At 60.8% G+C, this 57,671-nt stretch carries 47 protein-coding genes (2 of these 47 cut by a window edge); 22 read left to right on the top strand and 25 right to left on the bottom strand.

Annotation, left to right across the window (positions count from 1 at the left end; genetic code table 11):
- The 8 genes from urtD to ureC all read left to right on the top strand — a co-directional run.
- On the top strand, window positions 1-8 hold the 3' portion of the coding sequence (gene urtD / locus JMV15_RS13755) for an urea ABC transporter ATP-binding protein UrtD (protein WP_014716710.1). Its footprint begins 826 nt before the window's first position; the window shows 8 of its 834 coding nt (coding positions 827-834); the start codon falls outside the window, past its left edge; the stop codon is at window positions 6-8.
- Between the two features lie 140 nt (window positions 9-148).
- Window positions 149-847: an urea ABC transporter ATP-binding subunit UrtE gene (gene urtE, locus JMV15_RS13750; RefSeq protein WP_034134779.1), complete on the top strand. Its 699-nt coding sequence runs from the start codon at window positions 149-151 to the stop codon at window positions 845-847.
- A gap of 30 nt (window positions 848-877) precedes the next feature.
- A complete protein-coding gene (locus tag JMV15_RS13745) occupies window positions 878-1,717 on the top strand; it encodes an urease accessory protein UreD (protein ID WP_014716708.1) in 840 nt (279 codons plus the stop codon).
- A 92-nt stretch (window positions 1,718-1,809) separates the two neighbouring features.
- Complete coding sequence (gene ureA / locus JMV15_RS13740) at window positions 1,810-2,112, top strand: urease subunit gamma (RefSeq protein WP_003171437.1); 303 nt, start codon at window positions 1,810-1,812, stop codon at window positions 2,110-2,112.
- A 9-nt stretch (window positions 2,113-2,121) separates the two neighbouring features.
- Window positions 2,122-2,634, top strand: coding sequence for a GNAT family N-acetyltransferase (locus JMV15_RS13735; protein WP_019818288.1), 513 nt, complete (start codon window positions 2,122-2,124; stop codon window positions 2,632-2,634).
- A gap of 5 nt (window positions 2,635-2,639) precedes the next feature.
- The gene (locus tag JMV15_RS13730; RefSeq protein ID WP_020301611.1) at window positions 2,640-3,173 is read left to right on the top strand and encodes a GNAT family N-acetyltransferase; all 534 of its coding nucleotides are present in this window, start codon (window positions 2,640-2,642) and stop codon (window positions 3,171-3,173) included.
- Window positions 3,170-3,475 carry an urease subunit beta gene (locus JMV15_RS13725; protein WP_003188134.1) on the top strand — a complete coding sequence of 102 codons (306 nt, stop codon included), beginning with the start codon at window positions 3,170-3,172 and terminating at the stop codon, window positions 3,473-3,475. The genes JMV15_RS13730 and JMV15_RS13725 overlap by 4 nt, the downstream gene beginning before the upstream one ends.
- Before the next feature lie 111 nt (window positions 3,476-3,586).
- Window positions 3,587-5,287: an urease subunit alpha gene (gene ureC / locus JMV15_RS13720; protein WP_020301612.1), complete on the top strand. Its 1,701-nt coding sequence runs from the start codon at window positions 3,587-3,589 to the stop codon at window positions 5,285-5,287.
- Here the strand turns inward: ureC and JMV15_RS13715 are convergent.
- The 3 genes from JMV15_RS13715 to JMV15_RS13705 all read right to left on the bottom strand — a co-directional run bounded on the left by JMV15_RS13715 (window position 5,284) and on the right by JMV15_RS13705 (window position 18,643).
- Entirely contained in the window at window positions 5,284-10,455 is a 5,172-nt protein-coding gene (locus JMV15_RS13715; protein WP_201491595.1) for a dermonecrotic toxin domain-containing protein, read from the bottom strand. The two genes, ureC and JMV15_RS13715, sit on opposite strands and share 4 nt — an antisense overlap.
- A gap of 83 nt (window positions 10,456-10,538) precedes the next feature.
- Complete coding sequence (locus JMV15_RS13710) at window positions 10,539-11,477, bottom strand: DnaJ C-terminal domain-containing protein (RefSeq protein ID WP_014716703.1); 939 nt, start codon at window positions 11,475-11,477, stop codon at window positions 10,539-10,541.
- A 230-nt stretch (window positions 11,478-11,707) separates the two neighbouring features.
- Window positions 11,708-18,643 (bottom strand): dermonecrotic toxin domain-containing protein, encoded by a 6,936-nt coding sequence (locus tag JMV15_RS13705; protein WP_201491593.1) that lies wholly within the window; start codon window positions 18,641-18,643, stop codon window positions 11,708-11,710.
- A gap of 168 nt (window positions 18,644-18,811) precedes the next feature.
- On the opposite strand from JMV15_RS13705, the gene JMV15_RS13700 reads away from it, so the two are divergent.
- Window positions 18,812-20,080, top strand: a complete 1,269-nt coding sequence (locus JMV15_RS13700) for an Hsp70 family protein (RefSeq protein ID WP_038448682.1) — start codon at window positions 18,812-18,814, stop codon at window positions 20,078-20,080.
- A 184-nt stretch (window positions 20,081-20,264) separates the two neighbouring features.
- Here JMV15_RS13700 and JMV15_RS13695 read toward each other — a convergent pair whose 3' ends face one another.
- The 3 genes from JMV15_RS13695 to JMV15_RS13685 all read right to left on the bottom strand — a co-directional run bounded on the left by JMV15_RS13695 (window position 20,265) and on the right by JMV15_RS13685 (window position 22,632).
- The gene (locus tag JMV15_RS13695; RefSeq protein WP_003188124.1) at window positions 20,265-21,278 is read right to left on the bottom strand and encodes an AI-2E family transporter; all 1,014 of its coding nucleotides are present in this window, start codon (window positions 21,276-21,278) and stop codon (window positions 20,265-20,267) included.
- Between the two features lie 194 nt (window positions 21,279-21,472).
- Window positions 21,473-21,772, bottom strand: a complete 300-nt coding sequence (locus JMV15_RS13690; RefSeq protein ID WP_014716700.1) for a PsiF family protein — start codon at window positions 21,770-21,772, stop codon at window positions 21,473-21,475.
- A gap of 71 nt (window positions 21,773-21,843) precedes the next feature.
- The gene (locus JMV15_RS13685) at window positions 21,844-22,632 is read right to left on the bottom strand and encodes an AraC family transcriptional regulator (protein ID WP_003188122.1); all 789 of its coding nucleotides are present in this window, start codon (window positions 22,630-22,632) and stop codon (window positions 21,844-21,846) included.
- A 98-nt stretch (window positions 22,633-22,730) separates the two neighbouring features.
- On the opposite strand from JMV15_RS13685, the gene JMV15_RS13680 reads away from it, so the two are divergent.
- Both JMV15_RS13680 and JMV15_RS13675 read left to right on the top strand, forming a co-directional pair.
- Window positions 22,731-23,621 (top strand): DMT family transporter, encoded by an 891-nt coding sequence (locus tag JMV15_RS13680; RefSeq protein ID WP_014716699.1) that lies wholly within the window; start codon window positions 22,731-22,733, stop codon window positions 23,619-23,621.
- A 97-nt stretch (window positions 23,622-23,718) separates the two neighbouring features.
- Window positions 23,719-24,249 (top strand): ferritin-like domain-containing protein, encoded by a 531-nt coding sequence (locus JMV15_RS13675; protein ID WP_014716698.1) that lies wholly within the window; start codon window positions 23,719-23,721, stop codon window positions 24,247-24,249.
- 113 nt (window positions 24,250-24,362) lie between these two features.
- Here the strand turns inward: JMV15_RS13675 and JMV15_RS13670 are convergent, their stop codons facing one another.
- Window positions 24,363-26,429 (bottom strand): AsmA family protein, encoded by a 2,067-nt coding sequence (locus tag JMV15_RS13670; protein WP_102665993.1) that lies wholly within the window; start codon window positions 26,427-26,429, stop codon window positions 24,363-24,365.
- Between the two features lie 357 nt (window positions 26,430-26,786).
- On the opposite strand from JMV15_RS13670, the gene JMV15_RS13665 reads away from it, so the two are divergent.
- On the top strand, window positions 26,787-27,107 hold the full coding sequence (locus tag JMV15_RS13665) for a hypothetical protein (RefSeq protein WP_003188116.1): 321 nt from the start codon (window positions 26,787-26,789) through the stop codon (window positions 27,105-27,107).
- A 151-nt stretch (window positions 27,108-27,258) separates the two neighbouring features.
- On the top strand, window positions 27,259-27,891 hold the full coding sequence (locus tag JMV15_RS13660) for a TetR family transcriptional regulator (RefSeq protein ID WP_003188114.1): 633 nt from the start codon (window positions 27,259-27,261) through the stop codon (window positions 27,889-27,891).
- Between the two features lie 5 nt (window positions 27,892-27,896).
- On the opposite strand, the gene JMV15_RS13655 is transcribed toward JMV15_RS13660, so the two are convergent.
- Window positions 27,897-28,403, bottom strand: a complete 507-nt coding sequence (locus JMV15_RS13655) for a C40 family peptidase (protein WP_014716696.1) — start codon at window positions 28,401-28,403, stop codon at window positions 27,897-27,899.
- A gap of 339 nt (window positions 28,404-28,742) precedes the next feature.
- On the opposite strand from JMV15_RS13655, the gene ureE reads away from it, so the two are divergent.
- The 5 genes from ureE to JMV15_RS13630 all read left to right on the top strand — a co-directional run bounded on the left by ureE (window position 28,743) and on the right by JMV15_RS13630 (window position 32,424).
- A complete protein-coding gene (gene ureE, locus JMV15_RS13650) occupies window positions 28,743-29,243 on the top strand; it encodes an urease accessory protein UreE (protein WP_014716695.1) in 501 nt (166 codons plus the stop codon).
- Window positions 29,240-29,914: an urease accessory protein UreF gene (locus JMV15_RS13645; RefSeq protein ID WP_020301618.1), complete on the top strand. Its 675-nt coding sequence runs from the start codon at window positions 29,240-29,242 to the stop codon at window positions 29,912-29,914. The genes ureE and JMV15_RS13645 overlap by 4 nt, the downstream gene beginning before the upstream one ends.
- Before the next feature lie 14 nt (window positions 29,915-29,928).
- Complete coding sequence (gene ureG / locus JMV15_RS13640) at window positions 29,929-30,543, top strand: urease accessory protein UreG (RefSeq protein WP_014716693.1); 615 nt, start codon at window positions 29,929-29,931, stop codon at window positions 30,541-30,543.
- A gap of 22 nt (window positions 30,544-30,565) precedes the next feature.
- Window positions 30,566-31,138, top strand: coding sequence for a HupE/UreJ family protein (locus JMV15_RS13635; protein ID WP_038448676.1), 573 nt, complete (start codon window positions 30,566-30,568; stop codon window positions 31,136-31,138).
- Between the two features lie 176 nt (window positions 31,139-31,314).
- On the top strand, window positions 31,315-32,424 hold the full coding sequence (locus JMV15_RS13630; RefSeq protein ID WP_038448673.1) for an AGE family epimerase/isomerase: 1,110 nt from the start codon (window positions 31,315-31,317) through the stop codon (window positions 32,422-32,424).
- 109 nt (window positions 32,425-32,533) lie between these two features.
- On the opposite strand, the gene JMV15_RS13625 is transcribed toward JMV15_RS13630, so the two are convergent.
- From JMV15_RS13625 to amaB, 9 genes are all read right to left on the bottom strand, one after another.
- A complete protein-coding gene (locus JMV15_RS13625) occupies window positions 32,534-33,439 on the bottom strand; it encodes a cation diffusion facilitator family transporter (RefSeq protein ID WP_201491590.1) in 906 nt (301 codons plus the stop codon).
- Between the two features lie 180 nt (window positions 33,440-33,619).
- Window positions 33,620-34,387, bottom strand: coding sequence for an SDR family oxidoreductase (locus tag JMV15_RS13620; RefSeq protein ID WP_014716689.1), 768 nt, complete (start codon window positions 34,385-34,387; stop codon window positions 33,620-33,622).
- 823 nt (window positions 34,388-35,210) lie between these two features.
- Window positions 35,211-35,927 (bottom strand): ABC transporter ATP-binding protein, encoded by a 717-nt coding sequence (locus tag JMV15_RS13615; RefSeq protein ID WP_038448670.1) that lies wholly within the window; start codon window positions 35,925-35,927, stop codon window positions 35,211-35,213.
- On the bottom strand, window positions 35,924-36,799 hold the full coding sequence (locus JMV15_RS13610; RefSeq protein WP_038448667.1) for an ABC transporter ATP-binding protein: 876 nt from the start codon (window positions 36,797-36,799) through the stop codon (window positions 35,924-35,926). The genes JMV15_RS13615 and JMV15_RS13610 overlap by 4 nt, the downstream gene beginning before the upstream one ends.
- Window positions 36,792-38,090, bottom strand: a complete 1,299-nt coding sequence (gene livM / locus JMV15_RS13605; protein WP_038448664.1) for a high-affinity branched-chain amino acid ABC transporter permease LivM — start codon at window positions 38,088-38,090, stop codon at window positions 36,792-36,794. The genes JMV15_RS13610 and livM overlap by 8 nt, the downstream gene beginning before the upstream one ends.
- 2 nt (window positions 38,091-38,092) lie before the next feature.
- A complete protein-coding gene (locus JMV15_RS13600; protein ID WP_003188099.1) occupies window positions 38,093-39,007 on the bottom strand; it encodes an ABC transporter permease subunit in 915 nt (304 codons plus the stop codon).
- Between the two features lie 219 nt (window positions 39,008-39,226).
- Window positions 39,227-40,363, bottom strand: coding sequence for a branched-chain amino acid ABC transporter substrate-binding protein (locus JMV15_RS13595; RefSeq protein ID WP_005784282.1), 1,137 nt, complete (start codon window positions 40,361-40,363; stop codon window positions 39,227-39,229).
- A gap of 374 nt (window positions 40,364-40,737) precedes the next feature.
- Entirely contained in the window at window positions 40,738-42,021 is a 1,284-nt protein-coding gene (gene amaA, locus JMV15_RS13590; protein WP_038448662.1) for an L-pipecolate oxidase, read from the bottom strand.
- A 144-nt stretch (window positions 42,022-42,165) separates the two neighbouring features.
- The gene (gene amaB, locus JMV15_RS13585) at window positions 42,166-43,656 is read right to left on the bottom strand and encodes an L-piperidine-6-carboxylate dehydrogenase (protein WP_003188096.1); all 1,491 of its coding nucleotides are present in this window, start codon (window positions 43,654-43,656) and stop codon (window positions 42,166-42,168) included.
- Window positions 43,657-43,809: 153 nt separating this feature from the next.
- On the opposite strand from amaB, the gene JMV15_RS13580 reads away from it, so the two are divergent.
- The 3 genes from JMV15_RS13580 to nadE all read left to right on the top strand — a co-directional run bounded on the left by JMV15_RS13580 (window position 43,810) and on the right by nadE (window position 46,953).
- On the top strand, window positions 43,810-44,700 hold the full coding sequence (locus tag JMV15_RS13580; RefSeq protein WP_014716686.1) for a LysR family transcriptional regulator: 891 nt from the start codon (window positions 43,810-43,812) through the stop codon (window positions 44,698-44,700).
- 207 nt (window positions 44,701-44,907) lie between these two features.
- Entirely contained in the window at window positions 44,908-46,122 is a 1,215-nt protein-coding gene (gene pncB, locus JMV15_RS13575) for a nicotinate phosphoribosyltransferase (protein WP_003188094.1), read from the top strand.
- A gap of 3 nt (window positions 46,123-46,125) precedes the next feature.
- Window positions 46,126-46,953, top strand: coding sequence for an ammonia-dependent NAD(+) synthetase (gene nadE, locus JMV15_RS13570; protein WP_014716685.1), 828 nt, complete (start codon window positions 46,126-46,128; stop codon window positions 46,951-46,953).
- Between the two features lie 136 nt (window positions 46,954-47,089).
- Here the strand turns inward: nadE and azu are convergent, their stop codons facing one another.
- Window positions 47,090-47,536, bottom strand: coding sequence for an azurin (azu, locus tag JMV15_RS13565; RefSeq protein WP_014716684.1), 447 nt, complete (start codon window positions 47,534-47,536; stop codon window positions 47,090-47,092).
- A gap of 333 nt (window positions 47,537-47,869) precedes the next feature.
- Here azu and JMV15_RS13560 point away from each other — a divergent pair, with 333 nt between their 5' ends.
- Window positions 47,870-48,052 carry a hypothetical protein gene (locus tag JMV15_RS13560; protein ID WP_038448658.1) on the top strand — a complete coding sequence of 61 codons (183 nt, stop codon included), beginning with the start codon at window positions 47,870-47,872 and terminating at the stop codon, window positions 48,050-48,052.
- A gap of 131 nt (window positions 48,053-48,183) precedes the next feature.
- Here the strand turns inward: JMV15_RS13560 and JMV15_RS13555 are convergent, their stop codons facing one another.
- The 7 genes from JMV15_RS13555 to JMV15_RS13525 form a co-directional block, all read right to left on the bottom strand.
- Window positions 48,184-49,074 (bottom strand): transglutaminase family protein, encoded by an 891-nt coding sequence (locus JMV15_RS13555; RefSeq protein WP_020301622.1) that lies wholly within the window; start codon window positions 49,072-49,074, stop codon window positions 48,184-48,186.
- Window positions 49,074-51,560, bottom strand: a complete 2,487-nt coding sequence (locus JMV15_RS13550; protein ID WP_069868922.1) for a circularly permuted type 2 ATP-grasp protein — start codon at window positions 51,558-51,560, stop codon at window positions 49,074-49,076. Before JMV15_RS13550 ends, JMV15_RS13555 begins: the two co-directional genes overlap by 1 nt.
- Before the next feature lie 158 nt (window positions 51,561-51,718).
- On the bottom strand, window positions 51,719-55,009 hold the full coding sequence (locus tag JMV15_RS13545) for a transglutaminase family protein (RefSeq protein ID WP_201491588.1): 3,291 nt from the start codon (window positions 55,007-55,009) through the stop codon (window positions 51,719-51,721).
- Window positions 55,010-55,196: 187 nt separating this feature from the next.
- On the bottom strand, window positions 55,197-55,646 hold the full coding sequence (locus tag JMV15_RS13540; protein ID WP_020301625.1) for a hypothetical protein: 450 nt from the start codon (window positions 55,644-55,646) through the stop codon (window positions 55,197-55,199).
- Window positions 55,643-56,563 carry a hypothetical protein gene (locus JMV15_RS13535; RefSeq protein ID WP_014716678.1) on the bottom strand — a complete coding sequence of 307 codons (921 nt, stop codon included), beginning with the start codon at window positions 56,561-56,563 and terminating at the stop codon, window positions 55,643-55,645. Before JMV15_RS13535 ends, JMV15_RS13540 begins: the two co-directional genes overlap by 4 nt.
- Before the next feature lie 166 nt (window positions 56,564-56,729).
- The gene (locus JMV15_RS13530) at window positions 56,730-57,179 is read right to left on the bottom strand and encodes a hypothetical protein (RefSeq protein ID WP_014716677.1); all 450 of its coding nucleotides are present in this window, start codon (window positions 57,177-57,179) and stop codon (window positions 56,730-56,732) included.
- Window positions 57,176-57,671, bottom strand: partial view of a hypothetical protein gene (locus tag JMV15_RS13525; protein WP_019818300.1) — the 3' portion only. 437 nt of this gene lie beyond the right edge of the window; only the last 496 of its 933 coding nucleotides appear in the window; its start codon lies off the right edge, out of view; its stop codon occupies window positions 57,176-57,178. The genes JMV15_RS13530 and JMV15_RS13525 overlap by 4 nt, the downstream gene beginning before the upstream one ends.

Genomic DNA, 57,671 nt, shown 5'->3' with positions numbered 1-57,671 from the left:
GCCGCTAACGCTGACACGAACGGCTGTATGTGGGAGCTGGCTTGCCTGCGATAGCGGTTTACCTGACACACCGGGTCGCCTGCATCGCAGGCAAGCCAGCTCCCACAGTTGATCCGGTTCCCGCAGGGGGATTGAGGAGGTTTTGAGAATGCTGCAAGTCGACAAGCTGCACCAGTATTACGGCGGTAGCCATATTCTGCGCGGGCTGTCCTTCGACGTGAAGGTCGGCGAAGTCACCTGCCTGCTCGGGCGTAACGGCGTGGGCAAGACCACCCTGCTCAAGTGCCTGATGGGTCTGCTGCCAGCCAAGGAAGGCGCGGTGAACTGGGAAGGCAAGGCCATCACCGGCTTCAAGCCGCACCAGCGCGTACATGCCGGCATCGCCTACGTGCCCCAGGGCCGCGAGATTTTTGCGCGGCTGACCGTGGAGGAAAACCTGCTGATGGGGCTGTCGCGCTTCCCCGGCGCCGAAGCCAAAGAGGTGCCAGCCTTCATCTACGAACTGTTCCCGGTATTGCTGCAAATGAAGCACCGCCGCGGCGGCGATTTATCCGGGGGCCAACAACAACAGTTGGCGATTGGCCGCGCCCTGGCGAGCCGCCCGCGCCTGTTGATTCTCGATGAGCCCACCGAAGGCATCCAGCCGTCGGTCATCAAGGAAATCGGCGCGGTGATCAAGAAGCTCGCGGAGCGCGGCGACATGGCGATCCTGTTGGTGGAGCAGTTCTATGACTTTGCCGCTGAACTGGCTGACCAGTACCTGGTGATGTCCCGTGGCGAAATCGTGCAGCAGGGCCGTGGTGAAAATATGGAAAGCGAGGGTGTGCGTGGGCTGGTAACCATCTAATCTGTAGCCTCCTAACGATAAGCACACGCCATGAACCTGCCCATTACCCCTGCCCTGTTCACGCCCAGCTGGCACGCCGAGCTGGAACTCGGCTACGCGCGTGTCAAAGACACCACACGCCCGGTATTGCGCCGCCACCTTGGCCCGCTGCGCGTGCAAAAACACTTGTACGCCGAAGGCCCTGAGGTGTGCCAGCACATCATCGTGCACCCTCCCGGCGGGATTGCCGGTGGCGATCGCCTGGACATCAGCGCCCATGTGGGCACGGGTGCCTGGGCACAACTGACCAGCCCCGGCGCCGCCAAGTGGTACCGCGCCAGCGGCCCGGCGTATCAGCAACTTGAACTGACTGTGGAAGCCGGCGCGACCCTGGAATGGCTGCCTCAGGAAACCATCGTGTTCAGCGCGGCCCAGGCCGAACTCACCACGCGAATCGAGCTGTTGGGCGATGCACGGTTGTTCTATTGGGATGTGGTCGCCCTGGGGCGCCCGGCCAGTGGCGAACGGTTCGACCTGGGCCATTTCCAATCGCACTTGGACATTCGCCGCGACGGCCAGTTGCTCTGGCATGAGCGCCAGCGCATTGTGGGCGCCGATGGGTTGCTGGATTCGCCTATCGGGCTGGATGGGCAGCCGGTGTTTGCCACATTGTTGGTGACCGGTGAGATCGAACCTGAATTATTGGAACAATGCCGCTCACTGCCCCACGCGGTGCGCGGTGACCTGACCCAACTGCCCGGCTTGCTGGTGGCGCGGTGCCTGGCCAGTGAAGCGCTGCTGGCGCGGGGGTGGTTGATTGATTTATGGCGGCTTTTGCGACCGGCCGTACTCGGCAGGGAAGCGATATCACCAAGAATCTGGAGCACATGAAGATCAAACTGTGGAGCCAGCTCCCACATAAATCAGCTTCACATGGGATCTTCTATGTATTTAAGAATGAATTTTATGAAGGACCCTGAACCATGGACCTGACCCCACGGGAAAAAGACAAACTGCTGATCTTCACCGCAGGCCTGGTCGCCGAACGGCGCCTGGCACGCGGAGTGAAGCTCAACTACCCGGAGACCATCGCCTATATCTCCGCCGCCCTGATGGAGGGCGCCCGCGATGGCCGCACGGTGGCCGACCTGATGCACTACGGCACCACCCTGCTCAGCCGCGAACAGGTTATGGAAGGCATCCCGGAAATGATCCCGGATATCCAGGTGGAAGCCACGTTCCCCGACGGCACCAAGCTGGTCACCGTCCACCAGCCCATTGCCTGAGGCGCAGCCATGATTCGTGATGCAACCGAACACGACCTGCCGGCAATCCGCGCCATTTACAACGACGCGGTGTTGAACACCACAGCGATCTGGAACGAGCAACCGGTGGACCTGGCCAACCGCCAGGCCTGGTTCAGTGCGCGCCAGGCGCAGCAATACCCGATCCTGGTGGCGGTGGACAACGACGAAGTCACCGGCTACGCCTCATTCGGCGACTGGCGCCCCTTCGAAGGCTTCCGCTACAGCGTCGAACACTCGGTATACGTGCGCAATGACCAGCGTGGCAAAGGCCTCGGCCCACACCTGATGCAGGCCCTGATCGAGCGCGCCCGCAGCTGCGGCAAGCACGTCATGGTCGCCGCCATCGAAAGCGGCAACCTGGCCTCGATCCGCCTGCATGAGCGCCTGGGCTTCGTGACTACCGGGCAAATGCCGCAAGTGGGCATCAAGTTCGGCCGCTGGCTGGACCTGACCTTTATGCAACTGACCTTGAACCCGGGCGCACAACCGCCCAAGGAGTGACATCGATGAGCGCTGCACAACTGCGTCGAGTCAATGCGGAAAGTTTTGCCCACTACCGCCGGGGCTTGATCGAGCTGTTGCTGGACGCGGTGCAGCACGGCGCGTCGGTGGGCTTCATGGCCGACTTCGATGAGGCCCAGGCCCGGGACTACCTGAGCGGCGTGCAAGCCGGTGTCGAGGACACCAGCCTGCTGCTGTGGGTGGTGGTGCGCGACGAGCAGGTGATCGCCAGCGTGCAATTGGCGTTGTGCCAGAAAGCCAACGGTCTGAACCGCGCCGAGGTGCAAAAGTTGCTGGTGCACAGCAGCGCCCGTCGCCATGGCCTGGGCCAGCAATTGATGAATACCCTGGAACTCGCCGCGCGCCAGCACAAGCGTGGCCTGCTGTACCTGGACACCGAGGCCGGCTCCGGCGCCGAAGCCTTTTACCAGTCGCTGCGCTACACCAAAATCGGTGAGCTGCCCGACTATTGCCAAAGCCCGGACGGGCGCTACAGCCCGACCGCCATCTACTTCAAGACCCTGGGGCAACCTGCATGATTCCTGGTGAATATCAGATCCAGCCTGGCGAGATCGAACTGAATGTCGGCCGCCGCACCCTCACCCTCGGCGTGGCCAACAGCGGCGACCGGCCGATCCAGGTGGGCTCGCATTACCACTTTTTCGAGACCAATGACGCGCTGGAATTCGACCGAGCGGCCAGCCGTGGCATGCGCCTGAATATTCCGGCGGGCACGGCGGTGCGGTTTGAGCCGGGGCAGCGTCGGGAGGTGGAGTTGGTGGATTTGGGTGGTGGGCGGCGGGTATTTGGGTTTGCAGGGCGAGTCATGGGCGACCTTTAGGGCCTCATCGCAGGCAAGCCAGCTCCCACAGTTGAAATGCAACCCCCTGTGGGAGCTGGCTTGCCTGCGATAGCGATTTCACATTCAACACCTATTCTTCAGGGCACACACATGAAAATCACCCGCCAAGCCTACGCCGACATGTACGGCCCCACCGTCGGTGACAAGGTGCGCCTGGCCGACACCGAACTCTTCGTCGAAGTGGAACAGGACTTCACCGTCTACGGCGAAGAGGTCAAATTCGGCGGCGGCAAGGTGATCCGTGACGGCCAGGGCCAGAGCCAGTTGCTCGCCCATGAAGTGGTCGACACGCTGATCACCAACGCGCTGATCATCGACCACTGGGGCATCGTCAAGGCTGACGTGGGCCTCAAGAACGGCCGCATCCACGCTATCGGCAAGGCTGGCAACCCGGACATCCAGCCCGGTGTGACCATGGCCATCGGCGCCAGCACCGAAGTGATCGCCGGGGAAGGCATGATCCTCACGGCGGGCGGCATCGACTCCCATGTGCACTTCATCTGCCCGCAGCAGATCGAAGAGGCCCTGACCAGCGGCGTCACCACCATGATCGGCGGCGGCACGGGGCCGGCCACCGGCACCAACGCCACCACCTGCACCTCCGGCCCGTGGCACCTTGCGCGGATGCTGCAGGCCAGCGATTCGTTCCCGATGAACATTGGCTTTACCGGCAAGGGCAACGCCAGTTTGCCCGAGCCGCTGATCGAGCAGGTCAAGGCCGGTGCGATCGGCTTGAAGCTGCACGAAGACTGGGGCACCACGCCGGCGAGCATCGACAACTGCCTGAGCGTCGCCGATGCCTACGACGTGCAGGTGGCGATCCACAGTGACACCCTCAATGAGTCGGGCTTTGTCGAAACCACCCTCGCCGCGCTCAAGGGCCGCACCATCCACACGTACCACACCGAAGGTGCCGGTGGCGGCCATGCACCGGACATCATCAAGGCCTGCGGTTTCCCCAATGTGCTGCCCAGCTCCACCAACCCGACGCGGCCGTTCACGCGTAATACCATCGACGAACACCTGGACATGTTGATGGTGTGTCACCACCTGGACCCGAGCATTGCCGAAGACGTGGCCTTCGCCGAAAGCCGCATCCGCCGCGAAACCATCGCCGCCGAAGACATCCTGCACGACCTCGGCGCGTTCTCGATGATCAGCTCCGACAGCCAGGCCATGGGCCGCGTCGGCGAGGTGATCACACGCACCTGGCAGACCGCCGACAAGATGAAAAAACAGCGTGGCCCGCTGCCCGGCGACGGCCCCGGCAACGACAATTTCCGCGCCAAGCGCTACATCGCCAAATACACCATCAACCCGGCGATCACCCACGGCATCAGCCATATCGTCGGCTCCATCGAAGTCGGCAAATGGGCCGACCTGGTGCTGTGGCGCCCGGCTTTTTTCGGCATCAAGCCCACGCTGATCCTCAAGGGCGGCGCCATTGCTTCGAGCCTGATGGGCGACGCCAACGCCTCGATCCCGACGCCGCAGCCGGTGCATTACCGCCCCATGTTCGCCAGCTTCGGCAGCTCCCTGCACGCCACCAGCCTGACGTTTATCAGCCAGGCCGCGCAGGCGGCCGGACTGCCCGAGGCCCTGGGCCTGAAGAAGCAGATCGCGGTGGTCAAGGGTTGCCGCGATGTGCAGAAAACCGACCTGATCCACAACGATTACCTGCCGGATATCGAGGTTGACCCGCAAACCTATCAGGTCAAGGCTGACGGTCAGTTGCTGTGGTGCGAACCGGCCGAGGTGTTACCGATGGCCCAGCGGTACTTCCTGTTCTAGAGGATGGCGCTGATCGCTTGATCGGTCAGTGTCTGGTTCAAGGTGATCAGCTCGGCATTGATGCGGCCAAAGGTGTCATCGTAGTCTTGCTGGGGCATCAGTTGCCCCGGTTCACTTTCCGAAGCCGATCGGCCCAGGCGCCGGGCTGTCTGGCTGATGGTTTGACGCAGGGCCTGCCTCGCTCTCTCGGGGAGGTGGGCAGCGGCGGCCCATTGTGCCTGCGCGGCCTCATAGTCGATCAGGGCGTCGAATTTTTCGGCAATCAGCGCGTAATCAGTTTGATGCGCACGCTGCAGGAAGTCAGTCCACATCGGCTGCTCCAGCAGATTGTCACGCAACTGCGCGCCCTGATCCTGCAGCTGTACGCGCTGGAATGCCGCCTCCACCATCGGCGCCGTGACATAGTCCTCGCGAAACATCATGCTTCTGGATTGCCAGGGCAAGTCCAGCCGGGTGGCCAGCGGCACCGTATACGCCAGATAGATTTCGACTTCGTCGATATCGGCGATCACATTACCGGCGCCATCGTAATGCTCAATGCGCAGGCCCTGGGCATCATACTCGGGAAACCTGGCGCCCTGCTCCTGCAACTCGGCGACGCGAGCATGGGCAATACGCCCCAGCTCATCAAGGCGCCATTTCCTCCTGGCCAGGTTGAACACGGCCCTGCGCACGGCGTCGACATCCTCGCTGAAGTAGGCTGACCAATGCAGCACGGCAACGCCCATCGAATTGAACAACTGCGCCCCGGCGTCCACGCAGGCCGCTGGGTCCCGGGCCATCAGGAACAAGTGTTCGCGTAATTCGGCGTCTTCGCCCATCGCCTCAAGCATGCGCCAGACTTTGGCGGTCAATTCCGGCAACCATACGCCGCCCCTGCCTGTCGAGTCCCCGGAGTGCCTGACGGCACGAAGAAGATTGAAAAAGCCCTCAGAGCCAAACGAGCCTTCAAGCATGTCCCATAACACTTGCCTGGAGGGCCATTCCTGCGCCGAATAACCGGTTTTCCACTGCTCGCTGTCGAGCGCGCCCCTTTTCGGCAATTGGCGATCCGGATCCCGGCCAGCGGCCTCGATGTACCGCTTGAATTGAGCAAGCAGCTCAGGCGTCAGCTCTTCACGGGTGAGGAAGGTTTTCGCCACAATCAGTGCCTTATCCGAGCCCGGCGCGAACTCGGGAATCCGCGCTATCGGGTTCTGCCGCATATCCAGAATGAAATTTTCCGGCCTGGGCACACGGAACACACTGGCAGGCCACTCCTCCAGGCTTGTGTCATTGAGCAGCAAGGTCTGTAAGCGCGGCATGCGCCCAACATCGGGTGGCAAGCCGAGTGGGTTCATGTCCAAAAACAACTCCTTGAGACGCACCCGATCTTTCAAGCGCAGGACGTCTTCAGGCGTCAGGACAATATCGTTGCCGCCCAAATGCAACCGCTGCAAATGCGGCATCTGTTCGATGGCTGACGGCACGCTTGTCAGTTGAGCAGCCTCGATCCCTAATCGACGCAGACCGCGAAAGTTGGCGAGCAGTGGCTGCACATCCGCATCCGTCAGCTGCGAGCCTTCGGTTCCCACAATGCCCAAGTAGCTGACATGGTCGAAGTTTGCAGTCAGTGCGGGCAAGGTTCTGAGCTGCTGTGCCAGGTCGTCTTCCAACCATTCGATTTTCTGCCCCAAAAGGCGCCCATTTCGATCGTAGTGCCGTGGGCCGACCTTTCTCCAGGCGTCATCCAGCGCCGTATAAATCTTGCGCCTGGCCCTCAGCACCTGGCGTTGCTGGTCACCGAACGCCTCCATGCCCTGGGGCGGTGTGCTCAACCAGTTGTGCAAGGTGGCCTGCAGGGTCTTGTACTCTTGCTCCAACGCACGCAGCCAGCTCAGGTCCAGCGCGCCGCGCTCGTTGATCAGGGCGAGCATTTCGTCCCGGGTGATTTGCGGGTACAGGCTGCGGATCCGCTCGCGCGTGATTTTTTCCCACTCAGTGCCACCCCGCCCGCTCAATGGATAGCCGCGACGCTCACCCGGCAACACGCTGGGCGGTCGAAAAAAAGGCAGTTTTTCCGGCGACATGCCCAAGGCTTTGCGCAACGGTACTCGGCCTATTGCATGCTGCTTGATCAACCCCTTCAATTGCTCACCCTGGCCGACGTGGGGCACGCCAATCGCGTTGCGATGGGCATCGGTCAACGCATGCTGCAAAGCACCATAGAAACCATTGAGCCCATGCAGGTGCTGGCCGCGCTCATCGAAGGCTTGGTAACGCCCATCCTCCATGCGTGCCAACACCTTGCGACTACTCGCCTCCAGGGGGCCGAAGCTGGCGCGCAATGGGCCTTCAAACCGGCCTTCGCGAACTTCCAGGCGCAAATTGTCCGACCAGCCGGGCAGTGCCGGCAGTGTGTGCAGGGCCAGGGTTTCGGTGTCTGGGCCGGCCAACGCGTCGAGGTACAAGCCTTCATACGCGAGGGTCAGGCGCATTTGCTGCTGCGCCCGGCGCGCCTTTTCAGCGAGGCGCAGGGGAATGCGCTTGGCGCGGTTCATCGTGTCGCGCTCGCTCGGCGTCGCGTCCACCAGCACTTCGCGCGCCAAAATCGTCGGCACGCCACTGAAGTCGCGCTGGATCAGCATAATCGCGGTGTCGGAGGGTGGCTGCTGCTCGACGTAGATACTCTTCATCAACCGCTCGCGCACCTCGATGGCCCTTTGTTCGAGTTTCAATCTCAGGGCCTCGGTTCTCGCCTCGGGTGTGCGGGCGGTGTAACTGCCCACCAGAGCATCGCGCTGAGGTTCGCTGAGCGCTTCGATAATGCGTATGGGCAACTGGCCGCTCATCAAATCGGCGCGGTGGACCTGCACGGTGTCCGCCCCCGCGGCCTGCTGATTACCGTATTTGATCGACGGTCCGCTCAACTCGGTGCCGGCAAATGCCTCGATCGCCTTGCTCGCTGGCCATCCCGGCAACTCCACCGCCAGGGATGCGGCATAGCTGCACAGTGCGCTGCTGAGCGAGCCCTGGCGAATGCCCTCGGCGACGTTCACCGCATCGCGATACGCCCTGAACTGGCGCAGGGTGTCGAGCAGGATCGCCGGTACCGCCTCGCCTTCCACATGCACGCGGCGCAGCACGTCCTCACTCACAGCCGCCACGCTGCGCGCCTGCTCCAACTCGGCATCGCTGAAGCCCTCCGTCACCGGGCCCAATCGCCGCATCAACGTGGCGCCTTCCCAGGTGTGCGGGCGTTCCACTTCATGGTTCCAGAGGCCAGCGCTGTTGCTCTTCAATATCGGTTGATAGGCCTCGGCACGTGTGGGATGGAGGATGCGGAATTGCTCGGTCAGCGGGTCTTGTTGCACGGCATAGCGTTTGCCCTCCAACGGCAGCACGGTCTGGCCGTTGTGCCGGTGCAGGCCTTGCTCATCCGCTGCCACTGAAGGGAGGGACGCGGTGTGCTCATAGGCCGACAAGTCGGGTTTCCAGAGCCGAGTCTTGCCACTGGGCAGGGTAACGGCCTTGAGCTGCTCGATAAACGGCGACACGGTGAAGTGCACCACGGCTGCCTGTACCGCCAGCGCCGCCAGGTTTTCCACCACGTCGGTGATGTGCGCCCAGCCCGCTTCGCGGTCGCCTTCGCTCAGCTCGATAACACCGTCGATGACTTCGTAAAGTAGTTGCCCGGCCATCGCCACAGCCATCACCACACCCAGCGGCGGCACCGCCATGGCCACCAGGTTCAGGCCGAACAGGCCGATACTCAGGTAATGCGCAGCGCGCAGTGAACGCGAGGCCTCATCGACATCGGAGGTGCTCACCGCACGATGCCGGGCGTTCTCGAACAGCCGCGTACGCAGGCTGCCCAGGCGATAGGTCCACAGGTCTGCAACTTGCCATAGGTCCGTCAGGGTGTGGGCGCGAATGTTGAATTCAGGGGCAGCGGCATGTACGCGCACGTAGGGCTGGGGTTCGCCCAGTGTCGAAGGCGTGGCAAAGGACGGAGAAGTCAGCAAGCGCCCCCACTCCGATCGCAAGGCCTGTGCACCAAACGGCTGGGGAGGTGCGTCCAGCACCAGTTCGGTCAGTCGTTTGTAGTAGTAGGCGCGGTCTTTGTCGGCAACGAACCGGGCAAAAAAATGCTGGTTCGGCGTAGCCTTCCAGCCTTGGGAGCGGTCAGCTTGCTGGGTGGTTTTCGCGCTCAGGCGCTCGGTCAAATCATTGCGAAAGTCATTGAAGCTTTCATAACGCTTGATGGGATGGTCGGGGTCATCGGGAATATAGACGATGACCCAGCAGGTGTAGCCAGGCTTGGCGCAAGTGTCGATGACCAGGCAATCGTGCACATGCAGGTTCATCAGGCTCAGGCTGCGATACCCGATGGGCTTGCCGTCGCTGAGGATGTGTTTTTCCCCGGCCGCCACGCGCATCAGCAGCGCGTGGTCGCTGTCGCCAATGTCGCCTTTGAGCAATGCCAGGTACGCCGCCGCCTTGAAGGCGGCTTTCTGATGCCGGACATAACGTTCGCGCAGTTCGGCTTGGGATTTGGCGTCGTCAGGTTTCAATTGCGCCCGCAGGTGAGCCTGGTACTGCTTGCCCAGGTCCAGGTCTCGGCACAGCTGGGTGAACGCATGAATCTTCAGGGTCGTGGTGTGGCGCTCGAAATGATCGCGCACGTCCGGTTGGGTAATGAAACCTGAGGCGCTGTTGAAATAGCCCTCTCGAGTCTCCCGTTGCTCAAAGTTGCCGAGGGCAGCGTGCAGCAGGGAGAACGTTTTGACCCTGAAGCCACCGGTCTTCACGCCAAAGGCATCTTCGACCGGTACATACAGGCGCAACCAGGTTTGATTGACGTCCAGCTCGTGGCCGATAGCCTTTAGCTCGGCTTCCAGCAAGGGTTGGGCAAACGCTTGCTCCGAGCGTATGGGACTGAAGGTTTTCTCCAGTTCGTTGAGCGACTCGCAACGGGCGTCCAGCAACACTTTGAGCTGATCTTTGCGTGCCTGGGAAGCGGCGTCATACCAGCGGGGAATAGCCGGCGGCGTGCCCTTGAGGGCCTTGCGACGGGAGGGCGAACTGTTGACCAGGCAAGTGGGGATCGCCTGCTTGATCAGTTCGTAATGCTGGCCCTGCTCACCAGGAGGCGGGGTGGCGGGGTCGATGACCTGAAAGTCCGGCATGGGATGACAACCTTTTCTTGGAAGAGGTTGTCATCCTAGGCACGCCGTTTTTGCGGCTGGCGCTAACTAAATCAATGATCTGTTCAGAACTGCTCGCGCGGATTGAACGCAGCCTTTTGCGCCAGGGCCTCCCACAACGCCTTGACCTCATCATCCGCCGCCTTGGGCATGACAGCCTTGAGCTGGATGAACAGATAACCGCGCTGCCCGGCCTTGTTCAGCAAGCCATGGCCCTTGGCGCGCATGCGCTGGCCGTTCTGGCTGCCGGCGGGCACCTTGAGATTAATCTTGCCGGTCAGCGTGGGCACCGCGACTTCCGTACCCAGCGCCAACTCCCACGGCGCCAGCGGCAGGTTGATGATCAGGTTTTCACCATCCACCTCGAACTTGGCGTGTGGTGCAAACTTGATGATCAGGTACAAGTCGCCATTGGCCCCACCACCAATGCCAGGCGCACCCTGGGCCTTGAGGCGAATGCGCTCGCCATCGGCCACACCGGCCGGGATCTTCACGTTCAGGCTCTTGACGGTATTGCTGACGTGCCGGCCGGAGGCATCGTACTGGGGCACCTGGAAGCTGATCTGCTTGGACTCGGTCGACAGGGTTTCTTCCAGCGACACCGTCAACTGCATCTCCACATCCTGGCCCTTGCGCCCGGCGGGACGGCGCTGGCCGCCACCGAAAGCGTCACCGCGCGAGCCGAAGATCGAACTGAAGAAATCCGAGAAGTCGCCCGCGTCCTGGCCACCGCCAAAGCCGCCACGGCTCTGCCAGCCCGGAGGGCCCTGGAACGGCTGGCCATGCTGGCCGTATTTACGCAGCTCGTCGTACTCGGCGCGCTTGTCAGCACTTTTCAGTGCCTCATAGGCTTCGGACGCGTCCTTGAACTTGGCTTCGGCATCCTTTTCCTTGCTCACGTCCGGGTGATATTTACGCGCCAGCTTGCGATAAGCCGACTTAATCTCCTTGTCGTCAGCCGTTGGCTCGACACCGAGAATCTTGTAGTAGTCTTTGAAATCCATGGGGGCATCACCATCCGTTATCGATATCGCGCAGCCCGCCACACGGCACGCCATGGCTGGCAGCCTGGAGTATTGATGTCAGGGCGCGTCATAAGTTAAAGGCGATACACGGCATCAATGCAATGGCTGTGTACCGCCTGGATATGCCCACAAGATTGGGGCAAAACATGGACTTTCAAGATAGGACGCGTCTATTTACGACGACAGACGCGTTACCCGCAACGCAAGAATCAGGCAAATCGGCCTCTTATCATGTCTTCGGTGTACTGGTAGTCCAAACGCAACTCGGTGCCAGCGGCGATATCTTCGGTAGCGAAAATGGCATTGAGTAAAAATGGCTTGCGCTTGATCTGCGCGTCAGGCCCCACGCCCAGCCACATGTCGGCCTCGACGTCGAAAGCCACGGTCTCAACGTTGTAGCCTCCCAACGCCTGGCGCAGGGGTGTGCCGTTGGCGTCGTACTCAAAGTGGGTGTTGATTCGCGACAGGATGTTGTCACCCGACAAGTGAATCGGTTCTTCCACCAGCGTGTTCCCGTGGGCAACCCTCTGGCTGCCCACCTTCATGGTATAGGTCTGTTCGCCAGGCCCGAAGATACCGAACGGCAGCACGGTACCGCCGTACACACCGACGATTTCGCCTTTGGCGATTCGGCGGTTGGCCACCACCATCGACTGGCCGATCAACGCTTTCTCGCCCGGCACTTTCACGTCTTGTTCGGTGAACGTGCGCAGTTGCAGTTGCGCTTCATAGCCCGCGCCGACCTGTTCATATCCCTCGAACTGGATGTAAGGCTTGATCTGCGCCGAGGTGTAGTGGGCGCCCGAGTCCTGGGTCACCTGCTTCTCCAGCGACCTGATTCGAATAGGCCGTCCCTGATAATCCCTCAGCGGATACTTGCCGTTGTTGGCACGGACGTAGCTGCCGGCCGGATTGGGATTGGCCGTGAAATGGATTTCACGGCGCATATAGCTGAGTTCGCCCGCCGTGTATGGCCGCACCGGCATGGACTCCGAGGCCTCCACAAATTCATCGTCCGAACCTTGCGGTACCATCCCGCCCCTCAGGCCCCGGCGCTTCCAGACCCCGGTGATATCAGGCTTGGCAATCACACCGCTGCTGGTCAACAGCAACGGATTGTCCACCGCCTGTACCCACAGCACGTAGTACTCACCGTCGCCCGCGTCGGGCATGCTCGCGACAAAATATTGCTTGCCATTGAATTCAATGGCTTGCGCCTGGGAAAGTTGCAGGTTCACGGAGGTGCTTTCCACCAGCGCCTCAAGCGTTGTCGTGGGTACCAACGCCTGCGCCACTTCATCGCGGGTCAAGGTTTCAATCAACTGCGCTTCTTCAATCGCAAACTGTGCCTGCAACTCCTCGGCCTTGGCATCGTAGGCTGCGCGCGATAACGTCCCAGCCTCGAAATCACGCCGCAAAGTATCCATTTTTTGGTGATGGGGCTCGTTCTGTACTTCAAACCGTGCGCGGTATTTGTTCGCCACATAATCTTTCCAGAAGTCCCTTGAAAGCACGGCCTGAAACTCCTGTGCGGAGTTATCCAGGCTGATGACTCGCTGATAGGCATCATTAAGCATCTCCAAGGAGACATTACCCAGACGGGCGAACCGTGGCTGTTGCGGCTGGCCCGGCAACTCAAGGCGATCCTTCAGGCCATGACGATACGCCAGCCGAATCTCCACCTCTTCCAAGCGGCTGAACTCCACCTCGCGCTGAGCGGGGGTCAAGTCGTCGCGCTTGCGGATCGCAGTTCTACGCTGATCGATATCTTGCAGTGCGATCTTCTCCAGCTCCTCCAGGCGCAACAGCCCCCTGGACAGTTTCAGCAGCGCCGCTCCCTGGGACGCGTCCAGTGCGAGGGTCCTGGCGTTGTGGGTCATCAGCAGGATCTCAAGGTTGCTGAAGGTCAGGGCCGCGCGATCACAACAGGCCGCCCGGCCCGCCCATTCAAACACTTCCTTGCGCAACTGCTCGGACTCGGCGCTGTTTTGCGTGATGCCATCGATCACGTCCCACACGCGCCGCTGCAAGTCTGCATGGCCTGCTGGTGCGACTTCCAGGTCACGCAGCACTTCGAAGAAACCTTGCGCACCGGGCAGGGCCTGCAGGGCGGCCCATTGAAGTCTGCGCTGCGCAACCTGTTGCGTGGAGAACCCGGTGGACCAGCGCCGGAACGGAGCATCAGTGGCAGCCAACACCACAGGACGATCAGCCACCCGCATGACGCTGGCGACCAGCCTGTTAGTGGCTCGTTCTCCCGCACTTAGCCGGTTGCCGTAAGCGACTATGCGTTGTCGCGTCTCGACCGACAGCGGGTTCAAATCCAGATCGGTCACACGGGTGACGCGCAGGGTCTGTGCCAGTTGCTCTTCCGGCGGGGCTATCAGCGAATCGGGCAATGTGGAAATATTGTTAGCTCTGAGGTACACCGCATCCAGGCTTGGTTGGCCACCCAAGCCCGTCGGCCAGCTATCAATGCCGGTTGCCCCCATGCCCAATGAACGCAGATCCGACATTTGACTGAAATCCGGCGTGATACCCAGTGGGTTTGAATTGAGCAGCAACGCCCTGAGCGTGGTGCGTGACGACAGCATCGCTGCAGAATCGGGGGTCAGGCGTATCCGGTTGTTTTGCAGGGACAGCCGGGTCAAGCCCTGCATCTGCCCCAGCGCCGGTGGCAATTCGCGCAACCGGTTACTCGACAGGTCCAGCCAGCGCACGCCTCGAAAGCCAGAGAGAAAACCTTCAGGCGACGTATTGAGGTTCATGTTGCTCAATTTGAGTGAACCGACATGGCTGAAATCCGCATCCAGATCAGGCAGGCTCGGCAGGTTCAGGCCACTGAGGTCCAGCTCCAGACCGAAGGGGTCACCCGCGTGGGTGAGTTGCTGCGGGGTTTCCCTGCGCCAGCAACTCAAGATACGTTGCTGGGCCGTTGCGCGATCACTCAGTGCCGCCACCTCGGTGGAACGTTGCCCAACCCGCACATAGCGCTGGCGCTCACCGCCGCCGGAGAACCGCCAGCCCTCCAACTGACGCAGCAGCGTGTCAAATGCCTGCTCACGCGACGCCAGCTCTGCCTCGGCGGCCTCGCCCAACGCCCAAATCATCCCCCTGGAAAACTGCACGCTGTTGTTCGGGTATAGTTTCTGCATAACCCGAAGCCTTGGATTCGCGCTGTCGAAGGCGTCCTCAAGGGCGCCTCGCAGGAGCCGCGGATGGTTCTGCGTCAGGTTCTTCCAATACTGGTCGAACTTCTGCCAATAGTCGGCCGCAAAGGGGTTGCCATGCACGATGGTGACGTTATTCGTGCGCACGACCGCTTCGAGCTGATCCGCCGGCGGCGTCAAGTGTTGCGCAGGGACCTCCTGCAGTCGGTTATTCGACAGGTCGACACGCTTCAATCCGGTCAGGCTGGTTAATCCAGAAGGCCACCGGTCAATCTGCGTACCGCGCAAGTTCAACTCCGTGAGGTTTGGCATACCACTGAAGTCGGGCAATGTACCTAACGGGTTATGCATCAGGTCCAGGTTTTCAAGCGCGCTGAGCCGGCTTAACAAGTGCGCACTGTGCGGTGTCAATCGAAGCCCGCTGAAGGTGATGCTCAACGAAGTCAGATTTTTCATTTCCCCGATCACAGGCGCAAATTCGGCAACGTCGCCATTGAAGATCTTCAAACCCTCCAGATGCCTGAAGTTGTCGAGAAACTTGCCCGCGTTGCTCGACCAACTGATGTCGGACAGCGCAAGGTGTTGCACATGACTGAAATCTGCACTCACTGGCGGCAAATCAAACCGTTCCCCCCTGCCGTAATGCAGCTTCAGTGACGCCCCGGTTTCCCGCCGCCAGCAACGCACGACTTGATTGACCAGCTCTGTCTGAACGCTGTAGGCATTCATGGCTTGCGGCCCTTGGGCGCGCCACCACACCTTCAAGGTTTTTTTCAGTGCCCGAAACTCTTCCTCCCGCCGCGCTAGTCCCCCAGTCACGTCATCACCCAAGGATTGGATAAACGCGGTGATTTGCTCCTCGTTGAAGCTGGGAAACAACTGCCGTACACGCCCTCTGTCCGTGCGCAACGCGTTGCCAATTTTCCTGAACAGACGAAACCCCGGCCCGCCACCCAACAGACGAACCATCGGGTCATACTCCGGTTTGCGCAGTGGGTTGGCCTCCAGCACCGTAAGCAGCTCCGTGCGTGGTAAAGGGCTGCGCTGAATCGCCTGCTTGAGCTCAGCGGCGCTGCCCAGGCCCAGGCGCTGACGCTCGTCGAGCGCCAGTTGCTCCCAGATGGCACTGTAGAAATCGCCGGGCATGGAAGCCTGGAATTCGCCGCTCTCCAGCAGCACCAAGGTTCGCTTGTGCGGGAAATCGGGTGAGCCGATGGCATCGAGCACCGTGCCCTCAGGGGAATACTGGCGTAACTCCAGCCGCGAACCTCGGTGCCATCCTGGCAACGTTTCCAGGGTGCGCACGGCCAAGCGATGGCTGTCGAGTCCGGTCTGAGTGTCCAGGTGCAGGCCCTCGTAGGCACGCGCCACACGGGTTTGCTGGGCACACCATTTCGCTTGCTCGGCCAATCGCTCAGGCAAGCGACCGCTGCTGCGCAAGGCCTCCAGTTCGTTTGCCGCAGCCCCTTGCAACAGCCGCTCGGCCGCCAGGGTCGGCAAGGACGGGAATGCGTCCAGCACACGTTGTACATCCGCATCGGGCGCGGGGTTCAGCGCTCGGTAGCGTTCTTCCAGCAACGGCCCCTTGAGACTCTGCACGGCATCGCCGAGGTACTGGCGCAGTTGGCCGCAGCGAACGTCCAGGGATTGATCGGGGCTACCCGGGAACTCCTTGAGCTGCGGGTCGACACCCTGCAAGGTGTACAGCAACTCCCTGAGCAAGCGGCCCTGAGCCACGGTGCTTTCGGTCAGCACTATCACACGCTTGCGCACTGAAGTTGGCGCATCGGCGGTTTCCCACAGCACATCGCCGGTGGGGCCAATGACTTTAAGCGGTACGTTATCGGGCAGCAAACCGCGGCGCTGGAGCATGTCAAATTGCAGCACAGGATCGGCTTTCTGGTACACCAGCGGGTCGCTGCTTTTGATTTGCTCGACAAAGGTGCTGAGTTGCCGGTGCAGTTCGAGGCGCTTGAGGGTGTCGTCCAGCAAGAGCGGCAGCGGCTCATGATCGACCATGGTCTGGCGCAACGCATCGGTCTCGACGCCGCTGATACGTAGCGGTTCGGACTGTCCGACGAGGCCCAGGCGCTTGCGCAGCGTGGGCTCGTCCCACGTCAGCGGTTGCTCCAGTTCATGGCTCCAGACCCCGTTATGGTTGTGCTCCAGTTCCGGCGCATAGGCATTGGGACGGCTCGGATGCTGGATGCGGTATTGACCTGTGTGTGGGTCTTGCTTGACCTGATAATGGGAGTCGTCGAACGGCACCAACTGTTGGCCTTCGTGCTCGTACAGGCCCAACGCATCGGGCTTGGCCTCGGGCAAAGGTTTGAGGGGCGATGCATAGGGCGCAAGATCAGGGTTCCACAGCACCTGCTTGCCTGTTGGCAGCGTCACCGGTTTGAGATGATCCACCGCACTCTGCCATTTGACGGCAGGCAACACCTTGGAACCGGCGGCGATGAAGGCAACGTTCAGCGCCACGGAAGCGAAATGCGCCCACATCTGGCGCGGCTCGCCCTGTTCGTAGGCCTCAATGCCCTCGAACACTTCGTAGCACATTTGCGAAGCACCCACCGCGAGCATGATCGGCCCCAGCCCCGGCACTACAAAAGCGGCCAGGTTGAACACGCTGACAGCCGCGTCGAAAAAGCTCTCCAAACGTTCGAGCCGAGCCTTGCGGTCTTCATCTTCAGTGGGCACGGCCACGGCACGTGCATCACTCAAAATCTTGCTGATATGTGCTTGGCGACTGCGCTGCCACAGGTCACCGGCAACGACCCAGTCTTGCATCGGCAACCGCGCTAACGGTGTGCGCAGCGGATAGTCTGCCCCGCCATTTCCGTTGTTGGCAGGCTGGTACAACCAATTGAACCGGGCGAAAAAACCTCCTTGGTCGCGCACCGGCACAAAGCGGCTGAAAAAGCGTCGATACGATGCGCTGTGCAGGCGTGTGCGCAAGTCAGCCATGAACTCGCTACTTGACGCATATTCCTTGACGGGCTGCTGGGGGTCACCGGGGATGTACACCACCAGCGGCTCGGAGCGGCTCGTATTTTGACGATCGGGCCCGATCAAAAGCGGCCCTACCAACACGCTATCGAATACTTTAAGTGCGGCATAAGTCACCGGTTTCCCACCAAGCCTGGGGATATCAGAACCGGTCACCACCTGCTTGAGCATTCGATAGGCATCGGCACTCAGCGCTCCGTTCAACTGCAGCCTGGCAATCTCGATGCACACTGCAAGCTGCTGGCGCTGGTGCTCCTCGAGTAGCTGCTGCAGTGCCTGGCGCTCGCCGGCGTCTGCAGGTTCAACCACCGCCTTGATATGCGCCTGGTACAGCGCGCCCAGGTCCAGAGTGCGGCAGAGCTTGGCGAACGCGTGGGGGGCGATTGCTACAGCTTGGGCATTGACCGCCGCGAAGCTCGCAATGATGTTGGGGTTTTGCGGGTTGAAGGTGGTGATCAGTTGGCAATCGGTGCACGCGCTGGGCTGTTCTTCATCGGCCTCGAAATTGGCCAAGGCGGCTTCCAGCAATGAAATGCCGCGGTATGTGTAGGTCAGCGATGAGTCATTTTGTTGTTCGAAAACAAAGGCACCGTAGAAGTCATCGCGAGCGCCTTTGGAGCCATACTTGCGCACGAAGAACACATTGCGTACATCCAGCTCCAGATTGAACTCGTTTTTGATCGCATCTTTCAGCGGTTGCTCGGCGAATGTCAGGACGTCTTCAATCTGGCCCAGGTGCGCCTCAATCGAATTAAGCGTTTCACGAAAGCGCGAATGCTGCGCCGCCAGGGTGGTTTTGTCCGTGTGGGTGGCGGCCAGGTACCAGGCAGGAATATCCATCTCGTGCTTGCCCAGTTCTTCCTGGCGTTGCGGCGTACCTTCCTTGAACCAGTTCGGCACACGTTGTTTGAGAAAGTCGTAATGCACGCCGCGCAAGTCGGCATTGAAGGTTGCATCAGGCATAGCAGTTCGTCCGTGAGGGCAGTAAAACCGCAGCCTAACCAAGCACCCGCCGGTTCAAGACGTAGCTATGTAGCGCGATTACGCACTGATTTACGGATCACCGGTCTACGCATCCGCTCGCGAGTGACATACACTGCGCGGCCGTTTTTTGACCGGAACCTGTTAGACATGAAAAACGAATCTCCAGCCCGTGCCTGCGGCATTGACTTCGGCACGTCCAACTCCACCGTCGGCTGGATCCGCCCCGGCGAGGAGACGCTGATCGCGCTGGAGGACGGAAAAATCACCCTGCCGTCAGTGGTCTTCTTCAACTTCGAGGAGCGCCGCCCGGTGTACGGTCGCCTGGCGCTGCACGAATACCTGGAGAACTACGAAGGCCGCCTGATGCGCTCGCTCAAGAGCCTGCTGGGTTCCAAGCTGATCAAGCACGACACCAGCGTGCTCGGCACTGCCATGCCCTTCACCGACCTGCTGGCACTGTTTATCGGCCAGCTCAAGAGCCGCGCCGAAGCCAACGCCGGTCGTGAATTCGAAGAAGTGGTACTGGGCCGCCCGGTATTCTTCGTCGATGACGACCCGATGGCCGACCAGGAAGCGGAAAACACCCTGGTGGATGTGGCGCGCAAGATCGGCTTCAAGGACATCTCGTTCCAGTACGAACCGATTGCAGCGGCGTTCGACTACGAGTCCACCATCGAGAAAGAAGAGCTGGTATTGATCGTCGATATCGGCGGTGGTACCTCCGACTTCTCCCTGGTGCGCCTGTCGCCGGATCGTCGTCACAACGACAACCGCCAGAGCGACATCCTCGCCACCGGCGGCGTGCACATCGGCGGCACCGACTTCGACAAACAACTCTCGCTGGCTGGCATGATGCCGCTGTTCGGCTACGGCAGCCGCATGAAGAGCGGCGCCTACATGCCCACCAGCCATCACATGAACCTGGCGACCTGGCACACCATCAACTCGGTGTACTCGCAAAAATCCCAGCTGGCCCTGGGCAGCATGCGCTACGACATCGAAGACACCGGCGGCATCGACCGCCTGTTCAAGCTGATCGAACAGCGTGCTGGGCACTGGCTTGCCATGGAAGTGGAAGAAACCAAGATCCAGCTCACCCATCAAGACCGCCGCCACGTGCCGCTGGACCGCATCGAAGCGGGCCTGAGCGTAGACCTGAGCCGCGCGCTGTTCGAATCGTCCATCGACAACCTGCTCGAACGCGTGCGCGGCAGTGTCACGCAGTTGCTCAATGACGCCTCGGTGAGCGTGGCCCAGGTGGATACGGTGTTCTTTACCGGTGGTTCCAGCGGCATTCCGGCACTGCGCCACAGCATCTCGGCAATGCTGCCGAATGCGCGGCATGTGGAAGGTAATATCTTCGGCAGCATTGGCAGTGGTTTGGCGATTGAGGCGAGCAAGCGTTACGGCAGCTGAGTTTTAGCTGAAACCGTGGCGCGCCCTTCGCGAGCAAGCCCACATAGTTGGATCGTTGGGGTTTCAGGTAGATAGGCTTCGGCTGGCAGGCCGTCATCGCAGGCAAGCCAGCTCCCACAGGTGATCGCATTTCAATGTGGGAGCGGGCTTGCTCGCGATGGCGTCAGCCCAGGCGGCACAAGGCTTAAACCATCCCACCCAGCTTCAGCTCGCTTTTCAGATAGGCATAGTAAATCGGCCCCGCCACCACCCCCGGCAGGCCGAACGCTGCCTCAAACACCAGCATCGCCAACAGCAATTCCCATGACTTGGCACTGATCTGCCCGCCGACGATTCGCGCGTTGAGGAAGTACTCGACCTTGTGGATCACGATCAAATACCCCAGCGCCGCCACCGCCACCCAGATCGACAGCGACAGCGCCACGATGGTGATCAGGGTGTTGGAGATCAGGTTGCCGATCACGGGCAGCAGACCGAGCAGGAAGGTCAGCACGATCAGGGTCTTGGTCAACGGCAGGTGAATGCCACACAACGGCAGCACCACTGCCAGGAACACTGCGGTGAAGGCGGTGTTGAGCGCGGCGATCTTGATCTGGGCGAAGACGATGTTGCGAAACGCCTGGACCAACAGGTGCAGGCGGTCGAACAGCGCGGCGGCCAAGGGTTTGCGCTTGGTCAAGTCGGGCACGCGCTGCAAGGCGATGATCGCACCCAGCACCATGCCGATCAGCAAGGTGACGAACATGTGGGCGGCGTCTTTGCCAACCAGTTGCAGTTCGCTCAGGTGCTTGCTTAGCCAATCACCGATGGCCACGCGAAACTCCGCCGCACTGGCGGGCAAATAGGCGTCGATGGACGGCGGCAATTGCCCGCGCGCGCGGTCGACCACGCCCATGAATTTGTCCAGGGAAGCCCCGGGGTTTTCCGCTTCGTGGAGCAGGAAGCTGATGGCGCCGGCGAAGATCAAGGCCAACACGCTGACGATCAAGGTGCCCAGCAAGGCCACCGCCAGCCAGCGCGCGCGCCGGCCTTCGATCAGGCGTTGCAGTTGAGGGGTGAGCATGTTGACCAGTTCATAGACCAACAGGCCGGCCAGCAGGCTGGGTAGCAATTTCAGCGGCAGTACCAGCAGCAACCCGCCGAAAATGATGATGTAGCTGGACAGCAACAACACATGACGCTGAGAAAACGTTGGCATACAGCCTCAAAACAAACGGCGTTGAAGGATGGGCAGTCTGCCAGCCTTGGAAGAATCAAGCGAGAGCGGGTGTTGTGAATACGATCAAGTGTGGGGGCTGGCTTGCCTGCGATGCGGGCACCTCGGTGTATCCGTCATACCGAGGCAGGCAAGCCAGCTCCCACAGGGGTTCTGCAGCATTCGTGAACTCGCGATCAGCCCTTGAGGCAGGTGCTCATGAATGTCTTGCGCGCATCACCGGTCAACGCCTTGGTTTTCGCCGACGCATTGCAGTCTTTCATCTTCTGCTGCTGCGGGGTCAGGGTCTTGGCGTCGTTGGCGGCAGGTGCCGACAGGCAGGTCTTCATGAAGGCCTTACGGTCATCGCCCTTGAGCGTCTTGGTGGTGGCCTCGGCATTGCAGGTGGTCATTTTGTTTTGCTGGGCAGTGGCGGCAAAACCCTGGGCACACATCAGCAGGCCCATCATCAACAACGGAATACGCAGCATCTTCATGGAGTTTTCTCCCTGTTACCGTGCCGACGGGCACGGCCTACAGCGCAGTGTAGTCAAAACCTGTTACAACTTCACCGGCCACGAATGTTCGCCCGCCGATATTGCTCCGGCGTGCAGCCGGCGTGGCGTTGGAACATGGCGATAAACGCCGAGGCGGTGCTGTAGCCCAGATCAAACGCCACGTGTTGCACGCTGCGGTCGCTGTCCAGCGCTTCGATGGCCGCCAGGTAGCGCAAGCGCTGGCGCCATTCGCCGAAGCTCATGCCCAGCTCGCGCACAAACTGGCGCGCCAGGGTGCGCTCGCTCACATGCACCTGCTCGGCCCATTGCGCCAGAGGGCGGTTGTCTCCCGGTTCTGCCTGCATGCCCTCCAAGACCCCAAGCAATCCCGGGTGGCGGGCGTAGGGCAGGAAGCAGTCGTGGACCGGCGCCTGCCTGAGCTGGTCCACCAGCACCTGGGCCAGGCGGATGTCGGCATCGGTGCGCGGTGCATTGACATCGCGCAGGGCGAAATCCTTGAGGATCGCCTTGAGAATGTCGCTGATCGCCAGGGTGCAAGGCTGCTGCGGCAACTGCTCGCACAGCTGCGGCGCCAGCCCTACGGAGTGGTAGACAATCGCCTCGGCATTGTAGGAGCTGTGCTCGGTAAGCGGCGGCACCCACACGGCGTATTGCGGTGGCGACATGAAGCGATTGCCCGCCACTTCCATGCGCATCACACCGCTGGCCGAGTAATCCAGCGAGCCCCATGTGTGCTGGTGGGGGGTGCATTCGGTGTCCGGGGCAAAATCGGAATACCGAAAGTAAACCGGGCTTGGCAGGCGGGCGAAATCGGGCAGGCGTACGGTGTGTCGGGACATATTGTCTGGATTCAACGCTCAGTTGTCTGGATTGCAGTATAGGCTTCGATCCAGACAGAGGATAATCCTGCCTCGTCAACACACTGGGTTTCTTTTCAATGCAATACGCGTATCCGCTGCTGGCTATCTTTATCTGGGCCGGCAACACCGTGGTCAACAAATTGGCCGTGGGCTCGATCTTCCCGGCTGAAATCGGCTTTTACCGCTGGCTGTTCGCTGCGTTGCTGTTCACGCCGTTCATGCTCAAACCGGTGGTCGCCCACTGGCCGCAGATCCGTCCCAACCTGGGCAAGATCTTTATCCTCGGCGTGCTCGGCATGGCGGTGTATCAAAGCCTGGCCTATTACGCCGCGACGCTGACCAGCGCCACTAATATGGGCATCATCCTGTCTCTGATGCCGTTGATGGCGCTGACCGCCGCGATCATCAGCCTTGGCCAACGCCTGACCTTCGGTGCGCTGACCGGCGCGGTGCTGTCGTTCGCAGGCGTGGTCGTGGTGGTGTCGGCCGGCAGCCTGGGCGCGTTGCTGCAACATGGGGTCAACCTGGGCGACGGCATGATGCTGGTGGCAACATTGGCTTATGCGGTCTACAGCACCCTGCTGAAAAAATGGCAGCTGCGCCTGCCGCCGTTGGTGCTGCTGTATTTGCAGGTGCTGGTCGCGGTGATGGTGCTGCTGCCGCTGTATCTGTTCTCGGCCAAGGCCGGTTTGGGCTGGGCGAATATTCCGCTGGTGCTATATGCCTGCCTGCTGGCTTCGATGCTGGCACCGCTGGCGTGGATGCACTCGGTCAAGACCCTGGGGCCCAGCCGTACCACGTTGTTCTTCAACCTGCTGCCGCTGATTACCGCGCTGATTGCGGCGGTGGTGCTGAAGGAAGAGTTGGCGCGGTATCACCTGGTGGGTGGCTTGCTGACCCTGGGTGGAGTGATCCTGTCGGAGCGCTGGACCACACCGGTCAGACGCCCTCAGGACACATCCTGTTAAATCCGATAAAACTTTTCGCCTGGCCCGGGACTCACAACCAATAGCGATCACGCCGGCAGAGCGTGGCGTACAACCGGATTAGCCCCAGGAGATTGAAATGACTCAAGCACAACTGACTGACGTTGCGACCCTGCGCAGCCGCGCCCGCCAGAACGTCGAAAACGGTGCCGTGACCGAAGGCTACGACGCCGACCGTCAGGAAATCATCCGACTGCTCAACGAGTCGCTGGCCACTGAACTGGTCTGCGTGTTGCGCTACAAGCGTCACTACTTCATGGCCAACGGCCTCAAGGCCAGCGTGGCTGCCGATGAGTTCCTGGAACATGCGACCCAGGAAGCCGAGCACGCTGACAAACTGGCCGAGCGTATCGTGCAACTGGGCGGCGAGCCGGAGTTCAACCCCGACCTGCTGTCGAAAAATTCCCATGCGCAATACGTGGCGGGTAACACCTTGAAGGAAATGGTCTACGAAGACCTGGTGGCCGAGCGGATCGCAGTAGACAGCTACCGAGAGATCATCCAGTACATCGGTGACAAAGACCCGACTACCCGCCGCATCTTCGAAGACATCCTGGCTCAGGAAGAAGAACACGCGGACGATATGGCGGATATTCTGCAGGATCTGTAATAACTAACACCGCAACATCCCCCTGTGGGAGCGGGCTTGCTCGCGATAGCGTTGGATCAGTTGATAAATCATTGACTGATACCCCGCTATCGCGGGCAAGCCCGCTCCCACAATTACTTCACGGTCTTGGGCGCCTTGCCTTCCTTCATCTGTTGCAGCAACGGTGCGCACTCATTGGGCTCGCCACCGCTTGGGGCAACCAAGGCGAGCAAGCCGGCGGCCGGCCCGGCGATCACGCCCAGGGCGACCATGCCTGCACCACGTAGCGCCAACGGAATGGCTTTCACGCCAGCATTGGGCTTGATGAAAGGTCCATTGACGTAAAGCGGTGAACGCAGGGAGAACAGGCGAAAACCCTTGGATTCCGGCGTGATGGTCAGGTCCAGTTGCTCGGTGGCCATATTCGCGGTGCCGTCGATGTAGATGATCGCGTTCTCGGTATCGAACACAAACAACCGTGTGGTCGCCAAGCCCGTCTTGATGCCGAAGTCCGCCGCCGCGCAGTTGATCTTTACCTCTTCGTCGCCGAACAGGCGGCCGACCACGTAGTTGCCCACGTTGAGCCCGGCGATTTCCATCAGGCTTCGGCTGATGGCACCATCGTTGATGAGCATCTTCAGGTCACCGTTGGATGTGCCCAACAGTGCCGCCACCGAGTTACCGCGCCCGGTAATATCAGCATCGCCGTTGAGTTCACCGAAGCTGGTTTTCATCGGTTCGAAAGTCGGGAACAACTGCTTGAGCTTGAAGTTGCGCGCCGTCAGCTTGGCGCGGCCCTCCATCGGCGTAGTGCGGCCGTTCAAGCGAATCTGCGCATCGAGCTTCCCACCGGCCACGCCAAAGCGCAGGGGTTCGAGGCTCAGTTGGCCGTCGTTGAGCACCAGGTGCGTATAAAGATCGGTAAAGGGCAAATCGGCGCTGTGCACGATGCGCTTGCCGGTGAACTCGACGTCGGCATCCATATCGCGCCAACGCTCGGTGCGGAACTCCTCAACCGGCAGCACTTTGGTGGCCGGCTGTTTGCTTTCACCGCCACGGGCTTTTTGTTTGGCGTTGGAGTCCGCGCCAATCAAAGGCGCCAGGTCATCCATCAGCAGTTGGTTGGACACCAGCGCGCCACTGAGCTTGGGGCGTGGCTGGCTGGCGACATAGGCCAGGTCGCCGTGGATGTCGCTGTTGCCGATCTTGCCGTTGAAGTTCTCGTAGCGGAAGGAGGCGCCGCTGGGCTCATGCAGTTTGGCGATCAGGTGGCCGTCGGTGGAATAGGCCGGCGAATCCGGCAGGGTCACGCCGGTCAGCGGATACAGGTTGCCCAGACTGCTGCCTGAAAGCTTCAGGCGCAGGTCCAGGGCGCCGAGGTTCAGCGGGTCGGTCAGGGTGCCGGCCAGGGCGATGCTGGTGTCCGCGATCTTGACCTGGGCTTGCAGCGGGAACGGCTTGGCCGCGTCCTGCAAGGCCAGCAAGCCACCGATCTTGCCCGTGCCCGCGAGCTTCTGACCATGATATTGACCTTTGACCTTGAGGCCGAACGCGTAGTCCTGGGGCGCCGAGCCTTTTTCCAGGGCCTTCTTGGCATCGGCGTCGCCGACGATTTCACCGAAGGGGATCGGCTTGCCCAGCGGGTCGATGATCACATCCAGCTGGGTCTTGAGGCTTTGATCGTCAAGGGTCACATGGCCTTTGTCGAAGCCGATGGCGCCAATATCCACCACCCAGTTGGACGGTTCGGCGTTGGGGTCCTTGGGGTCGAACTTGAACGTCCAGTTGGCGCGGCCATCCGCCAGGCGCTGCAACTGGGCACTGGGTTCGGTGAGGTCGATGCGGGGGATCACCACACGCTGCACCAGCAAGGCCAGGGGCGAAATGCGCAGCTCAACCTTCTTGAGCGTGACCATCTGCGGTTGTTTCGACCAATCGGGGTTACCCAGGGTCAGGTCTTCGGCAATCACATGGGGCCACGGCACCCAGGCGCGCCAGCCGCCTTCATCGGGCTCACGCTGCCACACCACTGCGAGGTTGCCGTTGATGGCGAACGGACGATGCAGTTCTTCGGAGACCTTGGCATTGAGGGGCGGCTTGATGCGGTTCCAGTCGAAGAACACCAACACCAGTACCACGATGGCCATTAACAGAACGAAGCTGGCGCAGCTCCAAGCGAGAATTTTACGAGTGCGCGTCATTGCACAGGGCTCCTGAATACGACTGGCTGGGCAACAGCCTTTTAAACAGCTTATAGGACTACGACTGGCAAAGTGCCTGGGGGTTTAACGCAACGGCGGATTTAGCCGAAAAAAGCGATTTTCCTGATCAACCAGACAATTTTCCCCATCGACGACGCACCATTGTTACCCAGGTTCGTGTCGAAAATACCCACATCGGTGCAAAGCCGCGGGCTTGAGAGGCTCGATCTAGAGCCTCCGGCGAGAACAATCAATTCTGTTGATTATTACCATTGTGTTTATGAACTTTTATATCGACTTATCAAGGGTAACATTAGCCCTGTACCCACTTTATCGCCCTCCCTAGGAGCAACCATCATGAAACGCCAATTACTCGCTACCGTTCTGTTATCTGTCCTGGCTTCCAGCGCCTTTGCCCTGCCAGCTGCCGAACAGGCCACCCCACAGAACAAAGCCCAAGCCGTGCAAACCAGCCAAACCGTGGCTCGCAGCGGTTCGCAAGAAGACGAAAACCGTGATTACGCCAAAGGCGCCGTAGCTGAAAATGGCTACAACCGTCTGCAAGAGAAAGGTTTGGTCGAAGGCGGTGCTGAACAAGCCAACAAACGTGCCTACACCGAAGGCGTTGCTGAAGGCGGTGCCGACCGTCTGCAAGAACTGCATCAAGCACAGAGCTAAGCCTGTGGTGGCCCAGAAAAAAGCCCGATCTGCCGATCGGGCTTTTGCTTTTATATAGACCGCGTCACGCCCCGCCCCTGCCAAGTTCGACGCCGGCAAAGCGCTTTTGCTAGAGTGCGTCGCTGTACTTGCCGACAAAGCTCATCCGCTCATGCTGCCCCGCGCCGAACAGAAGCAACAGACCCGCCTCGCCCTGATGGACGCAGCCCGCCATCTGATGGAGTGTGGCCGTGGGTTTGGCAGCCTGAGCTTGCGTGAAGTGGCCAAGACGGCGGGTATCGTGCCCACCGGTTTCTATCGCCATTTCGCCGATATGGACCAGTTGGGGCTGGTACTGGTCAGCGAGGTCGGCCAGACCTTTCGCGCCACGATCCGCCTGGTGCGCCACAACGAATTCGTGATGGGCGGCATCATTGATGCCTCGGTGCGCATCTTTCTCGATGTGGTTTCGGCTAACCGCTCTCAGTTCCTGTTCCTGGCTCGCGAACAGTACGGCGGCTGCCTGGCCGTGCGCCAAGCCATCGCCGCCCTGCGCGAAGACATCACCCGCGACCTGGCCGCCGACCTGACGCTGATGCCCAAACTCCAGCACTTGGATGCCGAAGGTTTGCATGTGATGGCCGACCTGATCGTCAAGAGCGTGTTCGCCACCCTGCCCGATATCATCGACCCACCGGCCCACGCCCTGCCGGCCCACCTTACGCCCCAAGCGAAAATCACCCAGCAACTGCGCTTTATCTTTATCGGCCTCAAGCATTGGCAAGGGCTGGGCAGCACCGAATAAAGCAATCAACCCGCCGTGTGGAACCGTTTGGCGGTGGTGTAGTGCTTGTTCCAGTAGCTATTGCTCAATGAATCGATACGAATGGTTTTGCCGGTGCGCGGCGAATGAATGAATTTGCCGTGGCCAATGTAAAGCCCGACATGGCTGACCTGGCCGCGCCCGTTGCCTTTGAAAAACACCGCATCCCCAGGCTTCAACGCATTGCGCTTGATGGTCGCCGCCGATGACCGGTGCATGGCCGTGGTGGTGCGCGGTATCTGGATATTGGCCTGGGTCTTGAACAGATACACCAGGAAGCTGCTGCAATCGAAGCCCTGCTCCGCCGAGGTGCCGCCCCACTTGTAGGGTGTACCGAGCAACTCATGGGCGCGGTCGATCACGTCGTCGATGGAAGCCGGCTTGAGGCTTTGCAGCGACGAGCCGAAGCTGGCGCGGGGCTGAAAATTGGCCGATGCCGATGAAATAAAGAAGGTCAGGCTGACCAGGCATATACAGAAAATTGATCGAAGCATGATGAACGTCGCGGTGGTATTAAACAGGGCGCATAGCCTAAAGAACCCTCAGGTAATCTCATGAACTCCAAATCCTCATGATTCGTAGGACAAATCCTAAAAACTGCCTACACAGAAAAAGATGAAAGAAATTTCATCAAGACAAGCGCCTCCATCAACGCAAAACGCCCTTCGCCGGTGCTATAAACCTCGCCACGCACCAAATTGATTCACACACTGAATTATCTGACGCCCTATTGAGCAGCATGCCTGCCTGACTACAGGGAATTCCGACTCAATCCCGTGATTGGCAAGCCCCTTGCTCTAGGTCTTTCATCGCTCACAGCTGGAAGCTCTCTGATGCTGGTGATACATCGCCGAATCGCCCCCCAAGCCCTCTGGGCCGCCGAGTTGCTGCTCAATTACGAAGCCCGCAGCAAAAGCCGCCTGCGCTGTTTCAGTGCCGACGGTGAAGACGTCGGCCTGTTTTTGGAGCGGGGCCAGCCGCCCTTGCACGATGGTGAATTCCTACAGGCAGAAGACGGACGCGTCGTACGGGTGTGCGCCCGCCCTGAACAACTGCTGCATGTCACCTGCCGCAACGCGTTCGAGTTGACTCGCGCCGCCTATCACCTAGGCAACCGCCATGTAGCCCTGCAAGTCGGTGACGGTTGGCTGCGCCTGCTCGATGACTACGTGCTCAAGGCCATGCTTGAACAGCTGGGTGCCGATGCACAGACCATCGAAGCGCCGTTTCAACCCGAGCACGGCGCCTATGGCGGCGGCCATCATCATTCGCGCCATGGGGATGAAGACTTCAACTACGCCCCCAAGCTGCATCAGTTCGGCGTACGTCTATGAACCCAGCCTGGGCGCTTCTACGCCTGGCCAGTCCGCAATTGCCGATTGGCGGTTACAGCTATTCCCAGGGCCTGGAAATGGCGGTGGACAACGGCCGCGTGCAGGATGCCGCGAGCGCCCGACGCTGGATCAGTGACCAGTTGCTGCTCAACCTGGCGCGTTTCGAAGCGCCGCTGCTGCTCGCCCATTGCCGCGCAGCCATCGAGCAGGACTGGGCGCAACTGGCGCAGTGGTGCGACGAGCACCGCGCCAGCCGTGAGACCCGGGAGCTGTATCAGGAAAGCCGCCAGATGGGCTACTCCCTGCAACAGTTGCTCAACGGCTTGCCGGAACTGGACGACAGCGCCCGTGACTTTCTCGCTCAACGCGACGAACCGCACCTGGCCCTTGGCTGGGCCTTGGCCGCGCGCGCCTGGCACATCAACGCCGACGACGCCCTCGCCGCCTGGCTGTGGAGCTGGCTGGAAAACCAATTGGCCGTGCTGATGAAAACCCTTCCACTGGGCCAGCAAGCCGCCCAGCGTCTAACCAGTGAACTGCTGCCGCTGCTGCAACAAGCCCAGCAGGATGCCGAGCGCATTAACCCTAACCATTTGGGCAGCGCTGCTTTTGGCCTGTCCCTGGCGTGCATGGCCCACGAGCGCCAGTACAGCCGCCTGTTCCGTTCCTGATTCTGGAGAAGCACATGAACACACAACCCCTGCGCGTCGGTATCGGCGGCCCGGTAGGCTCGGGCAAGACCGCCCTGACCCTGGCCCTGTGCCTGGCGCTGCGCGATCGCTACAACCTGGCGGTGGTGACCAACGACATCTATACCCGTGAAGATGCCGACTTCCTGGTGCGCAACCAGGCCCTGGCGCCGGAGCGCATCATCGGCGTGGAAACCGGCGGCTGCCCACACACGGCGATTCGCGAAGATGCCTCGATCAACCTGGAGGCCGTGGACCAACTCAACCGTCGTTTTCCGGGCCTGGACCTGATTCTGGTGGAGTCCGGCGGCGACAACCTGTCGGCCACCTTCAGCCCGGAACTGTCGGACCTGACCATCTATGTGATCGATGTGTCTGCGGGCGACAAGCTGCCGCGCAAGGGCGGGCCTGGCATTTGCAAATCCGACCTGCTGGTGATCAACAAAATCGACCTGGCCCCGCTGGTCGGCGCGTCGCTGGACCTGATGAACAGCGACACTCAACGCATGCGCAACGGCAAACCCTTTGTGTTCAGCAACCAGAAAACCGGGGTCGGCCTGGATGACATCGTCGCCTTCATCGAACGCCAGGGCCTGCTGACCGCCGCCTGATCAACCCATAAGGAACCTGTCCATGAGACTCAACAGACTTTTCGCCGCCGCCGCGCTGCTGCTCGCGCCTGCCCTGGCCTTCGCCCATCCGGGCCATGGCGACAATGGCCTGGTGGCCGGTATCAGCCATCCCCTGGGCGGCCTCGATCACTTGCTGGCCATGCTTGCGGTAGGCCTCTGGGCGGCCCAACAAAAAGGCGCCGCGCGCTGGGCGCTGCCATGCACCTTTGTCGGCACCATGCTGATCGGCGGCGTGCTGGGTTTTGAAGGGCTGCAACTGCCGGCGCTGGAAAGCGGGATTGCTGCTTCGGTGCTGGCCTTGGGCCTGGCGGTAGCATTGGCGGTGCGGCCGCCGCTGTTCGTGGCCGTGGGCGCCACGGCGTTGTTTGCGCTGTTTCATGGCGTGGCCCATGGCCTGGAACTGCCGGATATGACCAGCCCTTGGGCGTATGCCGCTGGGTTTGTGGGGGCGACCGCGGCGTTGCATGCAGCCGGTTATGCAGTCGTGCGCTTTTTGCCAGCTGCTGCTGCACCCTTGGTGCGAGTGGCCGGGGCGGCTTCGGCGGCGACTGGGGTGTGGTTGCTGGCGGGCTGATTTGCGGCACTGCTGAGGGCCTCTCGTTCCCACGCTCCGCGTGGGAACGCAGCCGAAGACGCTCTGCGTCCCAAAGCATGACGCAGAGCGTCATAAAATGCATTCCCACGCAGAGCGTGGGAACGATCAGCCTGCTACCATGCGCGCCTACACCCCTGCCGTGACGACGCCAGCCAATGCCCATCGCTTCCCCCTCTTCCCTGACGCCTGTGCTCACGCACTTCCATGACCTGATCGTGCCTCTCTGGCAAGGCCCGGGCTGGAATGCCGACCTGGCACTGCCCTTTGAGGCCCTGGACGCCGACCACCAGCCACTGCCCCCCCAGCGCTATCGCGCCATGGCCTGCGCCCGGCAGCTGTACCTGTTCGCCAGCCTGATCGGCGAACCCGGCGCGGCTTTCGCCGAAGAACGTGCGGCAGCGCTGTTTCGCTCCCTGCAACGGCACTTTCATGATGCCGAACACGGTGGCTGGTTCTACAGCATCGACCCTGCCGGCCAACCGCTGGACAAGCGCAAAGACCTCTACACCCACGCCTTCATTATTTTTGCCTGCGCCCATTACTGGGCCAAGATGCGTGAGCCGTTGGTGGAATCGGTGCTCAACGCTGCCCTGGAAGTCGTCGCCCAACGTTTTGCCACCGGTGACGGCTTGTACGAGGCCGTACTGGAGCGCAACTGGGCCTCGCTCGACTCCGGCCCGTTGCAAAACCCGCTGATGCACCTGGCCGAAGGTTTCCTGGCCACCCTCGCGGTGCGTGAGGACGCCCAGGTACAAGCGGCCCTGCTGGCACTGGCGACGGCCATGCAGCAACGTTTCATCGACCGCGAGCACGGCGTGATGATGGAAAAACCTGTGGGCGCTGTGGATAACTGGTTTGAGCCGGGGCACCAGTTCGAATGGTTCTTTTTGCTCAAGTCTTCAGCTGTGCTACGCGGCACCGCACTGCATGGCTCGCTGACACGGGCATTTGCCTATGCCGAGCAAAAGGGTGTGGATAAGTTAAGCGGGGCGGTCAGCGGCATGCTCGCGCTGGATGGCACGGTGCGCGACGGTACCCAACGGATCTGGGCACAGGCGGAGTACCTGCGGGCGCTGACATTGCGACCAAGTAGCGAAGCGGTGCTGCAGCGTCAGTTGCAGGCGTTGCAACAGCGCTTTTTGCATGCCAAGGGTTGGCATGAATGCCTGGATGCCGAGGGTAAGGTGAGCCGACGGGATATGCCTTCGACTACGCCCTATCATTTGGCGACTTGCTATCAGGGCTTGGTCCAGCATCTGGGCTGACCTGCTGGGCCCCATCGCAGGCAAGCCAGCTTCCACAGTTGATAGTGTTCGCACATTCAAATGTGGGAGCTGGCTTGCCTGCGATAGCCTCACCTCGCTCTAACAGACTTTAGGCAATCCACTTGCGATCCCCGGTAAAACTGATCGTCAACCACCGCGCCGCATCCGCCGCCCCCAGCCCTGTGGATATCTCCTCACGCAGCCCATCGAGAGTCGCGACGTTATCCACCGGGTAATTCGCTGGCAGCACCACATGAATTTCGATAAACCGCGCACGCCCGTGCTTCTGCACATAGGACACATAGTCGTCGAAACCATGCTTGGCCTGCGCCGCGTCCATCACTTCGCGGACCTTGTCGTCCAAGTGATCCGGCGCGATGCCCAACACTTCGCGCAGCGCCGGGCGCAGGATCTTGAATGCTGGCGCCAGCATGCTCAGGGCCAGCAGGATCAGAATCACCGGGTCCACGTAGACCGCCCACTCGCCATAGCCCTGGGACTTGAGCAACAGTGCGGCCAGGAAGCTGATCAGCAAGCCCACCGACAGCATCGCGTCCACCAGCCAACTGATGTTGTCGAACTGGATCAATGACGATTTGAGTGTGCGATTGCGGTAGCGCACATAGAAGAAGTAGGCGAACTCTACGACGGTAAACACCGCCGCATAAATGATCACCAGCCCCAACTCGATTTCGCGCCCGCCATTGATAATGCCGAACACGCCATTGAGGAACGCGTAGATGGCGATCAGCAGCAGGAAACTGCCTTCGATCAACAGCACCATTGGCTCCAGGTGCCAATAGCCGAACTGGAAACGCTCGTTGCTTTTCTTGGCGATCAGCTTGGCCGTGATCAGCATCAGCACCTTGATGGCGGTGGCGATCAGCGAGAAAAAGCCGTCGAACAGAATGGATTGGGCGCCGGATATCACACCCGTGACAATCCCGGCGATCGCGACTGCGAACATCAGGATAGTCGATTGTTTGAGCAGTGCCTGCTCACCTCGGTTACTCACATTGCCTCCTGTCAAAACCTTTAAACCGCTGGGTGCGGTGGGGTTTTCAGGCGGGCAGTGTACCTTATGCCGCATTTTGGCCGATTTGCCGCCATCGCAGGCAAGCCCCTTCCCACATTTGGATGTGTGAATACCGTCAAATGTGGGAGCTGGCTTGCCTGCGATGGCAGCGACGCGGTCTTAGCCTTTGGCCCCACGCTCAATCGCAAACCCAGCCCAGGTCTGGCTCACCGGCATCAACTCCAGGCGGTTGATGTTCACGTGCGCCGGGGTGTTCATCACCCAGAAAATCGTATCGGCAATGTCCTGCGGCTGGATCGGCTCGGCACCTGCGTAGGTGGCGTCATAACGCGCCTGGTCACCGCCGAAGCGCACCAGGGAGAACTCGCTTTCACACAAGCCCGGCTCGATATTGGTCACGCGCACGCCGGTGCCTTGCAGGTCGCAGCGCAGGTTCAACGAAAACTGCTTCACGAACGCCTTGGAACCGCCATACACATGGCTGCCCGGGTACGGGTAGTTACCGGCGATGGAGCCCAGGTTGATGATCCCGGCCCCGCGGCCATGGGCAATCAGGCGCGGCAACAGCAGGTTGGTGGTGGTCAGCAGGCCCTTGATGTTGGTATCGACCATGGTTTCCCAATCGTCGAGGTCGCACTTGGGCGCAGGGTCGGTGCCCACGGCCAGGCCGGCGTTGTTGATCAGGCCGCGCAGCGTGGCGAACGACGGCGGCAGGTTGGCGATGGCCTCCTCCATGCCTTTGCGGTCGCGCACATCCACCACCAGGCCATGCACTTCGGTCTGCTTGGAAAGCTCTTGGACCAAGGCGTTCAAGCGCTCGGCACGACGACCAGTGAGCACCAGTTTCCAACCGGCCTCGGCAAAGCGACGGGCACAGGCTTCGCCGAAACCTGAAGTAGCGCCAGTGATAAACAGCGTGTCGGACATGGTGTTCTCCTTGCGGGCATCGGGGAAAAAAACAGCCAGCAGAATGCCCTTACGCCGCGTTTGCGGCAACCGCTGTGCACACACGCGCATGCTTGACTGATCACTTTTTAATCAAGCGACGCAAAGCCTTATAAACCGTAGCTTGCAGCCATATGCGCGCAGGTTATCCACAACTGCGCCCACAGTCTTTGGGGGCAAGTGCAAACGGCTCAAAGCCACTGTGTACAAGGGTTGCAGGCGGTTTTATAAAGTTTTTTGCTTGACCTGGGCAAGCGCCTATGTAGCCGCTGACAAATGCAGAAAAACACAACGATGGCTCCAGGCCAGTCATTGCGGCCCCTGCGCGCGTCTTTCCAGAGTTTAATCACAGACTTATCCACAGGCCGGAACGTCTTATTTCGTTCATATACCTGTGTCTTTAAACAGGTTGACAAACCCTTGATACGGTCGCGAAAAACACGCTGATCGAAAAACAACCAACACGCTAAAAGCCACGTGGTTAAAGGCTTTCAGCCAGCTACTCCCACGTTACCCACAGCCGGTTCCACAGTGGATGGGGACAAGTCAAAACTGTGACAAAACAGGGATTTGCGGCGGCTATATGTCGCGCTTTTGAGGTGGGCTGGATTTGTTTTCCACAATTTGGTGGAGCGCTTGTGGACATCGCAAAAACAAATGTGGGAACCGGCTTTGGGTGGGAGCTGGCTTGCCTGCGATGCGGCCACCTCGGTATGTCAGCTAAACCGAGGTGATGCTGTCGCGGGCAAGCCCGGCTCCCACATAAGGCCCGGTTCCCACAGGGTTGATGCGCCTGGATCTTAGGTCAGTGGCCGCCCAGGTAGGCGTTGCGCACGTCCTCGTTCACCAGCAACTCCTTGCCGGTGCCGGTCAGGCGAATCTCACCATTGACCATCACATACGCTCGGTCCGACAGGCGCAGCGCATGGTTGGCGTTCTGCTCCACCAGGAAGATGGTCATACCGGTGGACGCCAGCTCGCGCAGGGTGGAAAAGATCTGCTTCACCACAATCGGCGCCAACCCCAGGCTTGGCTCATCGAGCAGCAACAGCTTGGGCCGGCTCATCAGCGCACGGGCGATGGCGAGCATTTGTTGCTCACCACCGGACATGGTCATCGCCCGCTGGTTGCGCCGCTCCTTGAGCCTGGGGAACAGCTCGAACATGCGTTGCATGTCCTCGCTGGCGAACTTGTCGCCAATGGGGATAGTGCCCATCAGCAGGTTTTCCTCGACGGTCATGTCGGGGAACACCCGCCGCCCTTCCGGCGACTGCGCAATGCCGTTGGAAGCGATGTAGTGGGACGATTTGTGGGTAATGTCGACGCCGTTGTAGAGGATCTGCCCCGACTCGGCCCGAGGCTGACCGAAGATCGACATCAGTAACGTGGACTTACCCGCGCCATTGGAGCCGATCAGGCTGACGGTTTCGCCTTCGTTGATGTGCAGCGAGACTTTTTTCAGGGCCTGGATCGGGCCGTAGAACACGTCCAGGTTCTTCATTTCGAGGATAGGTGCACTCATACCAACTCCTCTTCATCCGCGCCCAGGTAGGCGGCGATCACTTTCGGGTCGTTGCGGATCGCATCCGGGCCGCCTTCGGCGATCACGTTGCCGTGGTCCAGCACCACAATGTGGTCGGAAATACTCATCACCATGCCCATGTCGTGTTCGATCAGCACCACCGTAAGGTCGTGTTCGTCGCGCAGCAGGCGAATCATCGCGCTGAGGGCTTCGGTTTCCTGTGGATTGAGGCCCGCTGCCGGTTCGTCCAGGCAGATGATCTGCGGCCGCGTGCACATGGCGCGGGCGATTTCCAGGCGGCGCTGCTGGCCGTAGGAGAGCTCGCCGGCCAGACGGTTGGCGCAGTCCACCAGGTCGACTACTTCCAGCCAGTAGAATGCGCAGTCCAGCGCATCGCTTTCGGCCTTGCGGTAGCCTTTGGTATTGAGGATGCCGGCAAGCATGTTGCGGTTGACCCACATGTGCTGGGCCACCAGCAGGTTTTCCAGCACCGACATTTCCTTGAACAGGCGAATGTTCTGGAAAGTGCGCGCCAGGCCGGCACGGTTCACCAGATGGGTGCCGCCGAACATCTTGTAGTACACGCGGCTGAGGAAGCTTTTGGGCGAGACAAAGTCGGTGGCCTCAAAGCGCTCACCCAGCAACTGAATGACGTTGGTTTGCTTGCCCCGCACGTTGAGCTCGATCTTGCCGCCACTGGCTTTGTAAAAGCCGGTGAGGCAGTTGAACACCGTGGTCTTGCCGGCGCCGTTGGGGCCGATCAGGGCGAAGATCGAGTTGCGTTTGACCTGTAGGCTCACATCACTGAGGGCCTTGATGCCCCCGAAGTGCATCATCAGGTGTTCGACTACCAGCACGACTTCCTTACTCATGGCGCGGCTCCCTATTCGCTATGGCACCCTTGCGTGGCGTCACGCCGGTACGGCTGATACGAATCAAGCCACGCGGTCGCCAGATCATCATCACCACCATCAACACCCCAAACAGCAGCACGCGGTACTCGGAAAAACTACGCAGCAGTTCCGGCGCCACGGTCAACACGAACGCTGCGATCACCACGCCGACCGTCGAGCCCATGCCGCCCAACACCACAATAGCGAGGATCAACGCCGACTCGAAGAAGGTAAACGACGATGGGTTGACGAAGCCCTGGTAGCTGGCAAAGAACACCCCGGCCAAACCGGCGGTGGACGCGCCGATGGTGAAGGCTGAGAGTTTGACCAGCACATGGTTCAGGCCCATGGAACGGCAGGCGATTTCATCTTCGCGCAGGGCTTCCCAGGCGCGACCGACCGGCATGCGCGTCAGGCGATGCTTGATGTACAGCACGGCCAGCACCACCAGAAACAGCACGATGTAGATGAACATGAACTTGATGTTGGGGTTGTAATCGATGCCGAAAAACTCGTGAAACGGAATGCCGCCATCCTTCGCACGCTTGCCGAACTCCAGGCCCAGGAAGGTCGGTGACGGCACCGGCATCCCGTTCGGGCCGCCGGTGAACGACAGCCAGTTGTTGAGCACCAGGCGTATGATTTCACCAAAACCCAGGGTCACGATGGCCAGGTAGTCACCGTGCATTCGCAGCACCGGGAAGCCGAGTATGCACCCCGCCAACGCCGCCGCGATGGCCGCCAGTGGCAGCACCGTCCAGAAGCCCAGGCCCAGGTATTGATAACCCAGCGCCAGGCCGTAGGCACCGATGGCATAGAACGCCACGTAACCCAGGTCGAGCAGGCCCGCCAGGCCCACCACGATGTTCAGCCCCAGGCCGAGCAACACGTAGATCAGCCCCAGGATCACCACGGTGAGCAGGTACTTGTTGGCAAAGATCGGGAACACGATGGCGATCACGATCAACGCCGGGATGATCCAGCGCAGCCGCGACTTGTAGTCCGGTGGCAGCACGTGCACGCCGGAGCCGCTGCTCTCGAACCCCTGCAGGATCTTCACGCCCTTGGAAGTTTGCAGGAACAGGCTCAAGGCAAAGCGCCCGGCCATCACGATAGCGACCAGCACGGCCACCCGCGCAGGTTCCAGGTTGAAGCTGTAGCCGTCGAGCACCACGCCGACAATCGGGCCGAATACGATCAGCGAAATCAGCCCCGCGAGGACCGTATCGACCACACTTTTCTTGATATCAATGGATTTGGCAGCAGACATGTTTACACCTTCGCCACAAGTGGGCGACCAAGCAGGCCCTGGGGACGGAAAATCAGAATCACCACCAGCAGGGAGAAACTGAACACGTCTTTGTAGTCAGAGTTGATCAACCCCGAGAACAGCGACTCGGAGATACCGAGGATGATCCCGCCCAGCATCGCCCCAGGCAGGGAGCCGATGCCGCCGAGGACCGCCGCGGTAAACGCCTTGATGCCGATGATGAAGCCGGCATAGAAGTCGAAGGTGCCGTAGTTGAGGGTGATCAGCACGCCGGCCAGGGCAGCCATGGCTGCGCCGATGACGAACACGTAGGAGATCACTCGGTCGGTGTTGATGCCCAGGATCGAGGCCATCTTGCGGTCTTGCTGGGTGGCGCGGCACATGCGGCCGAGCTTGGTGTATTTGATGATGTAGGTGAGCAAGGCCATGCCGGCGAACGCCGCCACGAGGATGAACACTTTGGTGTAGGTCAGTTGCACGAACCCGGTGCCGATATCGACGCGCCAGGCGCCGGCCAGCAGGGTGGGAATGCCTTGTTGCTTGGCGCCCTGGGCGATCTGCGCGTAGTTCTGCAGGATCAGCGAGATACCGATGGCGCTGATCAGCGGTGCCAGGCGGGTGGAGTTACGCAGGGGTTTGTAGGCGACACGCTCAATCACCCAACCGTACACGCCGGTGACGACTACGGTGAAGATCAAAGTACCGAGAATGAGCAGCGGGAAGGATTCGATGCCGAAGTAAGCCAGCAGTGCCAGACTGATCGCCGCGAGGTAAGCGGAAATCATATAAACCTCGCCGTGGGCGAAGTTGATCATGCCAATGATGCCATAGACCATTGTGTAGCCGATGGCGATCAGGCCATAGACCGACCCGAGGGTCAGGCCGTTGACCAGTTGCTGCAGGAAAATACCATCCATAACGCAATCTCACGCGGTGAGCACCTGCACACCGGTGGGTGTGCGGCGCTTCTGGAGGAAAAGACAGGTTTGTTGCAATAGAGCAGGCAACCAGGCCCTCTGTGGGAGCTGGCTTGCCTGCGATAGCGGTTTCACATTCAACACAGGGTTGGCATTGAGTCCGTCATCGCGGGCAAGCCCGGCTCCCACAGGGATCAAGGTGTTCAGGCCGTCGCGTTATTACTTCTGCTTTTCCAACTGATGGTATTTGCCGTCTTTGTCCCACTGGTAAACCACGTAGTCAGAGACTTTCAGGTCGCCCTTGGCATCCCAGGCTTTTTCGCCCATGACGGTTTTAACCGGGTTGGCCTTGAGCCACTTGGCAGCGTCTTCGCCCTTGTTGGACTTGGCACCGTTGAAGCCGGCGGCCAGGGCCTGGATCGAGGCGTAAGCGTACAGGGTGTAGCCTTCAGGCTCGGTGCCGTTCTTGCGGAACTCTTCCACGACCGTCTTGCTGTCCGGCAGCAGGCGTGGGTCGGCGCCGAAGGTCATGTACACACCATCAACGTACTGCGCGCCGCCGGCGGTGGCTACCAGTTCGTCGGTGACCACGCCGTCATCGGACATGAACTTGACGTCTTTGAGGCCCGCTTCGCGGATCTGGCGCACCAGTGGGCCGGCTTCCGGATGCAAGCCGCCGAAGTACACGACGTCGGCGCCCAGGGAACGGATCTTGGTAACCAGGGCGCTGAAGTCTTTCTCGCCCCGGGTCAGGCCCTCTTCCAGCACCGGCTTGACGCCGCGCTTGGTCAACTGCGCAGCGGTGGCGTCGGCCAGGCCTTTGCCGTAGGTGTCCTTGTCGTTGATCACCGCGACTTTCTTGCCCTTGAGCACGTCGACGATGTAGTCGCCGGCCACGATGCCTTGCTGGTCGTCACGCCCGCACATACGGAACATGGCGCCCAGGCCGCGTTCGGTCACTTGTGGGTTGGTGGAGCCTGGGGTGATGGCGATGATGCCCGCTTCGTCGTAAACCTCAGACGCCGGGATGGTGTTGGATGAGCAGAAGTGCCCGACCACACCGATCACTTTGTCCTGGTCGGCCAGGCGGTTGGCCACGGCCACGGCCTGCTTGGGTTCGCAGGCGTCATCGCCTGCCACCAGCTTGATCTGCTCGCCGTTGATGCCGCCGGCCTTGTTGATAACGTCGGCTGCCGCCTGGGCACCCTTCATGTACTGCTCACCGAAAGCGGCGTTGGCACCCGTCATCGGGCCCGCCACACCAATTTTCACATCAGCTTGAACAAACGTAGAAACACCCAGCGCCGCAGCAACGGCGAGGGCCAGAAAACCTTTCTTGTAAAACGTCTGGGACATGAGTGGTGCTCCGATATTTTTGATTTTTGGCACGACAACTTGCATTCAAACTTTTCACTGAAAGCTCAGAGCAAGCCGCGTGCCATTACGTTTTTATTCTTCAAAAAGACACGGTGTCATTGTTATTACAGGCGTTTCGACGCCTTTTGCCAGGACGTGCAACCATCTAGCGTCTACGGGTGCAACCAGCACTGCAAAAAAGTACAACCCTGGTAGGTCGTACCTGCAACCACAGGCATAAACGACAGTTCCTACAGCTGTAACAATGTGCGTAACGGAACTGCACATTTACAGTGCGTGATTGCTACGACTTGCACCAATACAGATGGGTAGCCTGCTAAGAAAACGCAGGCTTCTGAGGGGTATTTCGCTGATCAGATCACGATCCTCAGGCATTGCCCGGCGTGATAGAGCGAGAAGCCGGCTTCATACAGGCAACTGCGCAGGCCCACAGCGGCCAGAGGTTGCATAGGGGCAAAAGGGATCGGTAAGGCTTGGGGGTCCTGGTGACACAGGTAGTCGGCAAACGCCTTGCCCACTACGCTGCCAGTGGTCACCCCGCGCCCGTTATAACCGGTAACCGCCACCAGGCCGGGGGCCGGTTCGAACAGGCGCATCAAGTGGTCGGGGGTGAACGCGATGCAGCCGGTCCAGGTGAATTCCCATTGCACCGGTTTGAGGTACGGGAAGTAGTGTTGCTGCACCCGATCGGCCCACGCTTTGAGAAACCATGCCGGTTTCTGGTTGCCGTTACCCAGGCTGCCCAGCAACAGGCGCCCGTCGGCATCGCGGCGAATACTGCTCAGGACCTGGCGCGTGTCCCACGAACCCTGGCCGCCGGGGAGGATCTGTTTGGCCGCGTCATCGGTCAGCGGCGCCGACGCCACCTGGTAGTAATAGCCGGGGAAGAAGTTACGCCGCAGTTCAGTCCATTCGCCTTCGGTGTAGGCGTTGGAGGCGATCACCACCTGCGCGGCCTGCACCGCACCCTCGGCGGTCTGCACCGACCAATCGGCGCCTTGGCGTTCAAGCTGGGTGACCGGTGAATGGTCAAACAACTGCCCGCCCAACGCTGCGGCGGCATTTGCCAACCCAGTGGTGTAGCCCATGGGGTTCAAGGTGCCGGCGCGCCGATCCAGCAACGCGGCGGCGATTTTCCGGGTACCGGTGGCGTGCTCGCAGGCCTGGCCGGTGAGTAACTCAACCGGTGCGCCACGGCGCTTCCACTGCTGCTCACGGCTGCGCAAGTCCGCCTCGCCACGGGCGTTGTGCGCCATGTGCAAGGTGCCTTCACGGCGCAATTGGCAGTCGATGTTGTACTTGTCGATCAGGCTGAACACCAGGGACGGCGCCGCACCCAACATGCGGTTGAGCTGGCTGCCCACCGCTGTGCCGAAACCGGCCTCGATCTCGTCCGGTGGAATCCACAGGCCGGCGTTGACCAGCCCTACGTTGCGCCCCGAGCCGCCGTGACCGGTGCGATGGGCCTCCAGTACGACGACGCTTTTACCTTGTTCCAGCAAATGAATGGCCGCCGACAAACCGGTGATGCCGGCGCCGATCACGCACACATCCACCTTGACCGCGCCCTTGAGCGCGGCTCGGTCGGGACGGCCTGGGGTGAGGTGTTCCCATAAACATGTTTCGCGCAGTGCCATTGCCAGACTCCGGGATGAATTCACCACCGCTCGTTCCCACGCTCTGCGTGGGAATGTAGCCTTGGACGCTCCGCGTCCGCATTGTCGTGACGCGGAGCGTCACAGAATGCGTTCCCACGCAGAGCGTGGGAACGATCAGTCTGGTCAGTCGAACGTGATGCCTTGTGCCAACGGCAGTTCCAGCGAGTAGTTCACAGTATTGGTTTGCCGGCGCATATACCCGCGCCACGCATCCGAGCCCGATTCACGCCCGCCGCCGGTTTCTTTTTCACCCCCGAACGCGCCACCGATCTCCGCGCCGCTCGGGCCGATGTTGACGTTGGCAATGCCACAGTCACTGCCCACCGCCGACATGAACTGCTCGGCTTCACGCACGTCGGTAGTGAAGATGCAGGACGACAAACCTTGTGGCACGGCATTGTTCAGGCGCAGGGCTTCGGCGAAGTCGGTGTAGCCGACCACGTAAAGAATCGGCGCGAAGGTTTCGCTGCACACCACGTCGCTTTGCTCGGGCATTTCCACGATGGCCGGCGATACGTAGTAGGCGTTGGGGAATGTGTCTTGCAGTTGGCGCTTGCCGCCGAACACCTTGCCGCCTTCGCTCAAGGCTTGCTCAAGGGCGTCCTGCATGTTGTCGAAACTGTGCTTGTCGATCAGCGGGCCGATCAGGTTGCCTTCCAGTGGGTGGCCGATGCGCACTTTGGAATAGGCGGCCTTGAGGCGGGTGACGATTTCTTCCTTGACCGACTCATGGGCGATCAGCCGGCGCAGGGTGGTGCAGCGTTGGCCGGCGGTGCCCACCGCGCTGAAGAGGATGGCGCGCACGGCCATGTCCAGGTCGGCGCTTGGGCCGAGAATCATCGCGTTGTTGCCGCCCAGTTCAAGGATGCTGCGGGCGAAACGTGCGGCGACTTTGGGTGCCACTTCACGGCCCATACGCGTGCTGCCGGTGGCGCTGATCAGGGCGACGCGCGGGTCATCCACCAGCGCAGCGCCGGCGTCACGGCCGCCGATGATCACTTGGCTGAGGTACTCGGGGGCACCGTCGAATTTTTTCAGTACGCGCTCGAACAAGGCCTGGCAGGCCAGTGCAGTGAGCGGGGTCTTTTCCGACGGTTTCCAGATCACCGCGTTGCCGCACACCAAGGCCAGCGCAGTGTTCCACGCCCACACAGCCACCGGGAAGTTGAAGGCGCTGATCACGCCGACCACGCCCAGCGGGTGCCAGGTTTCACGCATATGGTGGCCTGGGCGCTCGGAGGCAATGGTCAAGCCGTACAACTGGCGCGACAGGCCGACGGCGAAGTCGCAGATGTCGATCATTTCCTGCACTTCACCCAAGCCTTCCTGGGTAATCTTGCCCGCTTCCCAGGAAACGAGTTCGCCCAGGTCGGCCTTGTATTCGCGCAATACGTCGCCGAACTGGCGCACCAGCTCGCCACGCCGCGGCGCCGGCACCTTGCGCCAGGCCTCGAATGCATGCTCGGCGCGACTGACCTGTTGCTCCACCTCGGCGGCGCCTTCCCAGTGCACACTGCCGATACGGCTGCCATCAATCGGTGAATGCACGGGTTGTTTTCCAGCCTGGTACAGCGCCGGGTTTACCCCGAGACGATCAAGCAATGCGGCAACCATGGGTCACTCCTTCAATCTGCAGACAAAAATTCGCGCCGCAATACGCACGGCGATCCTGGCCCTATTTGTAGCTGGCCCAAGACTTGCCAACAAACGACGATTAGGCGAGATATCATTCCCTTTATTCATGCAAAGAATAAAAAGAGGCATGCCGTGCTGAACAAAAGACATTTGCCCTCGATCACCGCCCTGCAGTGTTTCGAAGCGGCCACCCGCCACCTGAGCTTCACCCGCGCCGCCGAGGAACTGAACCTCACCCAAAGCGCGGTGAGCAAACAAGTAGCGCAGTTGGAAGAACTGTTGCAACACCTGCTGTTTCGCCGCGTGCGCCGCCGCTTGCAGATGACCCCGGCGGGCGACCTGTACCTGGTGGAAGTGCGCAAGATCCTCACCCAGGTGGAAATGTCCACCCACTACCTGCGCTCCTACGGGGGCGAAACCGAAGTGCTGCGCGTGTCCACGCCCTACACCTTCGGAGCACGCTGGCTGGTGCCGCGCCTCAAAGGCTGGCGTTTGCGCCACCCGCAGATCCACCTGGACCTGTGCAACGAACAGGACCCGGACGAGTTACTGCAAGGCAAGGCCGACATGGCGTTCTATTTCGGCCAGGGCGCACGTCCCGGCACCGAGAGCCTGAAACTGTTCAGTGAAGAGCTGGTACCGGTGTGTTCGCCCGACAGCCTGCCCGCCCAGCCTTTCACCGACCCCACGCAACTGAGCGACCTGGTGCTACTGCAAAACGCCTCGCGGCCCCAGGGCTGGCATGACTGGTTCGCCAGCCAGGGCTTCCATACCGAGCACAGCTACCATGGCCCGCGGTTCGACACGTTTTATATGTGTATCCGTGCGGCGCAGGTGGGATGCGGCGTGGCGTTATTGCCGCGCTTTCTGGTGGAGGAGGAATTGGCCGAGGGCAAGTTGGTGATCCCCTGGCAACATGCGATGCCGAGCCAGGATGCTTACTACCTGGCGTATCCTGAGCATTCGGCAGAGGTGCCCAAGGTGCGCGAGTTTGTGAAGTGGATGATGGAGCAGGTGCTTTAGCGCCTGGAGAATCGCCATCGCAGGCAAGCCAGCTCCCACCGTTTGGAATGCACTTCAAATGTGGGAGCTGGCTTGCCTGCGATGGCGCCAGTGGCCTTACTGAAAAAATCACTGGCAAAACCCCACAAGTCTATGCGCCACTAACCCCCTTCCTCAATTGTGCGTAAAGGCCGGCCTCCATCGCCGACCCGTCTGGAGATTCCCGTTATGAGCGAGAGTGTGTTTGCCGATCGCATCGTGCAGAACCTGCTCGACACCGACTTCTACAAGCTGACCATGATGCAGGCGGTGCTGCACAACTACCCGAACGTGGAAGTTGAATGGGAGTTTCGTTGCCGTAACAGTGAAGACCTGCGCCCTTACCTGGCGGAGATTCGTTACCAGATCGAGCGCCTCGCCGAGCTGAGCCTGAGCCCCGATCAACTGGGGTTCCTGGAACGCATCAGCTTTATGAAGCCGGATTTTCTGCGCTTTCTCGGGCTGTTTCGCTTCAACCTGCGGTATGTGCAAACCGGCATCGAGAACGGCGAGTTGTTTATCCGCCTGCGCGGGCCGTGGCTGCATGTGATCCTGTTTGAAGTGCCAATGCTGGCCATCGTCAGCGAGGTGCGTAACCGCTACCGCTACCAGACCGTGATCCTCGAGCAGGCCCGCGAGCAGCTGTATCGCAAGTTCGACTGGTTGACCGCCAACGCCAGCAGCGATGAGCTGTCGGAGCTGCAAGTGGCGGACTTCGGCACGCGCCGGCGCTTTTCCTACCGGGTGCAAGAGGAAGTGGTCAGCGTGCTCAAGCACGATTTCCCTGGCCGTTTTGTCGGCACCAGCAACGTGCACCTGGCGCGCGAATTCGATATGAAGCCGCTGGGCACCATGGCCCACGAGTGGATCATGGCCCACCAGCAACTCGGCCCACGCCTGATCGACAGCCAGATCGCCGCCCTTGATTGCTGGGTGCGCGAGTACCGTGGCCTGTTGGGTATCGCCCTCACCGATTGCATCACCACCGACGCGTTCCTGGGCGACTTCGACTTGTACTTCGCCAAGCTGTTCGACGGCCTGCGCCATGACTCCGGTGATCCGATCCAGTGGGCAGAAAAAGCCATCGCTCACTACCACAAGCTGGGCATCGAACCGATGAGCAAGACCCTGGTGTTCTCCGACAGTCTGACATTGCCCAAAGCCTTGGAAATATTCCGGGCGTTGCGCGGTCGCATTAATGTGAGCTTTGGCATCGGCACCAACCTGACCTGTGATATTCCAGGGGTGGAACCGATGAGCATCGTGCTTAAAATGACCGCCTGCAATGGCCAGCCCGTCGCAAAAATTTCCGATGAAGCGGGCAAGACCCATTGCACCGACCCGAATTTTGTCGCCTATTTGCGTCACGTTTTCAAAGTACCTGCCCTATCCAGCAAGGAGTGAATCATGCAAGCCGTACAGCGTGAGATTGCACAACAGCTCAAGGTGCAAGCCCCGTTCAAGGACCAGGCCGCACTCGAAGCCGAGGTTGCCCGGCGCGTGGCCTTTATCCAGGACTGCCTGCGCAATTCCGGGCTCAAGACCCTGGTGCTCGGCATCAGTGGTGGTGTCGACTCCCTGACCGCAGGCCTGTTGGCCCAACGTGCGGTGCAGGAACTGCGCGCCAGCACCGGCGATGAGGCGTACCGCTTTATCGCCGTGCGCCTGCCCTACGAAACCCAGTTCGACGAGCACGACGCCCAGGCCTCGGTGGACTTTATCGAGCCGGATGAACGTCACACCGTGAACATCGGCCCGGCGGTTAAAGCCCTGGCCAATGAAGTGGCCGCCTTTGAAGGCAAGGCCGCGGCGTCCCGTGACTTCGTGCTGGGCAACACCAAGGCGCGCATGCGTATGGTGGCGCAGTACACCATCGCCGGCGCGGCCGGTGGGCTGGTGATCGGCACCGACCATGCGGCGGAAGCGGTGATGGGCTTCTACACCAAGTTCGGTGATGGCGCGTGCGATCTGGCACCGTTGAGCGGGCTGGTGAAGCATCAGGTGCGGGCCATTGCCCGTCACTTTGGCGCGCCGGAATCGCTGGTGGAGAAGGTACCGACCGCCGACCTGGAAGACCTTTCGCCGGGCAAGCCGGACGAGGCGTCACATGGCGTGACCTATGCCGAGATTGATGCGTTCCTGCAGGGAGAGCCGGTGCGTGAGGAGGCGTTCAGGATTATCTGCGAGACCTATCGCAAGACTGAGCACAAGCGGGTGATGCCGTTTGCGCCTTGAGGTGAACCTGATCGTTTTGCATTGATTGTCACATCGCCATCGCAGGCAAGCCAGCTCCCACACTTGACCGGATTCCAACATGGGAATGCGGTCGAATGTGGGAGCTGGCTTGCCTGCGATGAACGATAACGCGGTCTTACTTCAGAACCACAGCACCTTTCATCATCGAGATGTGGCCTGGGAACGAGCAGAAGAAGCTGTATTTCTCATCGGCCTTCAGCTTGGAGACGTCGAAGGTCACCGAATCTTTCTCGCCGGCACCGATGATCTTGGTGTGGGCGATGATGCGCTCATCACCGGCTTTCAGGTAATCCTTGTCGATCCCCGCAGCCATGCCGTCGGTTGCCACCGGTTGCATATTGGCTTCGGTAGTCAGCACCCAGTTATGGCCCATCACGTTCTTGGGCAGGTTACCCGAGTGAGTCAGCTCAACGGTGAACTGCTTGCAGCTCTTGTCGATTTCAATCGCTTTGGTGTTGAACGACATTTGGTCGGTGGAGTCGACAGTGACCTTGCACTCTGCAGCAAGCAACTGGCCGCTCGCCAGAGTCAGCAGGGAAACAGCAACGAGTTTGGCAAACATGTGAATCTCCAAGGCAGGGTTTTAAAAACGCGGATTGCGGTAAGGGTGCCTCAATCAGGCTTGAGTTCTTATGATCTGAATCAACAGATTGTATACAACTTTAGGCTATCAGCTTCATCAACACAATCAACCAGCCAAACTGCCGCACCCTGATTATGATCGGCCCATCACTCACGGGAGTTCATGCCATGCACCTCAATCACCTGTTCAACGGCCTTCTGGCTGCCTACGCCTGCGGTAAGTGAAAGCAAAGGGCCCCCTGAAGCTGCTACCATGACGACCCGAGGCAGCTGCGCGCCGCCCACCCTCACCTTCGACCCTAGAGGATCGCCCATGGCCAAACCTAATTACTCCTTCGCCAAACGTCAGAGAGACTTGGCCAAGGAACAGAAGAAAGAGGAAAAGCTGCAACGCAAGAAAGCCGCTGCAGAGGAAGAAGCCGGCGCGCTGACCCCGGATGCCGAAGGTGAAGCGGCAACTGACGAGACCGAAACCCTGAAAGACCCAGCTGAATGATCGTTCCCACGCTCCGCGTGGGAATGCAGCCCCGGACGCTCCGCGTCCCGCACCAGGCTTGAAGCCAGCGCAAGGGTGACGCAGAGCGTCACAGCAGGCATTCCCACGCAGAGCGTGGGAATGATCGTTTTTCATTCCAGCGGCATCACCGTCACCCGCACCTCCGGGTCGTGGCTGCCTCCCCCCAGAATTACCCCCCGCAATGGCGACACATCAGAAAAGTCCCGGCCCCAGGCCAGGGTGATGTGCTCCAGCGCCGGCTGCACATTGTTGGTCGGGTCAAAATCCACCCAGCCTGATACCGGGCAAAACACCGAAACCCACGCATGGGAAGCATCCGCGCCAATCAGCCGTGGCTGGCCGGGCGGTGGCTGGGTGAGCAGGTAGCCGCTGATATAGCGCGCCGCCAGGCCACGGGAACGCAGGCAGGCAAGCATCAGGTGAGCGAAGTCCTGGCACACGCCGCGACGGCGCTCCAGCACTTCAACCAGCGGCGTGGCGACCTGGGTGGCTTCGGCATCGAAGGTAAATTCGCTGAAGATCTTCTCCATCAATGCCTGCGTGCCCAGCAGTAAAGGCTCGCCGGGCGGGAAGCAGCTTTCGGAGAACTCGACGAAAGTTTTCTTCAGATGGACATAGGGCGACTCGAAGCGATAACGACAGGCTTCGATCAGTTCGGCGCTCAATGCCTGGCTGCTGTAAGTCAGGCTGTCGCGGGTGTGGTCCCAGGGCGGCGACCGCTGGAAGTCCAGAGCGGGTCGCGCCAGCACTTCCACGGTGAGCCCGGCGTTCACCAGCAATTCATCATGGGGCCGTTCGAACGCCAGGCGAGTGATCGGGTTGCCGAATACGTCCAGTTCGTCGCGGCGCGAGGTGGGTTCCGGGCTAATATCCAACTGCTGCCAGGTGCACTTCTGCCAGGCGCACGGCCTTGGCCACAGGTGCGCCAGTTGCTGGGCCAGGGACACCGGGCTGTCATAGTGGTAATGGGTATCGTGGAAAATCTGGTAGCGCGCGCTCATTACACCGACACCGTTTGCTGGCTGACATCATCCACGTGGGCAAAATGGCGCAGCGCCAGGCGATCCGACACTTGCCCGCTTTCATCGGCCACCGCTTGCAGCAAGTCGGCCAGGCCGTCCAGCGCGGCACGCACGCTGGTTTCGCCAAACAGGCCGTCCTCCAGGCAGCCCAGGTCAAAACGCGCCAGGCGCTCGACCAACGGCGCCAGCCCGGTTTCACGGGGCACGCCAAAATCATCATTGAGACGGCGCAGGGTGCGGCTCACCAACTTGAGCTGGAACAGCACCGCATGGGGGTTCTGCTCGTCGAGCAGCAGCAAGTCGAGCACCGGGATCAACTGCGGCACCGCCAGGTAGCGCGAGCGGTAGGTGATGCTGCTGTTGCCCAGCTCCAGCAACCATTCCAGCCCGGCCTGATCGAACACGGCCACGCCACGCAGGAACGCCGCTAGGCTGCTGCTCAGAAACTGCAGACGCTCGATACGCCGGCCCATCATCAAGAAGCGCCAGCCCTCATCGCGGGTCATGTCGTCCAGGGCAAACCCGGACAGTGCCGCCAGGGACATCACCAGGCGGTTGAGAAAGTCGAGCAGCTCGCCAAAGTCTGCAGTGTCGCTTTCCAGTTCCATGGCTTCGCGTTGCAGCTCCACCAGGGCCTGCCAGTTTTCCCTGGACAACTTGCCGCGCACCTGGGACGCCGCCCACTGCAAGCGCTGCAAATTGGCGCGCAGGCTTGAAGGCCAGTCATCACCCAGCAAGGCGGCGAGCAGGCGCTCCGGCAGCTCGCCCTCCTCCGGCAACAGGCGCAGGCTTTCGCCGAGTTCGACGGCGGCCTGCAACGCCAGCGGATCGTCGCCATCGACATACCGCGCCAGTACGATACGCAGCCAGCGCGCACTGTCGTCGCAGCGCTCGCAGTAACGACCGAACCAGAACAGGTTTTCCACCACGCGCGAGGGCAAATAGGGATCGCGGCGCACCAGGTCATAGGCGCCAATGGTGCGTTGGGCGCGCCATTGCTCGCCACCCGGCGCGCGCTCACCGAGCACCCAGGTGTCCTTGCTCGCCCCGCCGCGCTGCATCGACACCACCTCGGCATCGGCGTCGGCCGCCACGCGAGTCAGGCCGCCGGGCAGTACCCGATAACCGTCTTCACTGGCCACGGCGTAGACACGCATGCCGATGGCACGGTGTTGCAAGTGGTCATCCACGGTGTGCCATACGGGCGCCTGAGACAGTTGCGCCAGCTCTTGGGCGACATAGGCATAGGGCCGCGCACGCATCCGTTCGGCCAGGGCCTGGCGCTGTTCATCGTCAAGGTCGCGACCAAACACCGGGGCGAAACTTTGTGAGGGAAATGCCGGCTTGATCAGCAGTTCCGGGAGTTTTTTCAGGGCTTCGGCAAGGACCGGCGCTTCGCCGCACCACCAGGTGGCAATCGACGGCAGGATCAAGGTTTCACCGAACAAAAATTCATTGATCTTGGGCAAAAACCCCAGCAGCCCCGGGGACTCCAGCACGCCACTGCCCAAGGCATTGGCCACCAGCACGTTGCCTTGACGCACGGCGTCGAGCAGGCCCGGCACGCCGAGCGCCGAGTCAGTGCGCAGTTCCAGCGGGTCGCAGAAATCATCGTCGAGGCGACGCATGATCGCGTGCACCCGGCGCAGGCCGCTGAGCGTTTTCAGGAACACAGTGCTGTCACGCACGGTGAGGTCGCCGCCCTCTACCAGGGGGTAGCCGAGCTGTCGCGCCAGGTACAGGTGTTCGAAATAGCTTTCGTTGAAACGCCCCGGCGTGAGCAACACGATCAGTGGCGGCTGGTCATCGCCAGGGGCCTGGCGCGCCAGGGTCTCCTGCAGCGTGCGAAAGAAACCGGTGAGGTGCTGCACCTGCATATCCCGGTACAGGTCCGGGAAGGCGCGGGACACGATGGTGCGGTTTTCCAGGGCGTAGCCGGCGCCCGATGGGGCTTGGGTACGGTCGGCGGTGACCCACCAGCGGCCGTCCGGCGTGCGCGCTAGGTCGACCGCGTACAGATGCAGGAACGCACCGTCGGGCGGATGGATGCCCTGGCACGGCCACAGAAAATTGTTATGCCCGAACACCAGTTCGGCCGGCAGCAAGCCTTCCTTGATCAGGCGCTGCGGGCCATACAGGTCGGCCAGTACCGCATTGAGCAGGCGCGCACGCTGGGCGATGCCGGCCGACAGTTGCTGCCACTCCTCGGCCGCCAGCACATGGGGCAACAGGTCCAGCTCCCAGGGGCGGTCGGCGCCCTTGGGATCGGCGTAGACGTTGTAGGTCACGCCGTTTTCCTGGATCTGGCGCGTCAACAACGCCTGGCGCTGGGCCAGTTGTGCGGGCGTGCTGCGTTGCAGGTGATCGAACAAGCGTCGCCAATGGGCACGCACCGCGCCGCTGGCGTCCAGCAGTTCGTGATAGGTGCCCGCGGTGAGCGGGTAGCGGTCGAGCAAGTCGGACATGGAACGCTCGGCAGAGGCAAGGGAAGTCAGGTTAACTCAAATTCACTACGATCCAATGTGGGAGCTGGCTTGCCTGCGATAGCGGTGTGTCAGTCACCAGAACTATCGACTGAACCACCGCTATCGCAGGCAAGCCAGCTCCCACACTTGGATCATGTTCATTCCTTATTTTTTGTGAAACGCCGCAAATCCAGGGTCATTGGCAACTCATCGTTTACCGTTACAGTCGGCACCACAAGCTTGCCCGGGCTATGCCCCAAGCGGAAAAACCGCGCCATGCGCCGGCTCTCCGCCTCATTGGCATTCACCGGCAGGCTGTCGTAATTGCGCCCGCCCGGGTGCGCCACATGGTATTGGCAGCCGCCCAACGAACGCTGCATCCAGGTGTCGAGCAGGTCAAATACCAGCGGCGCATGCACGGGGATGGTCGGTTGCAGGCAGTTGGCCGGTTGCCAGGCGCGGTAACGCACCCCCGCCACGAACTCACCGACGCGGCCGGTCGGTTGCAGCGGCACCGGCACGCCATTGCAGGTCAGCAGGTAGCGTTGCGGTGGCAACCCGCTCAACTTCACTTGCAGGCGCTCCAGGGACGAATCCACATAGCGCACCGTGCCCCCCACCGCGCCCTCCTCGCCCAGCACATGCCAAGGCTCCAAGGCCTGGCGCAGTTCCAGTTCGATACCGCTGACGGCGTAGTCGCCCACCTTGGGGAAACGGAACTCCAGATGCGCCGCGAACCATTCGGCTCGCAGCGGGTAACCAGCCGCGTTCAGCTCGACGATCACGTCGGCAAAGTCCTGCTCGATAAAGTGCGGCAACAGGAAACGGTCATGCAGTTCAGTGCCCCAGCGCGCCAGCTTCGGCGGCGCATAGGGCTCGCGCCAGAACCGCGCGACCAGCGCTCGCAGCAACAACTGCTGGGTCAGGCTCATGCGCGCATGGGGCGGCATTTCAAAGGCGCGCAGTTCCAGCAGGCCCAGTCGGCCCGTGGCGCCGTCGGGTGAGTAGAGTTTGTCGATACAGAATTCGGCGCGATGGGTATTGCCCGTCACGTCGATCAGCAGGTTGCGCAACAGGCGATCCACTAACCACGGCGGGCACTCCTCGCCCGGTGCCGGCATCTGCGCGAAGGCGATTTCCAGTTCATACAGCGCATCGTTGCGCGCCTCGTCTACCCTGGGCGCCTGGGAGGTGGGGCCGATAAACAGGCCGGAGAACAAATAGGACAACGACGGGTGGTTATGCCAGTAGCTGATCAGGCTGCGTAGCAGGTCCGGGCGGCGAAGGAAGGGCGAGTCCTTGGGCGTCGCGCCGCCGAGCACGAAGTGGTTACCGCCACCGGTGCCGGTATGGCGCCCGTCGATCATGAACTTCTCGGTGGTCAGGCGGGTTTGCCGTGCCTCTTCGTAGAGGAATTCGGTGCGTTCCACCAACTCGTCCCAGGTGGCGGATGGCTGTACGTTGACCTCAATGACACCGGGATCTGGCGTGACGCGGAAATTGCTCAGGCGCATATCCGCTGGCGGCTCGTAGCCTTCCAGCAGTACCGGGCAATGCAGCTCTTCGGCGGTGGCCTCAATGGCAGTCACCAGCTCCAGGTAATCCTCGATGCGCTCCAGCGGCGGCATAAACAGGTACAGGCGGCCTTCTCGTGCTTCGGCGCACAGCGCGGTACGGGTCAGCCAGTCGGCGGACTCGTCGACCTTGGGCACACGCTCATCACCCGGCGCGGGCTCGCCATGGTTTTGCAACTGGGCGCTGGTCGGCAGATCCGGCTGATCCTGGTTAGGGTCGGTCGGATGCACAAACGGATACTCCGCCGCAGTCACCCAGGGCTGCGAAGCGAGCGGCAGACGATAGCCCAGCGGCGAATCCCCCGGCACCAGGCGGCAATGGTTGTCGCGCAGGTACCAACGCCCACTCTGCCAGCGGTCATTGGCCGCCGTGCGTGCCAGCGGCAGCACTTGGCCGATGACTTTATCCAGGCCCTGGCTGAAGACTTTGCGCAGGCGCTCACGCTCCAGGTCGTCGCTCAGGCGCGGGTCTTGGGCAGTGACGTTCTGGGGCAGCGCCCCTTCGCGCCACAGGTAGTAGAAATTGTCTTCGAACGCCGGGAACACAAAGCGCGCCGGCAGTTTTAGGCGTTCGGCGACGCTGGCCAGGAAACGCCCGGCCATCACCCCATCGGCGCCGTAGTCCTCTTGCTCATCGGCGATCAGCGCGCTGTTGTGCCAGATCGGCACGCCATCGCGGCGCCAATAACAGTTGAGCGACCAACGTGGTAATTGCTCCCCGGGGTACCACTTGCCTTGGCCGAAATGCACCAGGCCCTTGGGCGCATAGTGCTGGCGCAGGCGCTGGAACAGCTCGGCGGACAGGCGACGCTTGTCCGGGCCCAGGGCTGCGGTGTTCCATTCGGCGCCGTCTGGGTCGTCGATAGAGACGAAGGTCGGCTCGCCGCCCATGGTCAGGCGTACGTCGTCCTTGAGCAGGTCGCCGTCGATCTGCCGGCCCAGGGTCTGGATCGCCAACCATTGTTCTTCGGTGTAGGGCTTGGTCACCCGTGGCGCTTCCCAGATGCGCTCCACCGACATCTCATGGGTGAACTCGCATTCGCACGGCTCCACCAACCCGCTGATGGGCGCGGCGGACGATGGATCGGGGCTACAGGCCAACGGGATATGCCCTTCACCGGCGAACAACCCGGACGTGGCATCCAGGCCAATCCAGCCAGCGCCGGGCAAATACACTTCGCACCAGGCGTGCAGGTCGGTGAAGTCCACCTCGGTACCGGACGGGCCGTCGAGGGCTTTGACGTCGGCGGTCAGTTGAATCAGATAACCAGAGACAAATCGCGCCGCCAATCCGAGGTTGCGCAGCAATTGCACCAACAACCAGGCCGAGTCGCGGCAAGAGCCGGATGCGTTTTCCAGGGTAAATTCCGGAGTTTGCACGCCCGGTTCCATGCGAATCAGGTAACCGATATCGGCGGCCAGGCGCTGGTTGAGGCCGACCAGGAAATCCACAGCAGGCAGCGGCGTGCGGTCGATACCGGCCAGGTACGCAGCCAACCTTGGCGTCAGCGGCAAGGTTTCCAGATACGGCGCCAGCTCGCGCTGCTCATCGGCGGCGTAGCTGAACGGGATATTTTCGGCGTAGGGCTCGAGGAAAAAATCGAACGGATTGAACACCGCCATCTCGGCGACCAGGTCGACTTCAATGCGCAACTCGTCAGTCTTTTCCGGGAACACCAGGCGCGCCAGGTAATTGCCCTGGGGGTCTTGCTGCCAGTTGATGAAATGCTGCTCGGGCAACACCTTCAACGCGTAGGACAGTATCCGCGTACGGCTATGGGCCGCCGGGCGTAGCCGCACGATCTGCGGGCCGAGTTCAACTGCACGGTCGTAGCGGTAATGCGTAACGTGGTGCAACGCGACATGAATCGACACGGCGGCCTCCTGCGAGCCAGGGCATAAGCACAACGCGCGCAAGACTTATGCCACAGCAGCAGTCATTGCACTAAAACGTCAGGCCCGGTGCAGTACAGCACCAAAACAGCGCCAACGTTGCGGCTATGGTGCAGGCGCTGCACACATTTGTAGCGCCGGGCTGAGTGCAGGTGGTGAATCTACCCAGTTAAGGCGTAGTACGCCTGGTATTCAGGGCTTGGCGCAGTTGACGGATTTGCACAAGTTTTGCCCGCATCTCTCGCTGCCCGCTGCTGTTGAGCACCAGCAGGCCGAACAGCGGGAAAATCAGCGACAGGCTATAGAGAACCCTGTGTGGGTTGTACTGAATCATTGGGAGCACAAACAACAGACAGGCAGCGTAGATGGCGACCATCACCCATGCCCATGAAGGTTTGCCCCGCAGGATCATAAAGTTGCTATGGACCGTCAACAAGATAAGCAATGCACCTGCGACCAGGATCTTGAGCCCGACTTGAGCAAGGGGCGCATCACGAAAATAGGTAACGAAAGCCAGCGCCACTGCAAGTGCCAGCGAAAAGTACGCAGCAAATACGCCGCCCAGAAACGTCAAGAAGTGACGCCTGAAGAAGTCGCGCAGCGTCATCAGCTCACTCATTCGTTTATTTCCTCGTACAAGCCTATCGCAATGGTATTGACGTTCCCAGAGTAGGCGCTGCCTCCGAACCCGACGGTCGCTCCCAGGATATCTTTGATCTGAGTACTGGTGCTTTGCTTGAGTTGCGTCGGGGTGAAACGCTTGGAGAGCTCACCCGATGCCTGCCTGAGCTTGAGCATCTTCGAGGTCAGGCTGGGATCATTGATGCTCAGTAGTTCCTTGGTCAGCTTGGCCCTCTCCTGACGGTTCAAGCCGCGTAGCACTTCCCGCAGGCTCTTGCCCGTCGATGCCTTAGCGACCTTGACCAGCTTGACCGTCGTCAGGGCTGAAGCGCCCACACCGGCCAACGATGCCGCGTCCAGCACAATGGATGCATTCTGGTACCAGCCTTCACTGTCGAGCCAATCGTTTACCTCAGGCTTGGCCACCTCAAGGGTCGTTCGGGCAATGCCATTGAAGCACTGGAGCGAACTCGCGCCTGCGGCCGCGTACCCCACCACCACAATGACTGAGCTCGCGCCGGCACTGAAAGGAACCAGAATAGTACCGCTGGCAATCGCAGCCCAACTGATGACAGCACCCAGGCAAGAGATTCCGGTATTTACGGCCTCGCCGATCAGCCTGGATTCCCGTGGATTGTTTACTACGTGATCAGCGAATTGTGTCGGCGCGATGTATTTCTGCGCCTCGCGCAGGATGACACGCTTTGGCTTGATGCTGCAGATGGGCTTGAATTCGCGCAGAGTGACGATATTAAAATCGGCATCGATATACACCACGCCAGCACCGACAACGCCGGGGTCAGCATCGATGGCCGCAAACAGCCGTGGCAGATTGATCAGGCTCTCGATGCGCTGGCGCGCCATAAATTGAGAGCGGTTGGAATCCATGCCGATGTTGAACAAGGAGTTGCCCATAAGTGTTCTTCCCTGACATTGAAAGTGCCCAGACCGGCCTCATCGCAGGCAAGCCAGCTCCCACACTTGAAATGCATTCCCCTGTGGGAGCTGGCTTGCCTGCGATAGCAATCTGATGGGCGCCACCCTAACAAACAGGCCACCTACCGCCAATAAACCTACCTAATCAACGGGCCTTGCGTTGCGCAATCACCGCCCGACGCAGGTGACGTATTTCGAGTAACCGCTGGCGCATTTCACGATGGCGCTTACTGTTGAGCAGCAGCAAGCCCAGCAGCGGAAACAGCACCGCCGAGCCGTACACCAGGGTATTGAGGCCGTATTGAATCATCGGCAACACGAACAGCAGGCAACACACCAGGTAGCCCGCCACCAGCCGGGTCGCCCAGGGATACCCGCGTGCAATCATCACATTGCCAAACACCAACACTGCCACCAGCACCAGGATTGCAGCCCCGGAGTAGTTGGCCTTGAGCGCCGGTTCAACCCCGCGCAAATAGGTTACGCCCGCCGTGGAGACAGCCACCGAACCAGAGAAAATCGCCATGAAGATGGTGCCCATGAACACCGGAAAATAACGCGCAAGGAAACTGCGCCTATCGGGAAACCCCTTCATTCCGTCAGTTCCTCATACAGGCCAATGGCAAGCGTCGACGCCGAGCCGACGTGACCGGTTCGATAGCTGCCCCAGATACCCAACATGCCGCCCAAGGCGTCCTTGAGCTGGGTGAGCGTGGCATGACGAATTTCCGTGGAGCTGTAGCGCTTGGGCAATGTGCCGGCGCGCTGCTGCAACTTGAGCAACTTGGGGGTCAGGCTTGGGTCTTTGAGACTGAGCAATTCCTGGGTCAACTTCTTGCGCTCCTGGCGATTCAAACCCTTGAGCAGCTCATACCAACTCTTGCCCAAGGCAGCGGCCTTTTTGGCCTTGAGCAGCCTTAAGGTGGTGAAGGCTCCCGTTCCGATACCGACCAACGACGCGGCATCGAGAATCGGTGACACCGCGCCGTACCACTGGGCGTCGTCCATACGGTCGTTGGCTTGCGGGTCAAGGATCTCGTTATAGGTACGGGCCACGCCAAACCCGCACTGAGCACTGCTGGCCAGC

It is taken from the genome of Pseudomonas paracarnis, from assembly GCF_904063055.1.
In the GTDB taxonomy this organism is placed as follows: Bacteria; Pseudomonadota; Gammaproteobacteria; order Pseudomonadales; family Pseudomonadaceae; genus Aquipseudomonas; species Aquipseudomonas paracarnis.
This window is presented reverse-complemented; position numbering and strand designations above follow the sequence as displayed.

Bases quoted from the DNA above. Each gene is read 5' to 3' on its own strand.
- JMV15_RS13690 (WP_014716700.1), bottom strand. From the start codon at position 21,772: ATGAAGATGCTGCGTATTCCGTTGTTGATGATGGGCCTGCTGATGTGT.
- JMV15_RS13560 (WP_038448658.1), top strand. From the start codon at position 47,870: ATGGCCAAACCTAATTACTCCTTCGCCAAACGTCAGAGAGACTTGGCC.
- JMV15_RS13610 (WP_038448667.1), bottom strand. From the start codon at position 36,799: ATGAGTAAGGAAGTCGTGCTGGTAGTCGAACACCTGATGATGCACTTC.
- JMV15_RS13530 (WP_014716677.1), bottom strand. From the start codon at position 57,179: ATGAAGGGGTTTCCCGATAGGCGCAGTTTCCTTGCGCGTTATTTTCCG.
- JMV15_RS13685 (WP_003188122.1), bottom strand. From the start codon at position 22,632: ATGTCCCGACACACCGTACGCCTGCCCGATTTCGCCCGCCTGCCAAGC.
- JMV15_RS13665 (WP_003188116.1), top strand. From the start codon at position 26,787: ATGAAACGCCAATTACTCGCTACCGTTCTGTTATCTGTCCTGGCTTCC.
- JMV15_RS13705 (WP_201491593.1), bottom strand. From the start codon at position 18,643: ATGCCTGATGCAACCTTCAATGCCGACTTGCGCGGCGTGCATTACGAC.
- ureE (WP_014716695.1), top strand. From the start codon at position 28,743: ATGCTGGTGATACATCGCCGAATCGCCCCCCAAGCCCTCTGGGCCGCC.
- ureC (WP_020301612.1), top strand. From the start codon at position 3,587: ATGAAAATCACCCGCCAAGCCTACGCCGACATGTACGGCCCCACCGTC.
- JMV15_RS13630 (WP_038448673.1), top strand. From the start codon at position 31,315: ATGCCCATCGCTTCCCCCTCTTCCCTGACGCCTGTGCTCACGCACTTC.
- JMV15_RS13715 (WP_201491595.1), bottom strand. From the start codon at position 10,455: ATGCCGGACTTTCAGGTCATCGACCCCGCCACCCCGCCTCCTGGTGAG.
- JMV15_RS13735 (WP_019818288.1), top strand. From the start codon at position 2,122: ATGATTCGTGATGCAACCGAACACGACCTGCCGGCAATCCGCGCCATT.
- JMV15_RS13550 (WP_069868922.1), bottom strand. From the start codon at position 51,560: ATGTCCGACTTGCTCGACCGCTACCCGCTCACCGCGGGCACCTATCAC.
- JMV15_RS13600 (WP_003188099.1), bottom strand. From the start codon at position 39,007: ATGGATGGTATTTTCCTGCAGCAACTGGTCAACGGCCTGACCCTCGGG.
- amaA (WP_038448662.1), bottom strand. From the start codon at position 42,021: ATGGCACTGCGCGAAACATGTTTATGGGAACACCTCACCCCAGGCCGT.
- JMV15_RS13535 (WP_014716678.1), bottom strand. From the start codon at position 56,563: ATGGGCAACTCCTTGTTCAACATCGGCATGGATTCCAACCGCTCTCAA.
- JMV15_RS13745 (WP_014716708.1), top strand. From the start codon at position 878: ATGAACCTGCCCATTACCCCTGCCCTGTTCACGCCCAGCTGGCACGCC.
- JMV15_RS13555 (WP_020301622.1), bottom strand. From the start codon at position 49,074: ATGAGCGCGCGCTACCAGATTTTCCACGATACCCATTACCACTATGAC.
- urtE (WP_034134779.1), top strand. From the start codon at position 149: ATGCTGCAAGTCGACAAGCTGCACCAGTATTACGGCGGTAGCCATATT.
- amaB (WP_003188096.1), bottom strand. From the start codon at position 43,656: ATGGTTGCCGCATTGCTTGATCGTCTCGGGGTAAACCCGGCGCTGTAC.
- JMV15_RS13680 (WP_014716699.1), top strand. From the start codon at position 22,731: ATGCAATACGCGTATCCGCTGCTGGCTATCTTTATCTGGGCCGGCAAC.
- JMV15_RS13695 (WP_003188124.1), bottom strand. From the start codon at position 21,278: ATGCCAACGTTTTCTCAGCGTCATGTGTTGTTGCTGTCCAGCTACATC.
- JMV15_RS13725 (WP_003188134.1), top strand. From the start codon at position 3,170: ATGATTCCTGGTGAATATCAGATCCAGCCTGGCGAGATCGAACTGAAT.
- azu (WP_014716684.1), bottom strand. From the start codon at position 47,536: ATGTTTGCCAAACTCGTTGCTGTTTCCCTGCTGACTCTGGCGAGCGGC.
- ureA (WP_003171437.1), top strand. From the start codon at position 1,810: ATGGACCTGACCCCACGGGAAAAAGACAAACTGCTGATCTTCACCGCA.
- JMV15_RS13655 (WP_014716696.1), bottom strand. From the start codon at position 28,403: ATGCTTCGATCAATTTTCTGTATATGCCTGGTCAGCCTGACCTTCTTT.
- JMV15_RS13730 (WP_020301611.1), top strand. From the start codon at position 2,640: ATGAGCGCTGCACAACTGCGTCGAGTCAATGCGGAAAGTTTTGCCCAC.
- livM (WP_038448664.1), bottom strand. From the start codon at position 38,090: ATGTCTGCTGCCAAATCCATTGATATCAAGAAAAGTGTGGTCGATACG.
- JMV15_RS13660 (WP_003188114.1), top strand. From the start codon at position 27,259: ATGCTGCCCCGCGCCGAACAGAAGCAACAGACCCGCCTCGCCCTGATG.
- JMV15_RS13595 (WP_005784282.1), bottom strand. From the start codon at position 40,363: ATGTCCCAGACGTTTTACAAGAAAGGTTTTCTGGCCCTCGCCGTTGCT.
- JMV15_RS13675 (WP_014716698.1), top strand. From the start codon at position 23,719: ATGACTCAAGCACAACTGACTGACGTTGCGACCCTGCGCAGCCGCGCC.
- JMV15_RS13700 (WP_038448682.1), top strand. From the start codon at position 18,812: ATGAAAAACGAATCTCCAGCCCGTGCCTGCGGCATTGACTTCGGCACG.
- JMV15_RS13620 (WP_014716689.1), bottom strand. From the start codon at position 34,387: ATGTCCGACACGCTGTTTATCACTGGCGCTACTTCAGGTTTCGGCGAA.
- JMV15_RS13635 (WP_038448676.1), top strand. From the start codon at position 30,566: ATGAGACTCAACAGACTTTTCGCCGCCGCCGCGCTGCTGCTCGCGCCT.
- JMV15_RS13670 (WP_102665993.1), bottom strand. From the start codon at position 26,429: ATGACGCGCACTCGTAAAATTCTCGCTTGGAGCTGCGCCAGCTTCGTT.
- pncB (WP_003188094.1), top strand. From the start codon at position 44,908: ATGAGCGAGAGTGTGTTTGCCGATCGCATCGTGCAGAACCTGCTCGAC.
- JMV15_RS13615 (WP_038448670.1), bottom strand. From the start codon at position 35,927: ATGAGTGCACCTATCCTCGAAATGAAGAACCTGGACGTGTTCTACGGC.
- JMV15_RS13645 (WP_020301618.1), top strand. From the start codon at position 29,240: ATGAACCCAGCCTGGGCGCTTCTACGCCTGGCCAGTCCGCAATTGCCG.
- nadE (WP_014716685.1), top strand. From the start codon at position 46,126: ATGCAAGCCGTACAGCGTGAGATTGCACAACAGCTCAAGGTGCAAGCC.
- ureG (WP_014716693.1), top strand. From the start codon at position 29,929: ATGAACACACAACCCCTGCGCGTCGGTATCGGCGGCCCGGTAGGCTCG.
- JMV15_RS13710 (WP_014716703.1), bottom strand. From the start codon at position 11,477: ATGGATTTCAAAGACTACTACAAGATTCTCGGTGTCGAGCCAACGGCT.
- JMV15_RS13540 (WP_020301625.1), bottom strand. From the start codon at position 55,646: ATGAGTGAGCTGATGACGCTGCGCGACTTCTTCAGGCGTCACTTCTTG.